45 protein-coding genes (1 of these 45 cut by a window edge) are annotated in these 56617 nt (G+C 73.4%); 19 read left to right on the top strand and 26 right to left on the bottom strand.

Annotated elements, in window-relative coordinates:
• On the top strand, positions 1-1448 hold the 3' portion of the coding sequence (locus E5N76_RS31050; RefSeq protein ID WP_207791999.1) for an ATP-binding protein. The gene continues 244 nt to the left of window position 1, outside the view; only the last 1448 of its 1692 coding nucleotides appear in the window; the start codon falls outside the window, past its left edge; the stop codon is at positions 1446-1448.
• Positions 1449-1601: 153 nt separating this feature from the next.
• On the opposite strand, the gene E5N76_RS16230 is transcribed toward E5N76_RS31050, so the two are convergent.
• Complete coding sequence (locus E5N76_RS16230) at positions 1602-2582, bottom strand: Bug family tripartite tricarboxylate transporter substrate binding protein (protein WP_149538364.1); 981 nt, start codon at positions 2580-2582, stop codon at positions 1602-1604.
• A 273-nt stretch (positions 2583-2855) separates the two neighbouring features.
• On the bottom strand, positions 2856-3848 hold the full coding sequence (locus tag E5N76_RS16225; RefSeq protein WP_149538363.1) for a TAXI family TRAP transporter solute-binding subunit: 993 nt from the start codon (positions 3846-3848) through the stop codon (positions 2856-2858).
• A gap of 143 nt (positions 3849-3991) precedes the next feature.
• Between E5N76_RS16225 and E5N76_RS16220 the strand changes: the two genes are divergently transcribed.
• Positions 3992-4690 (top strand): CBS domain-containing protein, encoded by a 699-nt coding sequence (locus tag E5N76_RS16220; protein ID WP_235907731.1) that lies wholly within the window; start codon positions 3992-3994, stop codon positions 4688-4690.
• A 261-nt stretch (positions 4691-4951) separates the two neighbouring features.
• Here E5N76_RS16220 and E5N76_RS16215 read toward each other — a convergent pair whose 3' ends face one another.
• Together E5N76_RS16215 and E5N76_RS16210 are read right to left on the bottom strand one after the other, a co-directional pair.
• A complete protein-coding gene (locus tag E5N76_RS16215) occupies positions 4952-6199 on the bottom strand; it encodes an MFS transporter (RefSeq protein WP_149538362.1) in 1248 nt (415 codons plus the stop codon).
• Between the two features lie 10 nt (positions 6200-6209).
• Positions 6210-6806, bottom strand: a complete 597-nt coding sequence (locus E5N76_RS16210) for a mismatch-specific DNA-glycosylase (protein ID WP_235907730.1) — start codon at positions 6804-6806, stop codon at positions 6210-6212.
• A gap of 196 nt (positions 6807-7002) precedes the next feature.
• Between E5N76_RS16210 and E5N76_RS16205 the strand changes: the two genes are divergently transcribed.
• Both E5N76_RS16205 and E5N76_RS16200 read left to right on the top strand, forming a co-directional pair.
• The gene (locus tag E5N76_RS16205) at positions 7003-8226 is read left to right on the top strand and encodes a cupin domain-containing protein (RefSeq protein ID WP_149538361.1); all 1224 of its coding nucleotides are present in this window, start codon (positions 7003-7005) and stop codon (positions 8224-8226) included.
• A complete protein-coding gene (locus tag E5N76_RS16200) occupies positions 8223-8633 on the top strand; it encodes an OmpA family protein (protein WP_149538360.1) in 411 nt (136 codons plus the stop codon). Before E5N76_RS16205 ends, E5N76_RS16200 begins: the two co-directional genes overlap by 4 nt.
• 358 nt (positions 8634-8991) lie before the next feature.
• On the opposite strand, the gene E5N76_RS16195 is transcribed toward E5N76_RS16200, so the two are convergent.
• The 3 genes from E5N76_RS16195 to E5N76_RS16185 all read right to left on the bottom strand — a co-directional run bounded on the left by E5N76_RS16195 (position 8992) and on the right by E5N76_RS16185 (position 13847).
• Positions 8992-10410: an alginate O-acetyltransferase AlgX-related protein gene (locus E5N76_RS16195; RefSeq protein ID WP_149538359.1), complete on the bottom strand. Its 1419-nt coding sequence runs from the start codon at positions 10408-10410 to the stop codon at positions 8992-8994.
• A gap of 528 nt (positions 10411-10938) precedes the next feature.
• Positions 10939-12399 (bottom strand): amidase, encoded by a 1461-nt coding sequence (locus E5N76_RS16190; RefSeq protein WP_149538358.1) that lies wholly within the window; start codon positions 12397-12399, stop codon positions 10939-10941.
• A gap of 485 nt (positions 12400-12884) precedes the next feature.
• On the bottom strand, positions 12885-13847 hold the full coding sequence (locus E5N76_RS16185; RefSeq protein WP_149538357.1) for an NAD(P)H-dependent flavin oxidoreductase: 963 nt from the start codon (positions 13845-13847) through the stop codon (positions 12885-12887).
• 273 nt (positions 13848-14120) lie between these two features.
• Between E5N76_RS16185 and E5N76_RS16180 the strand changes: the two genes are divergently transcribed.
• Together E5N76_RS16180 and E5N76_RS16175 are read left to right on the top strand one after the other, a co-directional pair.
• Positions 14121-15950, top strand: coding sequence for a di-heme-cytochrome C peroxidase (locus E5N76_RS16180; RefSeq protein WP_149538356.1), 1830 nt, complete (start codon positions 14121-14123; stop codon positions 15948-15950).
• Positions 15947-17200 carry a cytochrome P450 gene (locus E5N76_RS16175; protein ID WP_149538355.1) on the top strand — a complete coding sequence of 418 codons (1254 nt, stop codon included), beginning with the start codon at positions 15947-15949 and terminating at the stop codon, positions 17198-17200. The genes E5N76_RS16180 and E5N76_RS16175 overlap by 4 nt, the downstream gene beginning before the upstream one ends.
• 149 nt (positions 17201-17349) lie before the next feature.
• Here the strand turns inward: E5N76_RS16175 and E5N76_RS16170 are convergent, their stop codons facing one another.
• Positions 17350-18483: an FIST signal transduction protein gene (locus E5N76_RS16170; RefSeq protein ID WP_149538354.1), complete on the bottom strand. Its 1134-nt coding sequence runs from the start codon at positions 18481-18483 to the stop codon at positions 17350-17352.
• Between the two features lie 426 nt (positions 18484-18909).
• Between E5N76_RS16170 and E5N76_RS16165 the strand changes: the two genes are divergently transcribed.
• From E5N76_RS16165 to E5N76_RS16145, 5 genes are all read left to right on the top strand, one after another.
• Entirely contained in the window at positions 18910-19470 is a 561-nt protein-coding gene (locus tag E5N76_RS16165; protein WP_149538353.1) for a CvpA family protein, read from the top strand.
• 8 nt (positions 19471-19478) lie between these two features.
• Complete coding sequence (purF, locus tag E5N76_RS16160) at positions 19479-20960, top strand: amidophosphoribosyltransferase (protein ID WP_149538352.1); 1482 nt, start codon at positions 19479-19481, stop codon at positions 20958-20960.
• 180 nt (positions 20961-21140) lie between these two features.
• The gene (locus E5N76_RS16155) at positions 21141-21875 is read left to right on the top strand and encodes an SDR family NAD(P)-dependent oxidoreductase (RefSeq protein WP_149538351.1); all 735 of its coding nucleotides are present in this window, start codon (positions 21141-21143) and stop codon (positions 21873-21875) included.
• Between the two features lie 342 nt (positions 21876-22217).
• Positions 22218-23045, top strand: a complete 828-nt coding sequence (locus E5N76_RS16150) for a 23S rRNA (adenine(2030)-N(6))-methyltransferase RlmJ (RefSeq protein ID WP_149538350.1) — start codon at positions 22218-22220, stop codon at positions 23043-23045.
• Positions 23046-24017 (top strand): NAD(P)H-dependent glycerol-3-phosphate dehydrogenase, encoded by a 972-nt coding sequence (locus tag E5N76_RS16145; RefSeq protein ID WP_149538349.1) that lies wholly within the window; start codon positions 23046-23048, stop codon positions 24015-24017.
• Between the two features lie 143 nt (positions 24018-24160).
• Here the strand turns inward: E5N76_RS16145 and E5N76_RS16140 are convergent, their stop codons facing one another.
• The 7 genes from E5N76_RS16140 to E5N76_RS16110 form a co-directional block, all read right to left on the bottom strand.
• Positions 24161-25276, bottom strand: coding sequence for a PEP-CTERM sorting domain-containing protein (locus E5N76_RS16140; protein ID WP_187830207.1), 1116 nt, complete (start codon positions 25274-25276; stop codon positions 24161-24163).
• A gap of 197 nt (positions 25277-25473) precedes the next feature.
• Positions 25474-26409, bottom strand: coding sequence for a hemolysin family protein (locus E5N76_RS16135; RefSeq protein WP_187830206.1), 936 nt, complete (start codon positions 26407-26409; stop codon positions 25474-25476).
• Positions 26406-26888 (bottom strand): rRNA maturation RNase YbeY, encoded by a 483-nt coding sequence (gene ybeY, locus E5N76_RS16130; RefSeq protein WP_408021710.1) that lies wholly within the window; start codon positions 26886-26888, stop codon positions 26406-26408. The genes E5N76_RS16135 and ybeY overlap by 4 nt, the downstream gene beginning before the upstream one ends.
• A 43-nt stretch (positions 26889-26931) precedes the next feature.
• On the bottom strand, positions 26932-28026 hold the full coding sequence (locus tag E5N76_RS16125; protein WP_149538346.1) for a PhoH family protein: 1095 nt from the start codon (positions 28024-28026) through the stop codon (positions 26932-26934).
• Between the two features lie 41 nt (positions 28027-28067).
• Positions 28068-29474, bottom strand: coding sequence for a tRNA (N6-isopentenyl adenosine(37)-C2)-methylthiotransferase MiaB (gene miaB / locus E5N76_RS16120; protein ID WP_149538345.1), 1407 nt, complete (start codon positions 29472-29474; stop codon positions 28068-28070).
• A gap of 260 nt (positions 29475-29734) precedes the next feature.
• Positions 29735-30739 carry a lysophospholipid acyltransferase family protein gene (locus E5N76_RS16115; protein ID WP_149538344.1) on the bottom strand — a complete coding sequence of 335 codons (1005 nt, stop codon included), beginning with the start codon at positions 30737-30739 and terminating at the stop codon, positions 29735-29737.
• 242 nt (positions 30740-30981) lie between these two features.
• Positions 30982-33048 (bottom strand): protein-disulfide reductase DsbD family protein, encoded by a 2067-nt coding sequence (locus E5N76_RS16110; protein WP_149538343.1) that lies wholly within the window; start codon positions 33046-33048, stop codon positions 30982-30984.
• 644 nt (positions 33049-33692) lie between these two features.
• Between E5N76_RS16110 and hrpB the strand changes: the two genes are divergently transcribed.
• Complete coding sequence (hrpB, locus tag E5N76_RS16105; RefSeq protein WP_149538342.1) at positions 33693-36266, top strand: ATP-dependent helicase HrpB; 2574 nt, start codon at positions 33693-33695, stop codon at positions 36264-36266.
• Positions 36267-36430: 164 nt separating this feature from the next.
• Here hrpB and gmk read toward each other — a convergent pair whose 3' ends face one another.
• Together gmk and E5N76_RS16095 are read right to left on the bottom strand one after the other, a co-directional pair.
• Positions 36431-37066, bottom strand: coding sequence for a guanylate kinase (gmk, locus tag E5N76_RS16100; protein ID WP_149538341.1), 636 nt, complete (start codon positions 37064-37066; stop codon positions 36431-36433).
• Positions 37056-37955, bottom strand: coding sequence for a YicC/YloC family endoribonuclease (locus tag E5N76_RS16095; protein WP_235907729.1), 900 nt, complete (start codon positions 37953-37955; stop codon positions 37056-37058). Before E5N76_RS16095 ends, gmk begins: the two co-directional genes overlap by 11 nt.
• Before the next feature lie 39 nt (positions 37956-37994).
• Here E5N76_RS16095 and E5N76_RS16090 point away from each other — a divergent pair, with 39 nt between their 5' ends.
• A complete protein-coding gene (locus E5N76_RS16090; protein ID WP_328593062.1) occupies positions 37995-38780 on the top strand; it encodes an SDR family NAD(P)-dependent oxidoreductase in 786 nt (261 codons plus the stop codon).
• A 388-nt stretch (positions 38781-39168) separates the two neighbouring features.
• On the opposite strand, the gene E5N76_RS16085 is transcribed toward E5N76_RS16090, so the two are convergent.
• Positions 39169-39888 carry a TerC family protein gene (locus E5N76_RS16085; protein WP_149538339.1) on the bottom strand — a complete coding sequence of 240 codons (720 nt, stop codon included), beginning with the start codon at positions 39886-39888 and terminating at the stop codon, positions 39169-39171.
• A gap of 129 nt (positions 39889-40017) precedes the next feature.
• On the opposite strand from E5N76_RS16085, the gene E5N76_RS16080 reads away from it, so the two are divergent.
• The 3 genes from E5N76_RS16080 to E5N76_RS16070 all read left to right on the top strand — a co-directional run bounded on the left by E5N76_RS16080 (position 40018) and on the right by E5N76_RS16070 (position 44940).
• The gene (locus E5N76_RS16080) at positions 40018-42528 is read left to right on the top strand and encodes an ABC transporter permease (protein WP_235907728.1); all 2511 of its coding nucleotides are present in this window, start codon (positions 40018-40020) and stop codon (positions 42526-42528) included.
• A gap of 264 nt (positions 42529-42792) precedes the next feature.
• Positions 42793-43587, top strand: a complete 795-nt coding sequence (locus E5N76_RS16075) for a Bax inhibitor-1/YccA family protein (protein WP_149538338.1) — start codon at positions 42793-42795, stop codon at positions 43585-43587.
• A 132-nt stretch (positions 43588-43719) separates the two neighbouring features.
• Positions 43720-44940 carry a cation diffusion facilitator family transporter gene (locus E5N76_RS16070; RefSeq protein ID WP_149538337.1) on the top strand — a complete coding sequence of 407 codons (1221 nt, stop codon included), beginning with the start codon at positions 43720-43722 and terminating at the stop codon, positions 44938-44940.
• Between the two features lie 115 nt (positions 44941-45055).
• Here the strand turns inward: E5N76_RS16070 and E5N76_RS16065 are convergent, their stop codons facing one another.
• The 8 genes from E5N76_RS16065 to aroA form a co-directional block, all read right to left on the bottom strand.
• A complete protein-coding gene (locus tag E5N76_RS16065) occupies positions 45056-45232 on the bottom strand; it encodes an Hsp20/alpha crystallin family protein (protein ID WP_207791997.1) in 177 nt (58 codons plus the stop codon).
• Between the two features lie 51 nt (positions 45233-45283).
• Positions 45284-45886 (bottom strand): ABC-type transport auxiliary lipoprotein family protein, encoded by a 603-nt coding sequence (locus tag E5N76_RS16060; RefSeq protein ID WP_149538335.1) that lies wholly within the window; start codon positions 45884-45886, stop codon positions 45284-45286.
• Positions 45883-46887 carry an MlaD family protein gene (locus tag E5N76_RS16055; protein WP_149538334.1) on the bottom strand — a complete coding sequence of 335 codons (1005 nt, stop codon included), beginning with the start codon at positions 46885-46887 and terminating at the stop codon, positions 45883-45885. The genes E5N76_RS16060 and E5N76_RS16055 overlap by 4 nt, the downstream gene beginning before the upstream one ends.
• A complete protein-coding gene (locus E5N76_RS16050) occupies positions 46884-47642 on the bottom strand; it encodes an ABC transporter ATP-binding protein (RefSeq protein WP_149538333.1) in 759 nt (252 codons plus the stop codon). Before E5N76_RS16050 ends, E5N76_RS16055 begins: the two co-directional genes overlap by 4 nt.
• Before the next feature lie 2 nt (positions 47643-47644).
• The gene (locus E5N76_RS16045; protein ID WP_235907727.1) at positions 47645-48754 is read right to left on the bottom strand and encodes an ABC transporter permease; all 1110 of its coding nucleotides are present in this window, start codon (positions 48752-48754) and stop codon (positions 47645-47647) included.
• Positions 48755-48759: 5 nt separating this feature from the next.
• Complete coding sequence (locus tag E5N76_RS16040; protein ID WP_235907726.1) at positions 48760-49545, bottom strand: TrmH family RNA methyltransferase; 786 nt, start codon at positions 49543-49545, stop codon at positions 48760-48762.
• A 394-nt stretch (positions 49546-49939) separates the two neighbouring features.
• Complete coding sequence (gene cmk / locus E5N76_RS16035; RefSeq protein ID WP_149538332.1) at positions 49940-50569, bottom strand: (d)CMP kinase; 630 nt, start codon at positions 50567-50569, stop codon at positions 49940-49942.
• Entirely contained in the window at positions 50566-51915 is a 1350-nt protein-coding gene (aroA, locus tag E5N76_RS16030) for a 3-phosphoshikimate 1-carboxyvinyltransferase (protein WP_149538331.1), read from the bottom strand. Before aroA ends, cmk begins: the two co-directional genes overlap by 4 nt.
• Positions 51916-52037: 122 nt before the next feature.
• On the opposite strand from aroA, the gene E5N76_RS16025 reads away from it, so the two are divergent.
• From E5N76_RS16025 to gyrB, 3 genes are all read left to right on the top strand, one after another.
• On the top strand, positions 52038-52364 hold the full coding sequence (locus tag E5N76_RS16025) for a TIGR02300 family protein (RefSeq protein ID WP_149538330.1): 327 nt from the start codon (positions 52038-52040) through the stop codon (positions 52362-52364).
• Positions 52365-52649: 285 nt separating this feature from the next.
• Positions 52650-53816 carry a DNA replication/repair protein RecF gene (gene recF / locus E5N76_RS16020; RefSeq protein ID WP_149538329.1) on the top strand — a complete coding sequence of 389 codons (1167 nt, stop codon included), beginning with the start codon at positions 52650-52652 and terminating at the stop codon, positions 53814-53816.
• Positions 53817-53870: 54 nt separating this feature from the next.
• Positions 53871-56336 carry a DNA topoisomerase (ATP-hydrolyzing) subunit B gene (gene gyrB, locus E5N76_RS16015; RefSeq protein WP_149538328.1) on the top strand — a complete coding sequence of 822 codons (2466 nt, stop codon included), beginning with the start codon at positions 53871-53873 and terminating at the stop codon, positions 56334-56336.
• Positions 56337-56617 lie beyond the last annotated feature (281 nt).

The following is a 56617-nucleotide window of genomic DNA, read 5'->3' as shown; positions in this document are numbered from 1 at the left end:
ACGGGCGGTCCGCCGCGGCGGCGGCACGGGAACGCCTGGTGCGGTGGCTGGGCAATGTCTCGCTGCTCGAACGGCCGGTGCAGCCGATCACCCTGGCGAGCGCGATCTTCGCCGCCATCCGCGCCCGCCGGCGGCAATACGAGGTGCGCGGCTACCTGGCGGAGCGGGAGCGCGCCGCCGCCGACCTGGAGGGGCTGGTCGCCGCCCGGACGGCGGAGCTGGAGGCGGCGAACCGGGCGCTGCGCGGCGAGATGGCCGAGCGCGAGCGGGCCGAGGACGCGCTGCGCCAGGCGCAGCGGATCGAGGTGCTGGGCCAGCTCACCGGTGGGGTGGCGCACGACTTCAACAACCTGCTGATGGTGATCGCGGCCGGCCTCGAGATGCTCGAGCGCCGGAGCGACCCTGGCGAGCGGCGGCGCATCATGGACGGCATGCGGCAGGCGGCGGCGCGCGGGGCGGCGCTCACCCGGCAATTGCTGGCCTTCTCGCGCCGCCAGGCGCTCCGCGCCGAGCCTGTCGATCTCGTGCGCCAGGTCGGCGGCATGCGGGAGCTGCTGGACCGCAGCCTGCGGGGGGATGTGGACGTCTCGCTCGAGCTCGCGGCGGATCTGTGGCCGGTCGAGATCGATCCTGGCGAGCTGGAACTCGCCCTGCTGAACCTTGCCGTCAACGCCCGCGATGCGATGCCTTCGGGCGGGACGATCCTGCTGCGCGCGACGAACGCCTCCGGCCCGGCCGAGGACGGGCTGCAGGGGGATTTCGTCCGCCTCGAAGTGATCGACAACGGAACCGGCATGCCGCCGGAGGTGCAGGCGCGCGTCTTCGAGCCGTTCTTCACGACGAAGGAGGTCGGCAAGGGCTCGGGGCTCGGGCTGGCGCAGGTCTATGGCTTCGCCCGCCAGTCCGGCGGGACGGTGCGGATCGACAGCGAGGTCGGACGCGGCACGACGGTCGCGCTGCTGCTGCCGCGCGCGGCGCACATCCCCGCCGCGCCGGACCCGAAGCCCGCCTCGGACGAGGCCGGGCCGGAGCGCCCGAGGCGGCCGGCCGGGCATGTGCTGCTCGTCGAGGATGATGACGAGGTCGCCGCGCTCGTGGAGCAATTGCTCGGCGAACTCGGCTTCGGGGTGACGCGCGCTGCCAGCGCCGCCGCCGCGCTCGGCGCGCTGGCGAATGGGCGCGCCATCGATCTGGTGTTCTCGGACATCATGATGCCGGGCGGCATGAACGGGGTGGGGCTCGCCGACGAGGTGCGACGCCGGCGACCCGGCCTGCCGGTGCTGCTCACGAGCGGCCATGCCGACGCGGCGCGGCAGGATGCGGATGCCGCGGGCGTCGTGGTATTGCCCAAGCCCTACGGCCTCACGGATCTTGCCATCGCCATCCGCGGCGCGCTGCAGCCGCGCCGTGCCGAGGCGAGGGCGCTCGCGGGCAGAACACCTGTCTGACGCAACGCACCCCTTGACGCATGATGCGCCCCGCGGTCGAGGCAGGCGCTGACCGGAAGGTGCCCGGCGCCCTTTCCGGTCAGCGCCCGGCACGGCCGAGGCGGCAAAGCCGCTTCGGGACAACCGGGCCGCAACGGGCGGAGGGGTTCGCCTCTATTCCAGCTTGATGCCGGCCTCCGCCAGCAGGCGCTGCAGCGGGCCGGCGGCGGTCTGCATCTCGGTGGACAGCGCCTCCGGCGGGCCGGGGCGGGGGGTGACGCCCTCGCCGGTCAGCCAGTCGCGCATCGCGGGCTCGCTGATGATGGCGTTCAGCGCCGCGTTCAGCCGCGCCACCACCGGCGGCGGCAGCGTCGGCGGGCCCAGCACCGCCAGCCCGTCCGTCAACTGCGCGCCCGGCACCGCCTCCGCCACCGTCGGCAGCTCCGGCAGCGCCGGCGACCTTTCGGCATTGGCGATGGCAATGCCGCGGGCGCGGCCGTCGCTCAGGAAGGGCCGGGCGAAGAGCACCGTCGCCAGCGTCGCATCCACCCGCCCGCCGAGCAGATCCGTCATCCCCGCCATGCCGCCGCGATAGGGCACATGGGTGAAGCTGAGCCCGCCATAGGCCTGCAGCTGCTCGATCAGCAGATGGTAGGAGCTGCCGACGCCGACGCTGGCGAAATTCACCCGCCCGGGATTGGCTCGCGCATGCGCCAGGAAGCCGCGCAGATCCTCGGCCGGCAGGCCGGGCCGCACCAGCAGCACCACGCTCATCGGCCCGATCATCGTCACCGGCGTGAGGTCGCGGAAGGGGTGGAAATCCAGCTTCTGCTCCGCCGCCGCGGCGATGATGAGGTTGCCGTAGGAGGTGAAGAGCAGGATGTGGTCGTCCCCGCGCTGCCGCGCCACATGCGCGGCCGCGACATTGCCGCCCGCCCCGCCGCGATTCTCGACGACGACGTTCTGCCCCAGCGCCACGCCCAGCCGCTCCGCGACGCGCCGCCCCACCGTGTCCGTAATGGCGCCCGGCGGGTAGGAGACGACGAGCACCACCGGCCGCGTCGGCCAGGGCGGGTCCGCCGCCCCGGCCCGAAACGGGCCGAACAGGGGACAGAACAATGCCAGGGCGATCAACGCCCGATGCCAAGCGCGCATCCCGTTTCCTCCGTTTTGCCGCCAGCCTGTTGGCCATGGCGCGGGAGGTCAAGCGTCAGGCGCGGCCGAGCATGCTGCCGTCAGGCGCCGGGTCGCCCATGCAGCCGCGTCAGCGGCTGCATCGCGCGTGCCGCTGCCTGCTGTCCTTCCGCGGCCTTGCCGCGGAAGACCGTGCAAGGCGCCGCTCGTGCGCGAGTTGGGTCCGCATGACGCCGCGCGGCGGCTGCACGGAGAATAAGGGCACGAAGCGAAGGCGCGCAGCGACTTCGCCGGTTAAAGCGTCGCCCCCTGGGCCTTCCAGAAGGCCTCGGCCGCGGGGTGCCAGGGCACGCCGGCGGCGGCGCTCTTCTGCTTGTCCAGGGCGAAATTCCGCCCTTCGGCATGCACCTGCGCCAGCTCCTGCCGGCCGTTCCAGGTGACCTCCAGGATCTTCGTCACCAGCTCATTCGGCATGGTGTCCAGCACCGCCAGGATATTCGCGACGGACATCTGGTGGTTGTCCGCATTCTGCCCGGGATAGGTGCCGGCCGGAATCACCTCCGGAAAATAGACCGGGCCGTATTTCGCGGTGATCTTCGGCACGTACTCCGCATGGTCGACCATCTTCAGGGTGATGCCGGGGGAGGCGCCGAGATCGGTGATGGCGCTGGTCGGCACGCCGGAGACGAAGAAATACGCGTCCAGCTTGCCGTCCTTGATGGCGTTGGTGCTCTCCGCCGGGGAAAGCCGCTCCCGCGCCCGGAAATCCTTGTCGCGGTCGAGCCCCGCCGCCTCGATCAGGCGGAAGGCCATCACCTCCGTCGCCGAGCCCGGCGCGCCGGTGGAAACCCGCTTGCCCTTGAGGTCGGCCATGCTGTTGATGCCGGCGGCGGCCGTCGTCACCACCTGCATGCGGTTGGTGTAGAGCACGGCGATGGCGCGCACCTTCACCGGCCGGCCGCGGAAGCGGTCCTGGCCGTTCACCGCATCCACGCTGGCATCCACCTGGCTGAAGATCAGCCCCACCCGCCCGGCGCCGAGGAGCTGGTTGTTGGCGACGGAGCCGCCCGTCACCTCCACCGTCGCGCTCATGCCCGGGATGTTGCGGGAGAGCAGGTTCGCGAGGCCGCCGCCCAGCGGGTAGTAGACGCCACCCGTGGTGCCGGTGGCGATGGCAAGCTGCGTCCCCTGCGCCCGCGCCGCCCGGGGCGTGGCCAAGGGGGCGGCCAGGGGCGCGACAATGCCGGCGGCGAGCCCGAAGGTGGTGCGGCGCGTGAGGCGCGTCATGCTGGAACATCCTCCCGGTGGAATAATGCCGAGAGATAGGCGCCGGGCGCGTCCGGGGGAAGCCCCCGGCAGCTTGCGGTGGGTCAAGGCGGCGCCGAGATGGGGCGGATAGGCTTTCCCTCGAAGCAGCGGGAGAATTCCTGATGATCCCCCAACTGACCGCCCGGGACCTGATGACGCCGGATGTGGTGAGCGTGCCGCCCGAAACCTCCGTGGTGGCGGTGGCCCGGCTGCTGGCGGAACGCGGCATCTCCGCCGTGCCGGTGCTGGACAAGGCCGGCGGCGTGCTCGGCATCGTGACGGAAGCCGATCTGATCCGCCGCTTGGCGGGGCAGGAGGATGCGAAGCCGGGCTGGCTGCGCAGCCTGTTCCAGGACCCGGTGGCGCAGGCGGACCGCTACGCCCGCACCCATGGCGCGACGGCTGCCGATGTGATGACGCAGGAGGTGGTGACGGTGGACGAGGCGGCGACCGCCGCGCAGATCGCCCATCTGATGGAGGAGAAGGGCATCCGCCGCGTGCTGGTGGTGGAGGAGGGACGGCTGCGCGGCATCGTCTCCCGCGCCGATCTGCTGCGGGCGCTGGTGGCGGCGCCGAAGGAGGAGGCGACGCTGGACGATGACCGCATCCGCCGCGCCGTGCTGGCGGCGATGCGGAAGGAGCCCTGGGCGGACAGCTTCTACACGCTGGTGGAGGTGAAGGAGGGCGTGGTGGAGTTCCACGGCTTCATGCGCAATGAGGCGGCGAAGCGGGCGCTGAAGGTGCTGGCGGAGCAGGTGCCGGGGGTGAAGGGCGTCCGAGACCTGACGGAGCCGCTGCCGGTCTATCTGTATTCGGCTTGATTGGGTCCGCCGGCACGAAAGCCGCCACACCAACCCTTTCGCGCCGGCGGAAAGGGGGCAATCAGCCCCCCTCAGACTCCCCGTCGGAGGACCGCCTTCCCTCCCCCGCTGGCGGGGGAGGGTCAGGGTGGGGGTGGCTGCCACGCGCGGCAGCGGGGCCGGGCGGCAACCTCCAGCTCCCCGCCCCGGCACCACACCCCCCACCGGCATCACACCCCCGCCCCCGGCCCCGGCCCTCCCCCCGCAGGGCGGGGGAGGGAGTCAGCCTCGCTTCACCCGCACCGTCGCCAGGATCGCCGCGCCGAGGCAGAGGAACACCAGCACCGTCGCCATCCCGGCCCGCTGGCTGCCCGTCGCCGCCGTCACCGCTGCCAGCGCGGCGGGGCCGAGGAAGCCGGTGACGCGGCCGGAGAGCGCGAAGAGGCCGAAATGCGCCGTCACCTCCCCGGGCGGGGCCAGCCGCGCCATCAGCGCCCGGCTCGCCGCCTGGGCGGGGCCGAGGAAGCAGCCGAGCGCGAGCGCCAGCGCCCAGAACGCCGCCTTGCCCTCCGCCACCAGCAGCCCGGCGCCCAGCAGGATCATCGCGGTCAGCGCGATCAGCACGGTGCGGCGGGAGCCGATCCGGTCCTCCACCAGGCCGAAGCCAGCCGCCCCCAGCCCCGCCGTCACGTTCAGCGCGATGCCGAAGAGCAGGATCTCCTCGAACCCCATGCCGAAGACGCCCGCGGCATAGATGGCGCCGAAGGCGAAGAGCGTGTTCAGCCCGTCCGTGTAGAACAGCCGGGCGATCAGGAAGCGCAGCATGGTGGGGTTGGCAGGCAGCCGGCGCAGCACCGCCCAGATCTCGGCCAGCCCGGCCCGCGCCGCCACGCCCCAGGCCAGGCGCACCCCCTTCGGGTCCGGCAGGGCCAGCAGCACCGGCCAGGCGAAGAGCACGATCCAGGCCGCGACCAGCAGCGCCGTCGCCCGCACATGCTCCGCCGCGGCGCGATCGAGGCCCAGCGGCGAAGGGTTGGGCTGCACCAGCAGCACCAGCGCCACGGCGAGGCAGCACAGCCCGCCGGCATAGCCGAGGCCCCAGGCGAGGCCGGAGACCCGCCCCAGCCGCTCCGGCGGCGCCACCTGGGGCAGCATGGCGTTGTAGAACACCGTCCCCAGCTCGAAGGCCACCGTCGCCACGCCGACGCAGGCGAGCGCCCAGAGCGCATCCTCGGGCACCGGCCGGGCGAACCAGATGCCGGCCGTCGCCACCACCATCACCGCGGTGGTCAGCGCCAGCATCAGCCGGCGCCGCCCACCGGCATCAGCGACGGCTCCCAGCACAGGCGAAAGCAGCGCGATGGCCAGCCCCGCCACCGTCTGCATCCAGCCCCACCAGGCCTGGCCGGTGGCCTCGTCCGGGGCGATGCCCTTGGCGAAATAGGCGGCGATGACGAAGGTGGAGACCACGGTCGGGAAGGCGCTGTTCGCCCAGTCATACAGGGCCCAGGCCCAGGCGGGACGGCTCATGCGGCCCGGCTCATGCCGCGCGCAGCCGGGCGGCCAGGGCATGCCAGGGCGCGGGGTCCCACCAGCGCCGCGCGGCGCCGGAGGTGGAGGGCAGCGCCACCATGGTGCAGCCCGCATGGCCGGAGGCCATGACGAAGCCCCTGCCCGCCTCGGACTCCATGAAGTGCCGCCAGGGCGCGCGGCCGTTGAAGGCGACGACAAGCGGCGCCGCCGCGCGCAGCCGGGCCGCCAGCCCTGCCGCGTCATAGGCGGTGCGGGAGAGGGCCGAATCCGCCCCGCTTTCGTACTTCGCCAGGTCGGTCAGGCCGATGCCCCAGCGCGGCAGCTCCGCGAATTCGCCGGGCGCCAGCAGGCGAGGGGTCAGGCCGGTCTCCCACAACATCGGCCAGAAGCGGTTGCCCGGCCCGGCGTAATAGGCGCCGCGCGCGGCGGAGACCGCCCCCGCCGCGCTGCCCACGAAGACCACCCGCAGCCCGGGCGCCAGCACATCCGGCAGGACCGGGCGCGGCGCCGGCGGCAGCGAATCCAGGGCACCGGCGACAGCGCCCGCGCCATGGCCCGGCCTGCCTGCCGCGCGTTCCGCCTGGTTGCCCGCCTGGCTGCCCACCGGGCTTCCCGCTGACTTTCCCACTTGGCTCGCCGCTGGGCTTCCCAGTTGGCTCCCCGCTGGGCTTCCCGCCGCGGCGGCCGCAGCGCCGCCGGGCCAGGGGCCGGCGGCCGGGGCGTGTCCTGGCGGCATCACCGAAGGCGCCGCGTGCCCCGCCCCTCTCCGGCCGGGGCGCGATAAGCTATGCTGGCCTGCCATGACCCTCTCGCTGGACGATCTGCTGGCGCCGATGACGCCGGCCCGGTTCTTCGCCGAATACCACGACCGCCAGCCTTTGCACGTGCGGGGCGGCGCGGCGAAATTCGCCAGCGCGCTGTCCTGGCGGCAGATCAACCGGCTGCTGGACATGACGCATATCTGGTCCGGCCACTCGCTGCAGCTCGTCCTGGACGGCAACAAGGTTCCGCCGGAACAGTATTGCGGCCGTGCCACCAGCCGGGACAACGACCAGGTCTGGCAGCCCGAGCCGGCGAAGGTGAAGGAGTGGGTCGCCCGCGGCGCCAGCCTGGTGCTGAACGATGTGGACAGCCTGACCCCCGGCCTCGCCGCCATCTCCGCCGCGCTGGAAGGGGCGGGGCTCGGGAAGGCGCAGGCCAATGTCTACATCTCCTGGCAGAGCCACAAGGCCTTCCCGGCGCATTTCGACACGCATGACGTCTGGGCGGTGCAGGTGGAGGGCGAGAAGACCTGGAACATCTGGGAGGGCCGGGCCGATTGGCCGATCCCCCACCCCGCCTTCCGCGCCATGGGCCAGGCGCAGCATGAGCAGGCCAAGGGCAGGCTGCGGGAGAAGGTGCTGCTCAAGGCCGGCGACCTGCTCTATTTGCCGCGCGGCTGGTACCATGACGCGCTGGCGGAGGCGCCGGCCTCGGTCCACGTCGCCTATGGCGTGCATGCGGTGCATGGGGTGGACCTGATGAACATCCTGCTGGACCGCGCGGTACGCGATCTGGAGTTCAGGAAGCCGCTGCCGCGGCAGGACGGCTCGGCGGCGGCGCGCTTCGCGCTGACGGCGCGGGCCGGGCAGTTGGGCCAGCGCCTGGCGGAATTCTGCCGGGAGCCGCAGGTGATGGCGGTGCTGGAGCAATTCGTCGCCGGCTACCGCTACCAGCGCGGCGGCAACGACCTGCTGGCGGCGCGCGGGCTGGCGGCGCCGGCCGCGGCGGGCGCGGAGGAGGGCGAGGCGGCGGTGTTCCGCGTGCTGGCCGGCGGCGCGAAGCCGGTGCGGCGCGGCGCCGATTGGGTGCTGAAGACCGCCGCCGGCGCGGTGCCGCTGAGCCCGCCCGAGGCGGAGGCGGCCGGCTGGATCCTCGGCCGGCCGGATGTGGCGGAGGGTGAGCTGCGGGCGGCGCACCCGGCGGTGGATGCCGCCGCGCTGCTCGGCCGGCTGCGCGAGGCCGGCCTGCTGGTGGCGGCGTGATCCCGGCCCTGCTGCTCGCCCTGCTGCTGCCCGGCCTGGCCGGGGCGCAACCCCGGCAATTCTCCTGCGTCGGCGCGGAGCGGCTGGAGGAGGATGTCTTCGCCATCCCCTTTCCGCGCGGCGCGGCGGCGCCGGAGGATGCCGCGCGGGCCGGCCTGACCGCCGCGGCGGAGCGGGCGAAGCAGGTGCCGGAGCGGAATATCTGCGTGCTGGGCCATGCCGGCGGGCAGGAGGGCGGGGCGCAGACCGGGCTGCAACTGGCCGCGCGCCGGGCCGGCGCGGTGGCGGAGGCGCTGGCGAAGCTGGGCGTGGAGCGCGACCGGGTGCGAGCGGAAGCGCGCCGTGCCGCCTTCGCCCGCGGCGCGGTGCCGGAGGAGCGGAGCGTGACGGTGGTGGTGCTGCCCTGAGCGAGGGCTAGAGCGTGATCGGTTGAGGTCGAATCGACCGAAACCGTGAATCACGCGACCGAACAAGGAGCTAGAGCGGTTTCACGCTGACTGTGCAGCGCGAAACCGCTCTAGCTTATGGATGGTAGAGCAGCTTCACGCCTCCGGGCGATGCCGCCCTCCGGCGATCTGCTCTAATGTCCTGCCCGCGAAGCTCGCTGGATTTCCGGCGAACGCAGCGGACAAGCCGGCCACTGAAAACACAAGCTGGTGTCCTGCCCGGCTCCGGCTGATTCGACTCAGCCGATCACGCTCCGGGCGCCTGGCGCCTTCCCGCCGGCGTGGGCCGTGGGCGCTGCGCCAGCAGCGTCAGGAGGGATCAGGCGCCCGGCACCGCCGGCAGATACCGCTCCACCGTCTGGCACAGCACCCAGTCCGGCCGCACCCGCTCCACCTCGGCCCAATCCAGCGCGGGGGACCAGAGGAAGTGGACCTCCTCCACATACTGCGCCAGCCACCAGCACAGCCCCTCCTGCCCATCCGGCGCGGCGAAGGAATTGCCGCAGACCAGCAGCCGTCCCCCTCCCTTGGCCGCCGCGTTCCGCCAGGCCCGCCGCGTGCCGAGATGCGCCCCCTGCGGCGCCGGGGCGTCCAGCACCAGCTCCGGCCGCGCCAGCGCCGCCGCCTCGGCCTCCGCCACCGGCTCGGCCATCGGCACGCCGAAGAAGCGCAGGGTCAGGTCGCCGCCCCCAAGGCGCCCGCGCGGCAGGAATTCCGGCGCCGGGTCCAGCGGCGGCAGGCCGAGGCTCGCCGCCACCGAAGCCGCCAGCCGCCAGGCCCCCTCCGGGGAGAGGTGGCTGTCCAGCCGGCGGTACATCGCCTCCCGCCGCCCCTCCTTCCCCCCCTCTCGCAGCAGGTCCAGCCCGGAGAGATAGGCGCCGCCCAGCCCGGCCAATTCCGCCTCCAGCCCCGCCAGCAGGCAGGAGGGGGTCTCGACCGCCAGCGGCAGGTAGTCCGGCAGCAGGGAAAGCTTCTCCGGAATGATGAGCTGGCGGAAGCCGATCCGCCGCTGCGCGCACACCTCCTGCCGGGCGCGGCAGAGCGTGGCCCAGGCGGCGACATTCGCCGCCTCGGAGGCCGGGCTGGCCACCGGCGGGAAGAGATCCAGCACCCGGTTCGGCCCGCCGGTCAGGAACAGCCAGCCGCCTTTTCCCAGCATCGCCGCCCCGTCGCCGGAGACGAGGCCGACCGGCAGGGGCAGCCAGGCGATGCGCTCCTCCTCCGGCCGGCTTTCATCCAGCAGGCCACGCTGCGCCCAGGCGGAGGCGAAGGCGGTGGTCATCACCTGCAGCATGTGTTCCGCCATGCCGCCATGCGGCGCGGCCAGGCGCCATTCCGCCAGGGCGTGGGCGTCCATCGCTTCCAGCGCCGCCACCACGGCGGCGGCGGCCGGGCGGCTGGCCTCCGGCGGGCGGAGGGAGGGGCTGAGGGGCAGCACCACCGGGGCCAGGCCCGGGGCCTCCGCGCTGACCGTCACCTGGCCGGAGGCCAATTCCGCCGCCGTCAGGGGCTCGGGCAGGTCGAGGCGGAAGGCGCAATCCCCGAGCTGGTGCTGGGCCAGGTCCGGGCGCGGCAGCTCGGCCGGGGTGCGGCCAAGCTCCGCCCCGCCGCGGCGGAGGATGACGGTGACCACCGCCTCCCCGCCCTGCAGCCGGGCCCAGCCATGCACGGTGCCGGGCGGGGTCAGCACATCCACCATGCCGATCAGGCCGGGGGTGGGGGAAGGGTCGATGGGCATGAGGCTCGGATGCTAGAGTATTTCAAGCTGGGCGGGATCGCCGAGGCGACTGGGAAAATACGAGAGGACACCGGCTTCTATTTTCAGTGGCCTGCTTGTCCGCTGCGTTCGCCGGTAATCCAACGACCTTCGCGGAGCAGGACACTGGCCGGCGATCAGCCTGAGCATGCCCAGTTCCGATGGGCATGCTCAGGCCGCGTATCGCCGGCGCAAGAATCCCTGGACCCGTATCCGCCCGATATGGTCGGGCCGATATGGGTCCAAGGCGGCTTCACGCTGGCATGAGTCAGCGCCAAGCCGCTCTAGCCCCTTGTTTGATCGCATTTTCCGAGTCGTCCGGCGATTCCGCCGGATTTGAAAAATGCTCTAGCGCAAGCGGTATCGGGGGTGAAGTGGGACCGGCCGGGCCAGCGGCTTCGTCGTCGTCGGCGCGGTGCCGCCAGTAACGGGCGCCTGACCCCAGTCCCAGTGGTTCGGATCCGTGGGTTGCACCGGCCAACTCGCGCCGGGCGCCGGCGCTGCCGCCTCTCAGAGCGCTGGCCAGCGCCCAGCCCAGGGCTGCGCCGCCTCCCACTGCCCCGCCATGGCGCAGAGCAGCCCATCCGCCCCGGCCGGGCCGACAAGCTGCACCCCGATGGGCAGGCCAGAGGACGATGGGGCGATGGGCAGCGCGATCCCCGGCAGCCCGGCGATATTGGCGAAATTGGTGAAGATGGCATGGCCCCGCGGCCCCACCGCCTGCCCGGCGATGGTGGACGGGGCGATCTGCGCCGCCGGCCAGGACAGCGCCGCGGCGGCCGGGGTGAGGATCAGATCCCAGGCGCCGAACAGCGCGGCGAAGCGGCGGCGGAAGCCGGCGATGGCATCCACCGCGCCGAACAGCGCCGTCGCCGGCAGGGCGCGGCCGGCCTCTGCCATCTGCTGCAGCATGGGCGCGGCCGGCGCCCCGCCCCGCGCCGCCAGCAGCCAGGCGAGGCCGGCCTGGCTGACCGGGCCGAAGATCGCCAGCGTCTCCTCCACGGTGAAAGGCGCCTCGGCTTCCTCCACCAGATGGCCGAGGGCGCGGAAGCCTGCCGCCGCCGCCGCGGTGGCCGCGGCGATGACCGGCTCCACCGGATGCGCGCCGAGCCGCGGCAGGAAGAGGATGCGCTGCCGCCCCGGCACCGCCGGCACGGCGAAGGGCGGCAAGGCGCGGGAGGCCGGGTCGCGCGGATCGGCCGGGGCCAGCACGCGCAGCAGCGCCACCAGATCGGCAGTGGTGCGGGCGATGGGGCCGATCTGCTCCAGATCCAGCAGGATGGCGGGCAGCCCGTCGCAGCGCGGCACCCGGCCCGGCGTCGGCTTCAGGCCGATGAGCCCGGTATGGGAGGACGGCCGGCGGATGGAGCCACCGCCATCCGTCCCCAGCGCCAGCGGCCCCAGCCCCGCCGCCACCGCCGCCACCGCGCCGCCGGAGGAGCCGCCGGGCGTCAGCGCCAGGTCCCAGGGGTTGCGGGTGGGGCCGAACAGGGTGTTGTCGGTATAGCCCTGCAGGGTGAATTCCGGGACGTTGGTCTTGCCGAGAATGACCATCCCCGCCGCCCGGCAGCGCGCCACCGGCAGTTCGTCGCGGTCCGGGACGAAGTCGCGGAAGACGGGCGAGCCCCAGGCGCAGGGCAGGCCGGCGACGGCGATGTTGTCCTTCACCGTGATCGGTACGCCATCCAGCGGGGAGAGCGGGGTGCCGGCGCGCCAGCGGGCGGCGCTGGCCCGGGCGGCGCCGCGGGCGCCGGCCTCGTCCAGGGAGATGATGGCGTTGAGGCGCGGGTTCAGCCGGGCGGTGCGGGCCAGCACCGCCTCCAGCGCCGCTTCCGGCGAGAGGGCGCCGGTGGCGTAGAGGCCGGCCAGGGTGGTGGCGGGGAGAAGGGCCGGGTCGGCCTCCGCCCCCGCTGGCGCGAGGTTGCCGGCGCTGGCGCCAACGGGGTGGGAGTGGCTGGCGGGGTCCGTCATGCCCCACCCTCTCCCACCCCGGCCCTCCCCCGCAAGCGGGGGAGGGAGAGGGGCGCTGCCGCGTGCACTCCGATGGGTAGCGCCGCCAGTCCCCGCGAGCGGGAGCAGGAGACGAGGCATGGCTTCGCCCGCTCCGGTTGGCGGCAGCGCCATCAGGCCCGGCAAGCGGGAGCAGGAGACGGAGGCATGCCTCGCCCGCCCCGGTTGGCGGTAGCGCCATCAGGCCCGGCAAGCGGGAGCAGGAGGCGGAAGGCATGCCTCGCCCACCCCGGTTGGCGGCAGCGCCATCAGGCCCGGCAGTCGGGAGTAGGAGACGAGGCATGGCTTCGCCCACCCCGGTTGGCGGCAGCGCCATCAGGCCCGGCAAGCGGGAGCAGGAGATGGAGGCATGGCTTCGCCCGCCCCGGTTGGCGGCAGCGCCGCCGCTCCCCTCGGATCGGTGGCGGCGGGAGGGCGGACTTTCCTTCCGATGGTGGGCGAGAAGGTCAGAACATCGCCCGCAGCCGCGCCAGGCCCGCCTCGGCCTCCGCCACCATGCATTCGACGATGGCGCCGGCCGGCTCTACCCGGTCGATCAACCCGACGCATTGCCCGGCCCAGACATAGCTGCCGGCGAGGTCGCCCTCATCGGTGCCGCGGGCATTGGCGGTGCCGGCGATCATCGCCACGATCTCCTCCTTCGGCGCGCCGGCCGCCTCGGCCGCGACGATGCGCTCGGCATAGGGGCTGATGAGCACGCGGCCGGGCATGCCGAGGGTCTTCTTGATGATCATGGTCTCGCCCGGCTGCGCCGCGGCGAGGGCCTGCTTGTAGGCGGGGTGGGCCTTCGCCTCGGCCGCGGCGACGAAGCGGGTGCCCATTTCCACCCCCTCGGCGCCGAGCGCCAGCGCCGCCAGCAGCCCCGCCCCGGTGGCGATGCCGCCCGAGGCCAGCACCGGAATCCTCACCGCCGCCACGGTGCGGGGGACCATGACCATGGTCGTCTCATCCGAGCGGCCGAGATGCCCGCCACCCTCATAGCCGACGGTCGCCACCATGTCGGCGCCGGCGGCCTCGGCCTTCCGCGCCAGTTCCGGCCCGGCGGTCAGCACCAGGGTCTTCGCCCCCACCTCCTGGCAACGCTTGATGTAGGGCGCAGGGTTGCCGGCGGTCAGCGCGATGATGCGCACGCCTTCCTCCAGCGTCGCTTCCAGCCCGGGCCAGATGTCCTGCCGGCCGATCGGGAAGTTCACCGCGAAGGGCTTCTCCGTCAGCGCCCGGCAGCGGCGGATTTCGGCGCGCAGCGCCTCCGGGCCGGCGAGGCCGGCGCTGGCGATCTGGCCGAGCCCGCCGGCTTCCGAGACCGCGGCGGCGAGTTCGGCGGTGGCTACTCTCGCCAGCCCTCCCTGCACGATGGGGTAGCGGATGCCGAGCAGGCGGGTGACACGGGTTTCGAGCGAGGCGCGCATGCCCCCATGCTGGCCCGGCCCGCCGCCCTGCGCCAGAGCCGCACCCGGTCCAACCGGCAGACTCACGGCAGGGTCCGGGGGGAAGCCTTCCCCCCGGCGGGAGGTTGGCGGCACTGCCGCCAACGGGGGCAGCGCCCCCTGCCGGGGTCCAGAGGCAGAGCCCCGGCGAAGCCCCCTTTGTGACCTGCATCACGCCTCGGTGCGCTCCCGCCTTGTCACCCCCGCAACCAAAAGCCTAGCTTGCCCGCCGCCGGGGAACGGCAGGAGAGCGTCATGCGCAGGCAGCAGGCTGCGAAATGGGTGGGGCTGGCCGCGGCCTTGCTGCTCGGCGCCTGCAACGTGCTCCCCTGGAACCCGCCGCCCCCCGCCCCCAGCCAGGTCCCCTGGTCCCTGCCGGAGGAACAGGCGGAGACCCTGCCGCAGGGCTGGTCGCCGGAGCTAGCCGCCCGCTTCCATTTCTCCGCCCAGGGCTCCCGCCTCATCCCCCGCGCCTGGTTCACCGCGCTGGACCGCACCGATGGCGAAGGCCGCTTCGCCGCGCCGGCGAATCTCGCCCGCTACGGGCTGTTCTTCGCGCCGGATGCCGGCACCGGGCTGAACCCGGACAAGCTGCCCATCGGCTTCGCCATCGACCCCGAGCCGGCGCCGCTCACCGGCCCCTGGCTCGGCCTGACCTGCGCCGCCTGCCATACCGGGGAGGTGAGTTTCGGCCGCACCCGCCTGCGCATCGAGGGCGCGCCGGCCCGCTTCGACTTCGACCGCTTCGTCGCCGATCTGGACGCAGCGGTGCAGGCCACGCAGCGCGACCGCACCCGCTTCGCCGGTTTCGCGCTCCGCCTCGGCACCACCCCGGCGGTGCTCGCCGAGCCCTATGCCGCCTTCGCCGCCGCCAGCGCCCGGCATGCCGCGGTGCAGCGCCCGGCGCATGCCTCGGGCTTCTCCCGCGTCGATGCGCTGGGGCAGATCATCAACAGCATCGCCGTGCTGCACCTCGCCGCCCCGGCGGAGGTGACGGAGGCCAATCGCCGGCCGCCCCGTGCCCCGGTCTCCTACCCCTTCCTCTGGACCGCGCCGCGGCAGGACTGGGTGCAATGGGTGCCGATCGCCAGCTCCCCGGTCGGCCGGAATGCCGGGGAGGTGCTGGGGGTCTTCGGCGAGGCCAGCCTCGCCGCCCCGGGCACGCCAGGGCGCTTCGGCTCCTCCGTCTACTTCCAGGCGCTGGCGGCGCTGGAGGACTGGCTGCGCGACCTGGAGCCGCCCGCCTGGCCGGAAGCGCGCTTCGGCGCCATCGACCGCGCCCGCTGGACGGAAGGGGCGCGGCTGTTCCAGCGAAATTGCCAGGGCTGCCACAACATGCCGCCCTACCGGTTGACCGATCCGCGGCAATCCCTGGACGGCGAGCAATTCATCACCATCAGCGCGGTGCCGCAGCGCGTGGTCGGCACCGACCGCAGCTATCTGGACGCGCTGCAGGGCTGGCGCATCCGCACCGGGCCGCTGGCCGACCTGTTCGACAACCAGGCGGAGGTGCCGGCGGCCAGCTATTTCCTCGGCACGGTGAGGCAGGTGGTGGAGACCGGCACCGCGGCGGCCGGGCTGACGCGCCGGCAATTGCTGGATACCGGCGAGGCCCGCGCCTGCCCCGGCGGCGTGACCCGCCGCATGGCCGCGCAGATCCCCCGCCCTGCCGGCGCCTTCGAGGTGCGCAACGCCTGCGCCATCACCGATGGCCGGCTGGCCCGGCTGGGGCCGGAAGCCTGGACCCTGCCGGCCACGCAATTGGAAAGCCTGAAGGCCGGGCCGCTGCTCGGCATCTGGGCCACCGGGCCGTTCCTGCACAATGGCTCCGTGCCGACGATCTACGATCTGCTGTCCCCGCCCGCCGAGCGCCCCAAGGTGTTCTGGGTGGGCGGCACGGAGCTGGATGTGGAGAAGCTCGGCTTCGTCTCCACCGAGGCACCCGGCCTGTTCCGCTTCGACACGGCGCAGCCGGCGAATTCCAACCAGGGCCATGCCTTTCCGCGCCGCCCCCTGACGCCGGCGCAGCGCCTGGCGGTGGTGGAGTACCTGAAGAACCCCCTGCGCTGGGAGGCGCCGCGATGAGCTATCTGGACCGCCTGGATGCGACGCCGGAGGCGGAGCGCTTCCCCCTCCTCTGGGGCTGGGTCAACAGCGAGGACCCGCGCCCCTTCTTCGCCGAGCTGCGCGCCCGCCGGCCGGTGCTGGCGACGCCGGTCGGCACGCTGGTGGCGCGCTTCGACGACGTGATCGAGGTGCTGCGGCTGCCCACCGTCTTCACCGTGCAGCCCTATGTGCATGCGCTGAACGTCTACATGCTGGCGCAGGACGAGACGCCGGACCACGCGCTGGACAAGAGCGTGATGACGGCGATGCTCGACCGGCGCGACCTGCCGCGCGTCCGCGCCTTCGTCGCCGCCGAGACGGACAAGGTGCTGGACGGGGCGGGGGAGCGGATCGAGGCCGTCTCCGGCATCACCCGCCACATCCCGGTGCGGCTGGTCCAGGAGTATTTCGGCTTCGCGGGGTCCGACGCCGCCAGGCTGCAGGAATGGTCCTACTGGGCGCAGATGGACGGGTTCCACAATTACCCCTGGGACCTCGGCGCCGACCATGACCGCATCCATGCCGAGGCGCAGCGTAGCCTGACGGAGATGAAGGACTACCTGGCCGGCCTGCTGCGGGAGCGGGCGGCGGCGCTGCGGGCGGGGAAATCCCTGCCCGACGACATCGTGGCGCGGCTGCTGCAATCCCGCATCGCCGGGCCGGTGGGCTTCCCGCCGGAGAAGCTGCTGCTGAATGTCGGCGGGCTGCTGATCGGCGCGGTGGAGACCACCTCCCAGGCCGCGGCGCAGGTGATCGAATGGCTGCTGCGCCGGCCGCCGCGGCTGGCGGCGGCGGTGGCCGCGGCGCAGCTCGCCGACCCGAAGCTGTTCGACGGGCATGTGTGGGAAGCGCTGCGCTTCGCGCCGATGTCCAACTACCTGTTCCGCAAATCCGCCGCCGCGCATGTGTTCGGCCGCGGGCAGGCGTGGGAGACGGAAATCCCGGCCGGGACGCATGTGCTGCCGCTGATCGGCAGCGCCAGCTTCGACGAGGCGCGCTTCGCCAACCCCGACGCCTTCGACCCGATGCGGCCGATCCACAGCGCCTTCCATTTCGGCTGGGGGCATCATGCCTGCCTGGGCGGGCATATCGCGGAAGTGCTGATCCCGGAAATGGTGCGGCGGGTGCTGTTGCGGCCGGGGATCCGGCTGGAAACGCCGATCGACCGGCGGGGCGGGCCGTTTCCGGAAAGCCTGGGGATCGCCTGGGCTTCGGGTGGGGCGGTCTAAGGGGGGCTTCGCCCCCGGCCCCCGGTATGAGTCGGCAAGTTCAACCCACGGGTCTGAAACTCAGACCGGGGTCCGGGGAGGAGTATCCTCCCCGGCGGGAGTGCAGAGGGCGGCGCCCTCTGCCGGGGGTTTGGGGGCAGCGCCCCCAATCAGCACCGCACATCCTCGTCCAGCAGCGTGACGACCAGGCTCTGATTGTGCAGCGCCGCCCCGCCCGCCGCCGGATGGGGCGCGAATTGGCCATAGGCGTAGAAGCCGATCCGCCGCTGCAGCGGGCCCAGGGCGGCGCCGATGGCGGCGAACTCCGCCGAGGCCTGGGCGCCGGGCGCCAGCTTGCGGCCGATGCAGCTCGTCAGCAGGGCCAGGCTGCCCTGGCCGCCCCGCCCGGCGGCCCGGGCCGCGGTGGCGGCGGCGGCTTCCAGCCGGCTCTGCCGGAAGCGCAGCAATTGCGCCCGCCAGCCTTCCGGCACCGTCCCGGCAAAGCGCAAGCTGCCGCGGGTGCGATCCACCCCCAGCACGCTGCGCACCACCGCCTCTCCCGGCGCCGCCGGGTCCCACACCAGCAGCGGGAAGCGCAGCCCGGCCCCGGGCAGGGCGGCCGCGTCCGGCCCCAGGCTGCCGGCATAAACCGGCAGCGCCGCCTCCCCGTCCAGCTCCATCACTTCGTCGTGCTCGGCCCGGGTGATGCGGTGGAGCGGGCCGAACCCGTCCCAGCCCCCGGCCAGGGCGTGGCCGAAGCGGCAGCGCGGGCCGTAGAAGCCGAGCGCGGCGACGAGGCCCGGCCGCGCCGGGGCGTCGGCGGCGACCAGGGTGCGGCTGAAGGCCTCCCCATCCGCCGCGAGCCCGCCGGTGACCGGCACGCCCGGCCCCACCGCCCGGCTCAGCCCGGCGGCCAGCGCCGCCCCGGCCACCGCCAGCCCGTCGGCAAGAAGCAGGATGCCGGCGAGGTCCGGCGCCGCCAGCGCCTCGCCCAGCGCCGCGCCGGCCGCCACGGAGTCCGCCGGGCCGGAGACCGGCCGGCTGGCCAGGCGCAGCCCGGTGCCCTCGAAGCGCAGCGCGGCGGCGACGGCGCCGGTTTCCGCCGGCCCGCCCGGCCCCAGATGCCCGGCAGCGGAACAGCCGAGCAGCAGGGCGCCCGGGGCGGCCGCCCGCAGCGCGGCATGGCAGGCGCCATCGGCCAGGGTGGTGCGGTCGCCGAAATACAGCACCAGATCGGCATCGGCCGCGGCATCCGGCGCGTCCCAGCCATAGGGTGCCGTCCAGGCGAGGGTGGCCGTCCGCATCGGGCGCTCCGGCAGTGTTGCGGGGCGGAACGCGGCAGAGGGTGCGGGGACGCGGTAAATCCCCGGTTAGGCTGTGCCGGAATTTCTGGCGGGCGACGCCATGAGGCCGGCCACCGGGCATTGCCTGGCCCAGGCTGGGCGGCGAGCCGCCAAGCATTGCCTGGCCCTTCGGCGGGCTGGGCGGCGAGCCGCCAAGCATTGCCTGGCCCTTTGGCGGGCTGGGCGGCGAAGCGGCAGGCATTGCCTGCCCCCTTCGGCAGGCCTGGGCGGCGAATCGGCAGGCATTGTCTGGCCCCTTCGGCGGGCCGGGGCGGCCAATCGGCAGGCCCCGGCCCCAGCAGGCAGCGCGGCGGACTCCCGCCGGTCCGCAACGCCTGGCGCCCGCCGCGTGGACTCCGCCGCCCCGCCGCCGCTATACCCCCGCCGATGACCTGGGTGGACGGCGTGGTGGTGGCGGTGCTCGTCGTCTCGGCGGGGCTCGCCTTCATGCGGGGGCTGGTGCATGAGGTTCTGGGGGTCGGCGCCTGGATCGGCGCCGCCATCCTGGCCCTCATCCTGCGCCCGCGCGTGGTGCCCTTCCTGGCCGAATCGGTGGACCCGCCCTGGCTGGCGGACGCGCTGGCGGCCGGCGGCGTGTTCCTGGTGGTGCTGCTGGTCCTGAAGCTCCTCATCGCCCTGATCGCCCGGCGCGTGCAGGACAGTATCCTCGGCAGCACGGACCGCGCCCTCGGCCTGCTTTTCGGCCTCGCCCGGGGTGCCTTTCTGGTCATTCTCACCTATATCATCGGCGGCATGCTCCTCCCCGCCGCCGAGCGCTGGCCGGAGCCGGTACGCGACGCCCGTTCGCTGCCGCTCGTGGTCGACGGCGCGCGCTGGCTGGTGGCGCATCTGCCGCCCGAATACCGCCCCCGTGTCGCCGAGCCGCCCAACCCGCGGGTCCCGACGCTCGAGGACTTCATCCGCCCGCCGGCCCGGAACCGGACGTGAGGAGAGCGATGCCCGAGATGTCCACCCAGCCCTGGTCAGGCGAGGACGATAAATTCCACGAGGAATGCGGCGTCTTCGGCGTGTGGAACGCCACCGACGCCGCCGCCCTCACCGCGCTCGGCCTGCATGCGCTGCAGCACCGGGGGCAGGAAGCCGCGGGCATCGTCGCCCTGGATGATGGCGGCATCTTCCACGCCCATAAGGGCCAGGGGCTGGTCGGCGACACCTTCTCCGACCCCAAGGTGATGGCAACGCTGAAGGGCCGCGCCGCGGTTGGCCACAACCGTTACGCTACCACCGGCGAGACGGCGCTGCGCAACGTCCAGCCGCTCTATGCCGATTTCGCCTTCGGCGGCTTCGCCGTGGCGCATAACGGCAACCTTACCAATGCGCTCGGCCTCCGCCGTTCCCTGGTGCAGCGCGGCTGCCTGTTCCAGAGCACGACCGACTCGGAGGTGTTCATCCACCTCATCGCCATCAGCCTCTACTCCACCGTGGTGGACCGGCTGATCGACGCGCTGCGCCAGGTGCAGGGCGCCTATTCGCTGGTCGCGCTGCACAATGGCGCGCTGATCGGCGCGCGGGACCCGCTCGGCGTGCGGCCGCTGGTGCTGGGGCGGCTCGGCGGCACGGATGGCCAGCCGCCCTCCTGGGTGCTGTCGTCGGAGACCTGCGCCCTCGACATCGTCAGCGCGGAATTCGTGCGGGACATCGACCCGGGCGAGATCATCGTCATCGACGACCAGGGCGTGCACAGCATCAAGCCCTTCGGCAAGCACCAGGACCGCTTCTGCATCTTCGAATACATCTACTTCGCCCGCCCCGACTCCGTGGTGGAGGGCACGCCGGTCTACGAGACGCGCAAGCGCATCGGCGCCGAGCTGGCGCGGGAGAGCGCGGTGCCGGCCGATGTGGTGGTGCCGGTGCCGGACAGCGGGGTGCCGGCCGCCATGGGCTATGCGGCGGAAAGCGGCATCCCTTTCGAGCTCGGCATCATCCGCAACCACTATGTCGGCCGCACCTTCATCGAGCCGACCGACCAGATCCGCCATCTGGGCGTCAAGCTCAAGCACAGCGCCAATAGGCCGATGCTGGAAGGCAAAAGGGTGATCCTGGTGGACGATTCGATCGTCCGCGGCACCACCAGCAAGAAGATCGTCGAGATGGTCCGCGCCGCCGGCGCCAAGGAGGTGCATATGCGCATCTCCTCCCCGCCCACCACCCATAGCTGCTATTACGGCATCGACACGCCGGAGCGCGGCAAGCTGCTGGCGGCGAAGCACGATCTGGAAGAGATGGCGCAGATCATCGGCGTGGACAGCCTGGCCTATATCTCGATCGACGGGCTGTACCGCGCCCTCGGCCAGAAGGGGCGGGACCCGGCCAAGCCGCGCTACTGCGATGCCTGCTTCACCGGCGACTACGCCATTCCGCTGACCGACAGCCAGGACAACAATGACCGGCAGCTTTCGCTGCTGCAGGCGGGGTAGCGCGGCGGTTGCGATGACAGCGTTGGAAGGGTTCGCCGTACCGGCCGCCGGCGCGGCCCGCTCGGCCGGGCATGGGCACGGCCGGATGACAGCCACAGGATACGCCATGCCGCCGCCTGAAGGCGCCGCCGCAAGGGTCGCCGGCGCCTCGCCCGTCGCTCGCCCTGGGGCCGGCGGCCGATGACCGCCACGGAAGGCGCCCTGCGCCCGCTCGAAGGCTCGGTCGCGCTGATCACCGGCGCCTCCCGCGGCATCGGCGCCGCGACGGCGCTGGAACTCGCCCGGCTCGGCGCGCATTGCGTGCTGACCGCCCGCACCCAGGGCGCGCTGGAGGAGCTGGACGACCGGATCCGCGCAGCGGGCGGGCAGGCGACGCTCTTCCCGCTGGACCTGGTGAAGGATGGCGAGAAGCTCGACCTGCTCGGCCCCTCCATCCTCAACCGCTTCGGGCGGCTGGACATCCTGGTGCATGCAGCGGGCCTGCTGGCCAAGCTGACGCCCGTCGCCCACATCATGCCGCGGGACTGGCAGGAGGCGGTGGCGGTGAACCTCTCGGCCACCTGGCGGCTGATCCGCACCTGCGACCCGCCGCTGCGCGCCGCCGCCGCCGGCCGCGCCGTGGTGCTGACCGATGCGGTGGCGGCGGCGCCGCGCGCCTATTGGGGCCTCTACGGCTTCGGCAAGGCGGGGCAGCTTCATTTGGCGCTCGCCTGGGCGGCGGAGACGGCGAATACCAGGCTGCGGGTGAACCTCTTCGACCCCGGCTCGGTCGCCACCCAGCTCCGCGCCACGGCAATGCCGGGCGAGAACCCAGCCGGGCTGACCCAGCCGGCGGAGGTGGCGCCGGGAATCGCCGCACTCTGCCTGCCGGGGGAGGCGCGGCATGGGGCGGTGGTCTCCCACGGCCGGGGCTGAGGCTGGCCGGCGGAAAAACACGGAAGGATTGGGGGCGTTGCCCCCAAACCCCCAGCAGGAGGCGCTGCCTCCTGCACCTCCGCCGGGGGGAAGGCTTCCCCCGGACCCCGCCATAAGTTTGCTGGCTGAACCCACCGGTGCAAAACTCCCGCCGGGGTCCGGGGGTGAAGGCGCTGCCTTCACCGCGCCTCCCCGGCGGGGTCAGGGGCAGAGCCCCTGGTGGGGGTTTGGGAGCAAAGCCCCCGACCTTTCTTCCCGTTTTCGTTAGGACTTCCCCAAAACTCCCGCCGCGGGCATCGCCAGGCCATTGCCGGCGCCCCGTCACGGGGCTACCGGCGGGGCGTGAATTACCGCCACGCCTTCCACGCCGGGAACGCCGCGGACTGCCTGAAGCACGCTTTGCTCGTCCGGCTGCTGCAGGCCCTCTCGGCCAAGCCCGCCCCCTTCGCCGTGCTGGACACCCATGCCGGCACCGGCGGCTATGAGCTGGCCGCGCCGGAAGCCGAGCGCACCGGGGAATGGCGCGCCGGCATCGGCCGGTTGCTGGACGTCGCCGAGGGGCCGCTGGCCGATTACGTCGCCCTCTGCCGCGGCTTCGGCGCCCCGGCGCGCTACCCCGGCTCCCCTGCCCTCACCCGCGCCCTGCTGCGGCCGCAAGACCGGCTGATGGCCTGCGAGCTGCACCCGGAGGACCACGCCCAGCTCCGCGCCCGCTTCCGCAGCGACCCGCAGGTGGCGGTGCACAGGCGCGACGGGTGGGAGGCGCTGCGCGCCCTGACCCCCTTCCCGGAAAAGCGCGGCCTCATCCTCATCGACCCGCCCTTCGAGCAGGAGGGGGAATTCGACCGCATGACGGATGCCCTGGCGCTGCTGGCGAAGCGCTGCCGTGGCCTGCCGGTGGCCTGCTGGTACCCGGTGAAGCACCGCGCCCCCATCCGCGCCTTCCACCACGCGCTGCAGGCGGCCGGGCTGCGCGACCTGGTGGCGGCGGAGCTCTGGCTGCGGGAGCCGGTGGCGGCGGACCGGCTGAATGGCAGCGGGCTGCTGGTGGCCAACCCGCCCTTCCGCTTCGAGGCGGAGGGCAGCGCCATCCTCGCCGCGCTGCTGGAACGGCTGGGGCTGGGCGAGGCCGGGCAGGGCTGGGCCATGACCCGGCTGGCGGAGGAATAGATGCGCATCGCGGTGCTCGGCGCCGGCGCCTGGGGCACGGCGCTTTCCGTGCAGGCGGCGCGGGCGGGGGCGGAAATCGCCCTCTGGGGCCGCGACCCGGCGCGCGTCGCGGCCATGGCGGCCGCGCGGGAGAATGCGCGGCATCTGCCGGGGGTGGCGCTGCCGGCAGGGGTGCGGCCGGAGGCGGACGCGGCGGCGGCGCTGCAAGGGGCGGGGTTCGCGGTGCTCGCCGTGCCGGCGCAGCATCTGCGCGGCGTCATCGCCGGCCTGGCTCTGCCGCCGGCGCTGGTCGCCGCCAAGGGGGTGGAACGCGGGACGCTGCGCCTGCCGCTGGAAGTGCTGGCGGAGACCCATCTGGGCCTTCCCGCCGCCATGCTCTCCGGCCCGAATTTCGCCGCCGAGGTGGCGGCCGGCCTGCCCGCCGCCGCGGTGGTGGCTAGCACCGATGCGGCGTTGCGGGCAGAGGTGGCGGCGGCGCTCGGCACCCCCGCCTTCCGGCTCTATGGCAGCGAGGATCCGGTGGGCGTACAGGTGGGCGGGGCGGCGAAGAACGTCATCGCCATCGCTGCCGGGGCGGTGATCGGCGCCGGCCTCGGGGAGAATGCCCGGGCGGCGCTGGTGACGCGCGGGCTGGCGGAGCTGGCCAGGCTGGTGGTGGCGCTGGGTGGGAAGGCGGAAACCGCTTCCGGCCTGTCCGGCATGGGCGACCTGCTGCTGACCGCGACCGGCCCCACCAGCCGCAACACCGCGCTGGGGCTGGCGCTGGGGCGGGGGGAGAGCATCGCCCAGGCGCTGGCGGGAAAGGTGAGCGTGGCGGAAGGCGTCGCCACCGCCCCGGCGCTGGTGGCGCGCGCCGCGGCGGCCGGGGTGGAGCTGCCGATCTGCGAGGCGGTGGCGGCGCTGGTGGCGGGGGAGCTGACCGTGCCGGCGGCCATGGAGCGATTGCTGGCCCGGCCGCGGCGGGACGAATAGCCGGGGGCAAGCCCTCCCGCCCCGGGCGCGGCGCACCCAGGGCCGCTCGGACGCCGGGCGCCAATCTCCGGCCAGCCTGTCGCGCCACCGGGCGCGGGCGGCCTGCGCGGCTGCAGGCCGGCCGGAGAACCGGCCCCCCGGAATCAGGCGTGGCGACGCAGCCCGGCCAACCCGGCCAGGGCCAGGCCGAACAGCGCCAGCGTGGCGGGTTCCGGAACCTCGGTGGGCTCCTCGTCCAGCGGGGTCAGCAGGAAGGCGTGGACCTCGCCGCCGAAGAGGCCATAGCCGGCGATCTGGCCCAGATCATTGATGGCGTTGGCATTCGAGAGCAGCCATCCGCCGAGGCTGTCGATCAGGTCGTTCAGGTCGTACATGACCCCGTCGGCAAAGAGGAAGGCGCGGATGGCGCCGCCGGCCGTGCTGCTCTCGCCGACCACCTGGCCGGCGGCGTTGACGCTCCGGCCGTAGCTGTCGGCGCCGCCGAGGGTGCCGAGATCCGTCATCACCCCGGCCGCGTCGGTCAGGAAGGCATGCTCCGCGCCGTTGCCGGCCACCTGGCTGTAGCCCGTCACCTGGCCGGCGGCGTTGAGGCCGAGGCCGTAGCTATGGGTCCCGCCGAGGGTGCCGAGATCCGTCATCGCCCCTGCCGCATCCGTCCGGAAGGCATGCGTCGCGGCGTCGCCGGCGACATTGCTGTAGCCGGCGACCTGACCGGCGGCGTTGATGCCGGCGCCATAGCTGCGGCTGCCGCCGAGGGTGCCGAGATCCGTCATTGCCCCGGCCGCATCGGTCCGGAAGGCATGCACCGCGGCATTGCCGGCGACATCGCTGTAGCCGGTCACCAGGCCGGCGGCGTTGATGCCGAGGCCGGCGCTGTAGGTCCCGCCAAGGGTGCCGAGATCGGTCATCGCCCCCGCCGCATCGGTCCGGAAGGCGCGGAAGGCGGCATCGCCGGTGACCTGGCTGTAGCCCGCCACCTGCCCGGCGGCGTTGACGCCGAGGCCGTAGCTGTTGGTCCCGCCGAGGGTGCCGAGATCGGCCATCGCCCCCGCCGCATCGGTTCGGAAGGCATGCGCCGGGCCGACGCCGGTGACGAGGCGGGTGCCGGTCACCTGCTCGGACGCGTTGATGCCATGGCCCTGGCTGCTGGTGCCGCCCAGCGTGCCGAGATCGGTGATGGCGTAGCTCGGCGCGGCCCAGGCCGGCGCACCCAGCAGGCCCAGCGCGAGGATCGCGCCGGCAGTGGCAAACAGCTTCATGCAGCCTGGCTCCGTAGGGGTCCCGCGCTGTCGGATTCGCCAGGGCCGGACCGTTATGGCGACCGTCATGGCTACCGATACGGCCGCCGTGGTGGCGACCGCCCTGGCGGAAGCAAGTGCTGTGCCCGCTGCTTAACCGATTGATTGTTCTGGCGTTACCCGCGCGGCGTCGGGGCCGGTGTCAAATTCCCCGACTCCTATTCCGCCGCCTGCTTCTGCCCCGCCCCTGGCGCTCCCTGCGCCCCTGGCCGCCGCACCCGCAGCTTGCGGATGCGCCGCGGATCCGCCTCCAGCACCCGGAATTCCAGGCCGGAGGAATGCGAGACCAGCTCCCCCTTCGCCGGCACGCGGCCGGCCAGGGTGAAGACCAGGCCGCCCATGGTGTCGATATCGGCGGCCCGCTCCTCCTCGGTCAGCACCGGGCCCATCCGGCTCTCGAACAGCTCCACCGGCGTCCGCGCATCCAGCTCGATGGTGCCGTCCGGCTTCTCCACCATCTGCGGCGGCACGTCCTCGTCATGCTCGTCGGAGATGTCGCCGACGATGGTCTCGACCAGGTCCTCGATCGTGACGAGCCCGTCGATGCCGCCATACTCGTCCACCACCAGCGCCATGTGGATGCGCGCCGTGCGCATCTGCAGCAGCAGGTCCAGCACCGGGACGGAGGGCACGACGAAGAGCGGCTTGCGCAGGATCGCCTTCATGTCGAAGGCCCCGTCGCGGCCGACGCTGGCGAAGACGTCCTTGATGTGGACCATGCCGACGATCTCGTCGAGCTGGCCGCGGAAGACCGGGTAGCGGCTGTGGCCGTCCCGCTGGATCAGGCGGATCGCCTGTTCCAGGGTGAAATCCTCCGGCATCGCCATGACGTCGGCGCGCGGCACCATCACGTCCAGCGCCGTCTTGCCGCGCAGCTTGAGGACGTTGCCGAGCAGGGCGCGTTCCTGGGCGCTGAGATCGTCATCCTCGTCCTGGTCGGGGCCGCCGGGCTTGTACTCGCGCGGCTCCTCCTCGATCAGCTCCTCCATGCGGTCGCGGACGCTCTCGGCCTCCCGCTTCCTGAGCAGCCCCTGCAGGCGCCAGAGGATGCCGTCCCGCCGGTGGCTCTCGCCATTGCCGTTGGCGAGGCTCATGCGCCCGCCCCCCGCCAGGGGTTGGGCAGGCCGAGGCGGTGCAGGGCGCGCGCCTCGGCGCGTTCCATGCGCCGCGCATCGCCGGCGGTCAGGTGGTCGTGCCCGGCAAGGTGCAGCGCGCCATGCGCGACGAGATGGGCGAAATGCGCGGCGAGCCGCTTGCCGGCCGCCTTCGCCTCCCGCGCCACCACGCCGAGAGCCAGCGCGATGTCGCCCAGATGCTCCGGCCCGTAGCCGGGGAAGGAGAGGACGTTGGTCGGCTTCTCCTGGCCACGATGCTCGGCGTTCAGCCGCTTCAGCACCCGGTCATCGGCCAGCAGCACGGTGACATGGCCGGTGGAGCCGCTTTCGGCCAGGGCGGCCGTGGCGGCGCGCCGCGCCAGGGCTTCCACCCTGGGCAAGGCCCGCCGCCAGCCAGGCGCCTCCAGGACCACCGAGACCGTCAGCCCGGCATCCTCCGGCGCAGTACCCCCAAACAACCCGGCTGCCGCCTGGGACCCGTCCCAGGCGTCGCCGGGTGACCTACTTCCCGGTTCCATCGCGTTCCTTCTTCCCCCGACGCTCCGCCTGCGTTTCCGCAGCCTCCGCATCGGCCCGCGCATAAGCCGCACGCTCTTCCGCGCGGCTATAAGCCGCACGTTCCTCCGCGCGGCTATAAGCCGCGACAATGCGCGCCACCAACGGGTGGCGCACCACGTCGCGTTCGTCGAAGCGGGCCACCCCGATGCCCGGCACCCCATCCAGGATGCGCAGGGCCTCGGCGAGCCCGCTTTTCTGTCCTGCCGGCAGATCCACCTGGGTGGGGTCGCCGGTGATCACCATGCGTGTCCCCTCGCCCATCCGGGTCAGGAACATCTTGATCTGTGCCGGCGTGGTGTTCTGCGCCTCGTCGAGGATCGCGTAGCAATGCGCCAGCGTGCGTCCCCGCATGAAGGCCAGGGGAGCGACCTCGATCTCGCCGGAGGTGATCCTCCGCGCCACCTGGTCGGCCGGCATCATATCGTGGAGCGCGTCATACAGGGGGCGGAGATAGGGGTCCACCTTCTCCTTCATGTCGCCGGGCAGGAAGCCCAGGCGCTCCCCCGCCTCCACCGCCGGGCGGGAGAGGACGATGCGGTCCACCCGTCCGGCCAGCAGCAGGGCGACGCCCTGGGCGACCGCCAGATAGGTCTTGCCGGTGCCGGCCGGGCCAATGCCGAAGACCATCTCCTGCTGCGCCAGCATCTCGATGTAGGCGGCCTGGGCCGGGCTGCGGGGGGCGATGGCGCCCTTCCGCGTCCTGATCTCCGGCATGTCCTGCAGCGGCAGGCGGGGGTCGTTCTCCGCCTCGCCCTCCGCCATGCGCAGCGCCGCCTCCACATCCGCCGTGGTCACGCCCTGGCCCTTTTCCAACCTGCGCCACAGCGCCCGCAGCGCGGCTTCCGCGACCTCGGTCGGGGCCTGGGGGCCCGCGATGGTCAACCGGTTGCCGCGCGAGCCGAGCCTGATCCCCAATCGCTGCTCGATGCGCGCCAGATGGCGGTCATGTTCCCCATAGAGCAGGGGGAGCAACGCGTTGTCGTCGAATTGCAGCGTCACGCTGCGCTGTTCGGGGAGGGGTGGGGAAGGGCGCAGCATCGCGCGCCCCTCTCCGGGCCGGAGGGCGATGGCGGCGGGGTTCAAGCGGGGGCGGGCTCCTCTCTGGGCTGGGCGTTATGGTGGCCCGCCCCGGCCGCCAGCAGGCCGGAGAGGGAATTGGGATGGGCGGCAAGGATGGCGACCGGCACCTCCCGCCCCAGCAGCGCCCTGGCATCGCCGGGCAGATGCACCGGCTGCAGCCATGGGGAGCGGCCGGCCGCCTGGCCGGGGTGCCGCCCGGGGCCGGAGACCAGCACCGGGACGGTCATCCCGACACGGGACTGGTTGAACGCCGCCTGCTGGTCCCGCAGCAGGGCCTGCAACGCCTGCAGCCGCGCATCCTTCTCCGCCTCCGCCACCTGATGTGGCGCGCCGGCGGCCGGGGTTCCAGGCCGGGGGGAATATTTGAAGCTGTAGGCCAGGGGGAATTCCACCTCCCGCACCAGCGCCAGGGTCGCCGCGAAATCGGCCGTGGTCTCGCCGGGATGGCCGACGATGAAATCCGAGGAAAGGGCGAGATCCGGCCGCGCCGCCCGCAGCCTCTCCACGATGCGGCGGAAATCGGCGGCGGTATGGCCGCGATTCATGGCCTGGAGGACCCGGTCGCTGCCGCTCTGCACCGGCAGGTGCAGGAAGGGCAGCAGCATGGGCAGCTCGGCATGGGCGGCGATCAAATCGTCATCCATGTCGCGGGGGTGGGAGGTGGTGTAGCGCAGGCGGGCAAGGCCCGGGATGTCCGCCATCTCCCGCAGCAGCCGGCCGAGGCCCCAGGCGCGGCCATCCGGCCCCTCACCGTGGTAGGCATTCACGTTCTGCCCGAGCAGCGCGATCTCCCGCGCCCCGGCGGCGACCAGGCGGCGGGCCTCCGCCAGCACGGCGGCGACCGGGCGGGAATATTCCGCGCCGCGGGTATAGGGGACGACGCAGAAGGAACAGAATTTGTCGCACCCCTCCTGCACCGTCAGGAAGGCGGTGACGCCCTGGGGGGCGGCGACCTCGGGCAGGTGGTCGAATTTATCCTCGACCGGGAAGTCGGTCTCGATGACGGCGCCGGCAGCGCGGCTGGCGCGGGCGACCATCTCCGGCAGCTTGTGGTAGGTCTGCGGGCCGAGGACGATGTCCACCCAGGGGGCGCGGGCGGTGATCTCCGCGCCTTCCGCCTGGGCGACGCAGCCGGCGACGGCGAGCACCAGCTTCTCCCCCGTCCCTTCCCTGGCCTTCTTCAGCTCGCGCAGCCTGCCGAGCTCGGAGAACAGCTTCTCGCTGGCCTTCTCGCGGATATGGCAGGTGTTGAGGATGACCATGTCGGCCCCCTCCGGCGCCGCGGCCGGGGCATAGCCGAGCGGCGCCAGCACATCCGCCATGCGGGCGCTGTCATAGACATTCATCTGGCAGCCCCAGGTGCGGATGAAGAGGCGCTTCGGCGCCTGGGGGCTTGGGCTGGTCATTCAGATGTCAACTCCGCCGGGCCACGCGCCGGGCGGCGGCGGCCGAAAGGCGGGAGATGCGGAGGCCGGGCGGCGCGGTCAAGCCGGTCGCGGCCCGGGCGGCCCGCGCCGGACGGTGGGGCCCGTCCATGGCGCGCCGCCAGGGGCTGATGCGGTGGGCCAATTCCCCCGGCGCCTGGGGGCCAGGCCCTGGGATGGGACCACCGGGAGGTGGGCGAATCGTCTCACGCGGGCAGGGTCGGGCAGCGAGGCCGGCCAGGTCAAGCGACGGTTTCGTCGCGCCCCGCCCCGTTCCCGCCCAGGCTGCCGGGCTGCGGCCGGGGATGGGCCAGGGGGGCGGCCAGAGGGGCAGGCAAAGGGGCAGGCAAAGGGGCGGCCGGGCGGTTCTGCCTGAGCGCCGCGGCGCCTTCCGAGACGATGCGCCAGCTTGCCGCCGCCAGGGCCTTGCGGTTGGGCAGGGTCTCCGGCGCGAAGGGCTGGTGCAGCAGCACCGTGGCGCGGGTGCCGCTGCGCCGCGCCAGGCGCCAGAAATGGCTGCCGATATCCATGTCCCCGTACCAGGCAAACAGCGGCCGGTCCCGCCGGCAGGCGGGCAGCCCGCCCAGCCGGTCATAGACCACGGAGACCGGCTGCACCTGGCAGGCGGCGTCGGCGACGCCGAGGAAGGAGCTGCGGAAGGGCAGCACGCGGGTGCCGTCGCTGCTGGTGCCCTCGGCGAAGAGGATGAGGCTGTCGCCGGCCGCCATGCGGCGGCGCATCTCCTCCGCCTCTCGCCCCGTGGTGCCGCGGCTGCGGGTGACGAAGACGGTGCGGCCGAGCCGCGCCACCCAGCTGACGAGCGGCCAGGTCGCGACCTCCCCCTTGGCCACGAAGCAGGCTTCCAGCACCGCGCCGAGCACCAGGATGTCCAGCCAGGAGGAATGGTTGGGCAGGAACAGCACGGGACGCGCCGGGGAGGGGGTGCCGACGACCTGCAGGCGAAGGCCGATCAGGGCGCAAAGCACGCGATGATAAATCCGCGCGAAGGCGACCTTGGGCCGGCCCGGCAGCAGGATCAGCAGCGCCTGGACGGGGACGGCGACGAGGGTCCAGAGCAGAACCAGAAGGATGCGGCGGACGGCGCGGAGGCGGCCGCCGAGGGGCCGCTCCTCGAACACCTCGAACAGCCTGCCGCCGGGCAAGCGGTTGCGGAAGCGCATCGGCGATTTGCGCCGGAGGCGGCGGGGCGGGAGGGCGTCGATCGGGGCGCGGGCCACGGCTTCCATGTCCGTTGGCGGATACCGCGTGATCCGCGACGCCGCAATGAAGAGTCGACGACGGGATGATGACATGAACGGGGGTGGTGCCGAGAGGGGCTCTGCCCCTCTCGGGCTCTCCCCGCCAAAGGCCGAAAGGCCTTTGGAAACCCTGAGTCTTGGGCGCGACGGTCGGAGCGCCAAACTCAAGGGGTCCAGGGGGCCCTTCGGCCTTTGGCGGGTGGGGGGAAGGTCGCGCGGTAAGGCGCGCCTTACGGCGCGACGCCCTCCCCCAGGGCCCGCAGCACGATCCCCTCCGTCAGCACCTGCGGCAGCACCGCAGGCGCCCCGCCCCCCGCCGGATAGATCAGGTAGAGCGGCACCCCGTCCCGCCCCTGCTCCCGCAGCAGCGCGGTGATGGCGGGGTCGCCATTGGTCCAGTCGCCCTTCAGATAGGCCGCGTTGCGCCCCGCCAGCGCCGCCTGCACCGGCGCCGCGCGTAGCACCAGCCTTTCATTCACCTGGCAGGTGATGCACCAGGCGGCGGTGAGGTTGACGAGAACCGGCCGCCCCGCCGCCTGCAGCGCAGCGACGCGGGCGGCGGACCAGGGCTCGGCGCCGGCTTCCGTCGCGGCTTGCGGCGGCGGCGCAGCGGCGAGGCCCGGCAGCAGGGCCAGCGCCCCGAGCCCGGCCAGCACCGCCAGCACCCGCCCGGCGCGGCGGCCCTCGGCCCCGCTGCGCTGGGCGAGGCCGAGCGCCCAGGCGGCGAAGCCGATCAGCACCGCCCCCGCCAGCAGCAACGCCAGCCCCTCCGGCCCCGCCTGCTGCGCCAGCACCCAGGCCAGCCAGGCGGCGGCGCCGTACATCGGGAAGGCGAGGCCCTGGCGCAGCCTCTCCATCCAGGCGCCCGGCCGCGGCAGGCGCCGGGCGAGGCCGGGGAATACCCCCAGCAGCGCATAGGGCGCCGCCAGCCCCAGGCCGAGCGCGGCGAACACCGCCAGGGTCTGCGGCGCCGGCAGGGCAAGGGCGGCGCCGATGGCGGCGGCCATGAAGGGCGCGGTGCAGGGAGTCGCCACCAGCACCGCCAGCGCGCCGGTGGCGAAGCTGCCGAGATGCCCGCCCCGCGCCGCCAGCGCCCCGCCGGCCGAGACGGCGCCGCCCAGCGCATAGACGCCGGACAGGTTCAGCCCCACCGCCAGCATCAGCCAGGCCAGCACCGCGACGAAGGCCGGGGCGGTGAATTGGAACCCCCAGCCGGCCGCCACCCCGGCGGCGCGCAGCAGGATCAGCCCGGCGGCCAGGGCGAGGAAGGTCGCCAGCACGCCGGCGGTGTAGGAGGCGGCATGCGCCCGGACCTCCGCCCGCGCGGCGCCGGAAAGGCGGGCCAGCGCCATGGCCTTCATCGCCAGCACGGGGAAGACGCAGGGCATCAGGTTCAGCAGCAGCCCGCCGAGCAGGGCAAATAGCAGCGCCCGGGCCAAGGGCAGGGCCTGGCCGGGCGGCGCCTCCGGCACCCCGCCGATCGGGGCCGAGACCTGATAGGCGGCGCGCACCCCGGCGGCATCCTGCAGCACCACCACGCCCTCCAGCCGCGCCGGGGCGGGGCCAGGGGCGGGATTAGCGGCGGTGAGGCCGAGGGTCAGCCGGCCGGCGCCGAGGCCGAGGGGCTGCGGCGCGGCATTGTCCAGCACGCCGCTTTCATTGGGGAAGAAGAAGGCGTCGCGGATGGCCCCGGGGGCGAGGCCCTCGCCCTCCAGCACCAGGCTGCCGCGGGCGCCGGCGATGGCGGCCCGGGCGGGCCAGGGGGAGGGGCGGGGGGCGGCAGCCTCGGCGGCGGTGAAAAGAGGGGCGAGAGCCGGATCGGGGCGGCCGGTGGCGGCCACCGGGATCTCCAGATGGAAGCGGCCATCCTCCGGGACGCAAAGCTGCTCGCAGACCAGCCAATTGGCCTCGGCGGTGACGGTCAGGGTGTCGCCGGGGGCGAGGGTGGCAGGGGCGGTGGCGCGGACGGGCAGCACCACCTCGCCCGTATAGCCGAAATTGACCAGGGGGCCGAAGGGGATGCGCTCCGGCGCCGGCCATTGGACGGGGGAGGCGGGGAGGGAGAGGAGGATCTCCGGCGGCGCCCCGGCATCGCCGGCATTGCGCCAGTAGCTGTGCCAGCCCGGGGCCAGGCGGAGACGGAGGCCGAGCTGGAATTCCTCCCCCGGCGCCACGGCGGCGGGGGCGGCGACCAGGGTGGCGGTGGCGCGGGGGGAGCGGACCGCCTCGCTTTCCGCCGCCAGGACAGCCGGCGCCGCGAGGAGCAGAAGCAGCAGGGCGAGGAGAAGGCGGCGCATGGCGGAGGCATAGAACGGGTCGCCCCTCGGCGAAAGCAAGGGTGGGGTGGGCGATGGCAGGGTGCGTCGCGCAACGGCAGGGCCGCAATGTGGCGCCGGGAGGAGGTGCAGAGGGCGGCAAGGGCGAATGTGGAAGCGCCCGCCGACGAAGGCGCGCTGGGCGCCAAGGCGACGAAGGCCGGCGTGACGATGCCCAAGGCCGGCCTGGCAAGCGCCAACCCAACGGGCCGGTGCAAAACCGCCAGGGCAGGGGAGGCCGATGCGGCATCGGCGCAGCAGGCTTCACCGCGTGAACGCCGCGTGACCGGCACCGCGGCGACCAGCGCGATGGTGGGAGCACAGATGCGGCAGGCACCGATGCCGCGAGCCCCACCACGTGAACGTCGGCGTGACCGGCACCGCCGGCGACCAGCGCTGACGTGGGAGCACAGATGCGGCAGGCGGCCGATGCCGCGAGCCCTACCGCGCAGACGCCGGCGTGACCGGCACCGTCGGCGACCAGCGCTGATGTGGGAGCACAGATGCGGCAGGCACCCATGCCGCGAGCCCCGCCGCGTGGACGCCGGCGTGACCGGCACCGATGCGGCACCACCGCAACAAGCGCCAGTGTGACAAGCGCCGCCGACCCGCCTATGGCAAGGCCCATGCTCCCCGCCCTCCCCGTCGCCGAGGCGCTGCCGGCGCTGACCGAGGCCCTGCGCGCCGGGCCCAACGCCGTCCTCATGGCCCCGCCCGGCGCCGGCAAGACCACGCTGGTGCCACTGGTGCTGCGCGACGAGCCCTGGGCGGCGGGCGGCAAGATTCTCGTGCTGGAGCCCCGCCGCGTCGCCGCCCGGGCCGCGGCGCGGCGCATGGCGGAGCTGATCGGCGAGAGCGCGCCGGGTCAGACCATCGGCCTCGCCACGCGGCTGGATCGCGCCATCTCGCCAGCTACGCGCGTCGAGGTGGTGACGGAAGGGCTGCTGGTGCGGCGGCTGCAATCGGATCCGGGGCTCGAAGGCGTCGCCGCCGTGCTGTTCGACGAGGCGCATGAGCGGAACCTCGATACCGACCTGGCGCTGGCCCTCTGCCTCGATTTGCAGGCGGCGCTCAGGCCGGAGCTGCGGCTGCTGGCGATGTCGGCGACCATCGACGGCGCCGCCTTCGCCGGGCTGCTGGGGCGGGGCGGGGCGGCGCCCGGCACGGCGCCCGCCGGCGCGCTGCCGCCGGGGGCGGCGCCCACCATCGAAAGCCTCGGCCGCGCCTTCCCCGTCGCGGTCAGCCACCGGCCGCGGGACATCGCCGACCCGCGCGACCTGCCGGAAGCCATGGCCGGCGCCATCCGCGCCGCGCTGCGCGAGCACCCGGGCGACGTGCTGGCCTTCCTGCCCGGCTGGGGCGAGATCCGCCGTACCGCCGAACGGCTCTCCGGCGTCGAGGCGGAGGTGCTGCCGCTGCATGGCGAGTTGCCGCCGGCGGAGCAGGACCGCGCCCTCTCCCCCAGCGACCGGCGCAAGGTGGTGCTGGCCACCTCCATCGCCGAGACCTCGCTGACCGTCCCCGGCGTGCGGATCGTGGTGGATGGCGGCTTCCGCCGGGCGCCGCGGCTGGACCCGGCCACCGGCCTCTCCCGGCTGGTGACGGTGCGGATCAGCAAGGCCGCGGCCGAGCAGCGCGCCGGCCGCGCCGGCCGCACCGCGCCTGGCGTCGCCATCCGCCTGTGGTCGGAGGCGCTGCATCGCGGCCTGGCGCCGGCCGACCGGCCGGAAATCCTGGAAAGCGAGCTGTCCGGCCTGGCGCTCGACCTGGCCAATTGGGGGGCGGCGCCGGAGGGGCTCGCCTGGCTGGACCCGCCCCCCGCCGGCGCCATGGCCGCCGCCCGGGCATTGCTGCGGGAGCTGGATGCGCTGGATGCGGAGGGCCGCGTCACCCCGATGGGGCGGCGCATGGCCAGGCTCGGCACCCATCCGCGGCTGGCCCGCATGCTGGCGGCGGCGGAAACGGAGGGGGAGAAGGCGATGGCCGCCGACCTCGCCGCGCTGCTGGAGGAGCGGGACCCGATCAGGGGGCGAGAGGCGCCGAGCGACATCTCCCTGCGGCTGGACCTGCTGCATGGTGCCGATGATCATGTGTCGATACCGGCCGATTCACGGCTCCGCGCCCAGGGGCGCTCCGCCGATCGGACGGTGGCTGCCGCCGACCGCGCCACGGTGCACCGCATCCGCCGCGCCGCGACGCTGCACCGGCGGCGGCTGGGGGTGCATGGCAATACCTGGCCCGAGGGCGATCCGGGCGCCCTGCTGGCCGCCGGCTTCCCGGACCGGATCGCCGCCATCCGCGGCGTCATGGCCGGGGCCTTCCGGCTGGCGAGCGGCCAGGGGGCGCGGCTGCCGGCCAACGACAAGCTGGCGAAATCCCCGCTGCTGGCGGTGGCGGATCTGGAGTTGCAGGGGACCGAGGCGCGCATCCGCATGGCCGCGCCGCTCGACCGCGCGGTGCTGGAGGCGCGCTTCCCGGCGCGCTTCATCCGCGAGGAAGCGGCCGCCTTCGATGCCCGTTCCGGCGCCGTGCAGGCGAGGCGGCGCCTGCGCTTCGGCCCGCTGGTGCTGGAGGAGCAGCCTTTGCCCCAGGCCGATCCGGCGGCGATCGCCGCGGCGCTGGCTTCGGCAGTGGCGGAGCGCGGGCTGCGCGACCTGCCCTGGGGCGATACGGCGCGGCAGGTGCAGGCGCGGATCGGCTGGATGCGGCAGGTGGAGGGGCCGGATTGGCCGGACGTCTCCGATGCCGCGCTGATCGCCGGGGTGCAGTCCTGGCTGGCGCCGCATCTGCACGGCCTGTCGCGGCTGACGGAGCTTGCGGCGCTGAACCTGCCGGATTTGCTGCTGGGGGCGCTGGAATGGCCGCAGCGCCAACGGCTGGACGCCGCCCTGCCCGCCCGCCTGCCCCTGCCCGCCGGCCGCAGCGCCGCCATCGACTATGCGCGGGAAGTGCCGACGCTGGAGGCGCGGGCGCAGCACCTCTACGGCATGGCCGCGCTGCCGAAGCTGGCGGAAGGGCGGGTGCCCTTGCAGGTGGCGCTGCTGTCGCCGGCCGGGCGGCCCATCGCGGTCACGGGCGACCTCGCAGGGTTCTGGAAGGGCGGCTGGCTGGATGCGCGGAAGGACATGCGCGGGCGCTACCCGAAGCACAATTGGCCGGAGGATCCGGCGACGGCGCAGGCGGATCCGCCGAGGCGGTGATCGGGGAAGGGCTCCGCCCTCCCCCGAACCCCCACCCGCCAAGGGCCGAAAGGCCCTCGGAACCCTTGAGTCGGCAGGTTGAACCCTCGGGTCTGAAACTCATGGTTTCCAAAGGCCCTACGGCCTTTGGCGAAGGGGAGTTTGAGGGGGAGCGGAGCTCCCCCTCAAACTCCCACCAACCCCGCCACGAATTCCGCCAGCCCCGGCTGCCGCGTCCGCCGCGTCCGCGCGGCGTGCAGAATGGCCCTCACCGCCGCCACCGTCGCGGCGAAATCGTCATTCACCAGCACATGCTCGAACTCGTCCCAGTGGCGCATCTCCTCCTTCGCCACCGCCAGGCGCCGGCCGATCTCCGCCTCGTCATCCTGGCCGCGGTTGCGCAGCCTTCGTTCCAGCTCGGCGAGGCTCGGCGGCAGCAGGAAGACGCCCACCACATCCTCCGGCATCGCCGCCTTCAGCAGCTGGTGGCCCTGCCATTCGATGTCGAACAGCACGTCCCGCCCCGCCGCCAGCGCCGCCTCCACCGGCGCCCGCGGCGTGCCGTAGGACCGGCCGAGGAAGGTGGCGTGCTCCAGGAACTCCCCCGCCGCCACGCCGGCGGCGAATTGCTCGGCGGTGCGGAAGAAGTAGTGCACCCCCTCGCGCTCCCCCGGGCGCGGCGCGCGGGTGGTGGCGCTGATGGAAAGCGCCAGCCCGGGCTCCTCCGCCAGCAGGCAGCGGGAGATGCTGGTCTTCCCCCCGCCCGGCGCCGCCGCCAGCACCAGGCACAGCCCGCGCCGCCGGTGGATGCTACTCGACATTCGCCGCCTGCTCCTTCAGCCGCTCGATCGCGGCCTTGAGGTCGAGCCCGATCCGCGTCAGCGGCACGGAGGCGGATTTGGAACAGAGGGTATTGGCCTCCCGCACGAATTCCTGGGTCAGGAAATCCAGCTTCCGCCCCGCCCCCTCGCCCGCCCGCAGCAGCGCCCGCGCCGCCTCGAGATGCGCGGCCAGCCGGTCCAGCTCCTCCCGCACATCGGATTTCTGCGCGAGCAGCGCCACTTCCTGGGCCAGCCTCTCCTCCGGGATGCGGCCGACGCCGCCTTCCCCCAGCAGCGTGGCGAGCTGCTCCAGCAGCCGGACGCGCTGCGCCTCGGATTGCAGCGCCGCCTCGGCCGCCGCCTTCTCCTGATAGGCGGTGATCTCGTCCAGCAAAGCGGCGAGGATGGAAAGCAGCTTCGCCCCCTCATCCTGCCGCGCCCGCACCAGCCCGCCGAGCGCCGCCTCATAGGCCCGGGCCAGGGCGGCGCGCCCGGCCTCCACCTGCGCCTCGTCCGGCTCGCTGGCCTCGGCGCGCATCACGCCGGGCAGGGCGAGCAGCGCCTCCGCCCGCGGCGGCGGGGCGCCGGGAATGCGGCGGGCGAGTTCCAGCGCCAGGGCAAGCGCCTGCTCCAGCGCCTGCGGATCGGGCGCCAGGCGCGGCCGTTCCTCCCGCTTCAGGCTCAGCGTGGCGGAGACGTTGCCTCGCTTCAGCCGCTTCGCCGTCGCCTCGCGCAGCGCCGGCTCCAGCGCCTCCTGCCCGTTCGGCAGGCGCAGCCGCAGGTCGAGCCCCCTTCCGTTCACGCTGCGGATCTCCCAGACATAGGCGGTGCCGTCGGGGAGGTGCCCGCTCTCGCGCGCGAAGCCGGTCATGCTCATAAGGGTGCCCATGCCGGGGCTTCTCCCGCGCAGCGGGGCAGGATGCAAGCGATGCGCTGGCGACATGTGCTGATCACCGGCGCCTCCTCCGGCCTCGGCCGGGCGCTGGCGCTGGAATGCGCGGCGCCGGGGGTCACGCTGCACCTTTCCGGCCGGGACCGGGCGCGGCTGCAGGCGGTGACGGCGGCGGCCGAGGCGCGCGGCGCCACGGTGCGCCCGGCGGTGCTGGATGTGCGGGACCAGGCGGCGATGGCCGGCTGGATCGCCAGCGCCGGGCCGCTGGACCTGGTCATCGCCAATGCCGGCATTTCCGCCGGTACCGGCGGCGCGGTAGAGCCCATGGCGGTGACCCGCGCGGTGTTCGAGACGAATGTGACCGGCGTGCTGAACACCGCCCTGCCGGCCATCGCCGCCATGGCGGGGCAGGCGCCGGGGGCGGATGGGGTGCGGGGGCGGGTGGCGGTGGTCGCCTCGCTGGCCGCCTTCGTCGCCGCGCCGGGGGCGCCGGCCTATTGCGCTGCCAAGGCCGCGGTGCAGCGCTGGGCGGAGGCGCTGGACGCCACCGAGCGCCGGCGCGGCATCCGGCTGCACGCCATCTGCCCCGGCTATGTCCGCACGCCGATGACCGCGCGGAATGCCTTTCCCATGCCGCTGCTGATGTCGGCGGAGGCGGCGGCGCGGCGGACGCTGCGGGGGATCGCGGCGGGGCGGCTGCGCATTGCCTATCCCTGGCCGCTCTATTGGGCGTCGCTGCTGGCCGGGGCGATGCCGGCGGGGCTGCGCAACGCGGTCTTCCTGCGCCTGCCGGCGAAGGAGGCCGGGCCGGGCGAAGATTAGAGCATGTCAAGTTCGGCGGAATCGCCGGACGGCTCGGAAAATGCCGCAGAATAAAATGCGACAGGATAAAAAGCTGGAGCGGGTTGACCGAGCACAGGCGAGAGGAAACCGCTCCAGCCGGCGATTCACGGCCTGCGGGTACCCAGCGCCGGCGGGCACGCTCAGGCGGCGAATCGCCGGCTCAGGAATGTCCGGATCCGGGTCTTCTCGCCGGCCCTGCTGGTCGTGGCGGCGCCCGCGGCGGAGAACGGGGCGGGGCTGCCCGGCGCCGTCGGCAGGCCCGGCCGTCAGGCCCAAACGCAGACCGGGGTCCGGGCCCAGGTCCTGGCCCCGGCGGAGGGTGCAGAAGGCGGAGCCTCCTGCCGGGGCCGGGGGCTGGCGCCCCCGCTCACTCCTTCGCCCCACGATCCCTGGCCCGCCGCGCCAGCAGGTTCAGCCCCTCCACCCCGGCGGCGAAGGCCATGGCCACGTAGACGAACCCCTTCGGCACTTCCACGCCGCAGCCTTCCGCCACCAGCACCATCCCGATCATCACCAGGAAGGCCAGCGCCAGCATCACCACCGTCGGGTTGCGCTCCATGAAGCGGGAGAGCGCGTCCATGGAGAGCAGCATCGCCAGCACGGCGACGACGATCGCCGTGGCGATGACCCAGAATTCCCGCGTCAGCGCCACCGCCGCCAGGATGCTGTCCACCGAGAAGACCAGGTCCAGCAGCAGGATCTGGAACACGGTCGGCCAGAACAGGGCGAGGGCGGCGTCGGCCGCCTTGCTCTCCGCCTGGCTCGTCGGGTCCACGCGATGGTGGATCTCGACGGTCGCCTTGCCGATGAGGAACAGCCCGCCGACGATCAGGATCACGTCCTTGCCGGAGATCTCCATCCCCAGCACCTCGAACCAGGGCCGCGTCAGGGTCAGCAGCCAGCTGGCGCCGGCCAGCATGGCGAAGCGCAGCAGCACGGCGAGGCCAAGGCCGACCCGCCGCGCCGGCACCCGCTGCGCTTCCGGCAGCCGGTTGGACAGGATGGCGATGAAGACCAGGTTGTCGATACCCAGCACCACCTCCATGGCGATGAGGGCGGCGAGGGCGACGAGGATTTCGCTGTCCATCAGGCGGGTCCCTTGCGGCGAGGCACCGTAACGCTTCGCGACGCGCTGTGGTGCCATCGGGGCTTTTACCCCGGCGGGGCCGGGCCATCTGATGACCATCCCGAAATTGGGGCGCGAATTGGGGCGGAGGTGAGGTTGGGGCCTTTGGCGCAGCTTTCGCTCGGCCTTCGCCTGGCGCGGCGCGATCTGCGCGGCGGGGTCCGGGCGCTTGGCATCGTGCTTGCTTGCCTGGCGCTGGGCGTGGCGGCCATTGCCGCGGTCGGCACCTTGCGGGCCGGCATCGCCGCCGGCCTCGCCGCGGACGGCGCCAGGCTGCTGGGCGGCGACCTGGAATTACGCAGCGGCGCCCAGCCGCCTGGCCCCGAGCTCGCCTGGGCGGAGGCGCGCGGCGCCACCGCCTCCACCATCCTCACCCTGCGCAGCATGCTGGTCGCGCCCTCCGGGGAGCGGCTGCTGGTGGAGGTGAAGGCGGTGGATGCCGCCTACCCGCTCTACGGCGCCCTCCGGCTGGAGCCGCCCGCGCCCCTCGGCCCCGGCGAGGTCGCGCTCGATCCGCTGGTGGCGGAACGCCTCGGCCTCGCCCTCGGCGATACGGTCCGCCTGGGCGAGGCCGAATTGCGCTATGCCGCCGTGGTGGCGGAGGAGCCGGACAAGGTCGCCACCCCCGCCATCTTCGGCCCCCGCGCCCTGCTGACCCGGGAGGCGCTGGACCGCGCCGCCCTGCTGCAGCCCGGCAGCCTGGTGCAGCACGACCTCCGCTTCCGCCTGCCCCCCGGCACCGCCGTCCCCGCCTTCGCCACGGCGCTGCGCGCCGCCTTTCCGGAGGCCTCCTGGCGGCTCCGCACCGCCGCGGCGGCGGAGCCCGGGGTGAACCGCTTCCTCGACCGCGCCGCCGCCTTCCTGACGCTCGCCGGGCTGACGGCGCTGCTGGTCGGCGGCATCGGCGTCGCCACGGGGGTGCGCGCCTGGCTGGAGGCGCGGGCGAAGAGCATCGCCACGCTGCGCTGCCTCGGCGCTGCCTCCGGCACCATCTTCCTCACCTATCTGCTGCAGGTGCTGGCGCTGGCGCTGCTGGGCACGCTCATCGGGCTGGTGGCGGGCTTCGGCCTCACCTGGGTAGCGGCGCAGGCGCTTTCCGGCACCCTGCCGGTGCCGCCGCGCCTCGCCCCCTACCCGGCGCCGCTGGCGCTGGCCGGGCTCTATGGCCTGCTGACGGCGCTGGCCTTCGCCCTCTGGCCGCTCGGCCGCGCCGCGCGCATTTCCGGCGCCGCGCTGTTCCGGGATGCGGTGCAGCCCGCCGCCGGCCGGCCGGGGCCGGGCGCGCTGGCGCTGACCCTCGCCGCCGGCCTCGCCCTCATCGCCCTCATCGTCGCGACGGCCGGGGAGAGGCTGTTCGCCGCCTGGTTCTGCGCCGCCGCCCTGGCCGCGCTGCTGCTGTTCCGCGGCGGCGCGGCGGGGCTGATGCGGCTGGCCCGGCGCCTCGCCCATCTGCGCGCCCCGGCGCTGCGGCTCGGCCTCGCCAATCTGCACCGCCCGGCGGCGCCGACGCCGGTGCTGGTGGTGGCGCTCGGCATCGGCCTGACGACCCTCACGGCCATCGCCCAGATCGAGGGCAATCTCCGCCGCCAGCTCGCCGGGGAGATGCCGGCCCGGGCGCCGAATTTCTTCTTCATCGACATCCAGCCGGACCAGGCCGCCCGCTTCGACGCCCTGGCGCAGAGCCTGCCCGGCGTGACGGAGGTGCGCCGGGTGCCGAGCCTGCGCGCCCGCATCGCCGCGGTGAAGGGCGTGCCGGTGGAGCTGGCGCGCAGCACGCCGGAGACCGCCTGGGCGCTGCGCGGCGATCGCGGCCTGACCTATGCCGCCGCCCGGCCGGAGGGCACCAGGCTGACCGCCGGCGCCTGGTGGCCCGCCGATTACCGCGGCCCGCCCTTGCTCTCCCTCGATGCCGGCCTCGCCGCCGGCTGGGGGGTGGGGGTAGGGGATACCCTCACCCTCAATATCCTCGGCCGCGATATCGAGATGCGGGTGGCCAATCTCCGCGCGGTGGAATGGCGCGGGCTGGGGATGAATTTCACCCTCATCGCCTCCCCCGGCCTACTGGAGGCGGCGCCGCACACCCATATCGCCACCCTGCGCGGCGATCCGGCCCAGGATGCGCTGGTGCTGCACCGGCTGACCGACGCCTTCCCCAACATCTCCGGCATCCGGGTGCGGGACGCGCTGGAGGCGGTGGCCGGGCTGCTCTCCCGCATCGGCGTCGCGCTTTCCGCGACGGGCGGGATCACCTTGCTGGCCGGCGCGTTGGTGCTGCTGGGCGCCATCGCCGCCGGGCAGCGCCAGCGGGTGCGGGATGCGGTGGTGCTGAAGACCATCGGCGCCACGCGCGGCCAGATCCGCGCCGCCTGGGCGGTGGAATACGGGCTGATCGGCCTGCTGGCCGGCGCGCTGGCGGGGGTGGCCGGCAGCCTCGCTGCCTGGGGCGTGGTCCGCTACGTCATGCGGGCGGAGTGGGTGCTGCTGCCGGGCACCCTGGCGGCCAGCATCGCCGGCTGCCTGGCGCTGACCCTGCTTGCCGGGCAGGCCGGGGGCTGGCTGGCGCTGGCGGCGCGGCCGGGGCCGCTGCTGCGGAACGAATAGAGCGCGATCGCCGGAGGGCGGAACGCCCGGAAGCGTGAATCGCGCGAGAAGACCAGTTACGCGCGGAGATGTTTCTCAACGGGACATCCGGCGTGTTAAACCCCAGCTCAACGCAGCTTGGGTGAGATCGCTGCCGATGAGGAAACCGCCGCCCAGGGGCCGGATTGCCATTGAAGCGGATTACGGTTTCTCCATATAAGGCTCACTGGGATCTGGCCCCAATCGCGGGGCCGCACCCCCAATTCGCGGAGGCTTGAGACACCTATGGCCCTTCAACCCGACTATCGATTCCAGACGGGTGCGCCAGGCTGGGGTCGGGTCGCGACCGCCGACGCGGCCGCCGTCGATGCCGGGCTCCGGGCATACATGCTCCGGGTCTACAATTGGATGGCATCGGGGCTGCTGCTCACCGGCATCGTGGCGCTGCTCGTCGTCACCGTCCCGGCGATCCAGGAGCTGTTCTACCAGGCGGTGCGCCTGCCGAACGGTCGCGTCGCGATGCAGCCGACGATCCTGTTCTGGGTCGCCGCGCTCTCGCCGCTGGCCTTCATCCTGGTGCTGAGCTTCGGCTACAACCGGCTGAGCAAGGGTACGGCGCAGACGCTGTTCTGGCTGTTCGCCGCCTGCATGGGCGCGAGCCTCAGCAACCTCGCCTGGCGCTACACCGGCGCTTCCATCGCCAGCACCTTCTTCGCCACGGCCGGCATGTACGCGGCGGTGAGCCTCTACGGCTACACCACCAAGGCCGACCTGACGCGGATGGGCAGCTTCCTGATCATGGGGCTGATCGGCATCCTGATCGCCGGGCTGGTGAACATCTTCATGCAGTCCTCGGCGCTGGCCTTCGCCATCAGCGTCATCGGCGTCTTCGTCTTCCTGGGCCTGACGGCGTATGACACGCAGCGGATCAAGGCGGACTACATCGAATACGCCTATGCCGAGGGCACGCAGGAGGCGGGCAAGCGCAGCGTGATGGATGCGCTGGCGCTGTACTTGAACTTCATCAACCTGTTCCAGTTCATGCTGCAGCTCGTCGGCGTTCGCCAGGGCAGCGAGTGAGCCGGACCGGAAGGTAGGTCAGCAGAGGCCCCGGGGGTTCGCCCCCGGGGCTTTTGCTTTGCGCGTCCTGGAGCGCCCGCCGGCAGGGCTTTTCGCTTGCACGGCCGGCAGCCGCGGCGCAGGGAAGGGGCCATGCCGCAGGATCCCCGCCACCACCAGGCCCATGCGGCGCCCGCGGCGGCGCGCGCGCCGGCGCAGGGCGATGCCAATGAGCCGCACGGCCATGGCGGCAATGCGCATGCCGATGGCGCGCATGGGGCGCCCGGCCATGGCGATCATGCGCATGCCGATCCCGCGCATGGGGCGCCCGGCCATGGCGGCCACGCCCATGCCGATCCCGCGCATGGAGCGCGAGGCCATGGCGGGCATGACCATGCCGGCCACGCACCCGGTGCGCATGACCATGGCGGCCGCGCCCATGCCGGCCACGAACACGATGCCCACGACCATGGCGGCCACACCCACCACCACCACGCCCGGCCCGGGGAACAGGGCTTTGCCCTCGGCACCGCCCTCAACCTCGGCTTCGTGCTGGTGGAAGCGACGGCGGGGCTGCTCGCCGCCTCCATGGCGCTGCTGGCGGATGCGGCGCACAACCTCTCGGACGTGCTCGGCCTGCTGCTGGCCTGGGGCGCGGCGCGGCTGGCGCAGCGGGCGCCGGCCGGCCGCCGCACCTACGGCTTCCGCCGCGGCACCATCCTCGCCGCCCTCGGCAATGCCGTGCTGCTGCTGGTCGCCGTCGGCGCCATCGGCGCGGAATCGCTGCACCGCCTGGCGGAACCGATGCCGGTCGCCACGGGCTGGATGCTCTGGGTGGCGGCGGCCGGCATCCTGGTGAATGGCGGCACCGCCCTGCTCTTCGCCCGCGGAAGGGCGGAAGACCTCAACCGCCGCGGCGCCTATCTGCACATGCTGGCGGATGCCGGCGTCTCCGCCGGCGTGGTGGCGGGGGCGCTGCTGATCGGCTGGACCGGCTGGGCCTGGGTGGACCCCGTGCTCGGCCTGGTCATCGCCGGCGTCATCCTGCTGGGAAGCTGGGGGCTGCTGCGGGAATCGGTGGACCTGGCGATGGATGCGGTGCCGCCGGGCATCGACCCGGCGGCGGTGGCGGCGCTGCTGCGCGCCGCACCGGGGGTGGCGGAGGTGCACGACCTGCACATCTGGGCGCTCTCCACCACGGAGACGGCGCTGACGGCGCATCTGGTGCGGCCCGGCTGCGGGCCGGACGATGCCTTCCTGGCGGGGCTGGAGGCGGCGCTGCGGCAGCGCTTCGGCATCGTCCATGCGACGCTGCAGGTGGAAGCCGGGGATCCGGCGCATCCCTGCCGGCTGGCGGCGGCGGGGACGCTGTAAGCGGGGCTCCGCCCCGGGGCCTCGGCAGGGGGGCTCTGCCCCCATCGGACGCATGCGATCCCCGCCGGGACCGGACCGGTCCCCGGACCCTGGCGAGAGGTTGGGACCCGTGGGTTCAGGCGGCTTTTACCTCGATGCGGCGGCCGAGCCTGTTGGCGGCGGAGCGGGGGATGGTGAGGTGCAGCACCCCCTTGTCGAAGCGCGCCTCCACCTTGTCCGCCTCGGCCTCGAAGGGCAGGGCGAAGCGGCGCAGATAGGTGACCAGGTCCTGGCCCCGGGGGCCTGGCGGCACTGCCGCCGACGAGCTTTGCCCCCCGGGGCCAGGGGGCAAAGCCCCCATCGCCTACCGCCGCCCCATCGCCCCTACCACCGCCACCTCCATCTTCCCCAGCGCATCGCCCAGCGCCGCCGTCATCGCCGCCGCCTCCGCCGCCGCGCCCGCGCCGCCCAGCGGCGCCTGCCCTGCCACGGTGAACTGTCCCAGCACCCGCCTCGGATCGCCGCTTTCCGCCAGCAGCAGCCCGGCCAGCCGCGCCCGCGCCACCCCTTCCGCCGGCACCGCTTCCAGCCCCACCAGCTCCGCCTCCAGCACCAGCTCCGCCCGCAGGCGGGAGCCGGGGGCGGTGACGGCGGTGAAGCGGCCGCTCGCCTCCAATCGCCGGCGCAGCGCCTCCTCCGCCAAATCGGCCGGCGGCGCCACCCATTCCGCCCAGGGCTCCACCACCACCTGGCCGTCCGGCTGCATCACCCGCAGCCCGCGGCCGTCCAGCCCCGGCGCCGCCCGCATGGTGCGCAGCAGCAGCACCGGCCCGCGCCGCGCCGGCGCCGCGGCGGCCGGCGCCATCGCCGGCGCCAGGGTGAAGCGCTGCACCTCCTGGTAGGGCCGTTCCGGCAGCAGGCTGCAGCCCGGCAGGGCCAGCAGCGCCAGCAGCAGGCGCCGCCTCATCGCCGCGCCTCCGGCGCCGGCGGCGGCGCCCCGAGCAGAAGCTGGGAGGGCGAGCGGCGGAGCTGCTCCGTCGTATCCCGCAGATTGCTGACCGCCGCCCGCAGATCCCGCAGGATCGGCGCCAGCTCCGCCTGCACATCCGTGGTGGTGCTGCGCGCCCCGCGCAGCGTCGCATCCACCGAGTTCAGCGTGCCGGGCAACCGGCCGACGACGCGCCGCGCCTCGGCCGAGACGGCTTCCAGATTGGCCAGGCTCCGCCGCAGCTCCGGCGCCCCCAGCAGCGCCCTGGCATCGCCCGCCACGCCGCGCAGCTCCGCCGTGGTGCCCGGCAGGTCGGCGCGCTCCGTCGTCTCCCGCAGGCTCTTCAGCAGCGCCGAGGCCTCGCGCAGGGTCTGGGCCAGGTCGCCGTCCTTCAACTGGCCTTCCAGCGCCTCCACCAGCCCCGAGAGCTTGCCCGGCAGGTCGGCGTCGCGCAGCCGCGCCAGCAGATCCTCCGCCGCAGTCTGCACCTGGGCGACGGTGGAAGGAATGGCGGGGATGTAGGGGTTGCGCGGCGCCCAGGGCACCTGGCGCGGCGGGTATCGCTCGGGCTCCACGAAATCCACCTCCAGGTAATTCACGCCGGTGATGCCCTGGGACGCCATGCGCACGCGCAGCCCCTGCTTCACCGCCTCCTCGATGTTCGGCGTCTCGCCAATCCGGCTGCTGTCCACCAGGAAGCGGACGAAGACGAGCTGGAAGGCGGCCCCGAAACTGTCCCCCTGCGGCCGGCGGTATTCGGAGGAGACGAGGCCGATCTCCGAGATCCGGCCGATGCGCACGCCGCGGTAGCGGACCGGCGCCCCCACCTCCAGCCCCTGCACCGATTCGCGGATATAGGTCTCGTACACCGTGGTGCTGGTGCCGAAGCGGTTGGCGGTGAAGAACAGCACGAAGCCGATCAGCAGGCCGGCCCCGGCCAGCACCAGCGCCCCGACGCGGAAATACAGGCTGCGGTTCACTCTTCCATCGCCTCCCGCCGGAAGAAGGCGCGCACGGTGGGGTGGGTGCTCTCCTCGCGCAGCCTGCGCGGGTCGCCGGTGGCGATCACCCCCTTCGCCGCCTTGTCCAGCATGATGCAGCGGTCGCCGATAGCGAGGATCGACTGCAGCTCATGCGTCACCACGACGAAGGTCGTGCCCATTTCCTTCGCCAATTGCTTGATCAGCCGGTCGAGCCCCGCCGAGGTGATGGGGTCGAGGCCGGCCGAGGGCTCGTCCAGGAACAGGATGGGCGGGTCGAGCGCCATGGCCCGGGCGATGCCGGCGCGCTTGGCCATGCCGCCGGAGATCTCCGCCGGCAGCCGCCGCGCGGCATCGCCGAGGCCGACGAGGCCGAGCTTCACCTGCGCCACCTCCCGCCGGGCGTCCTCCGGCAGGTCGCTATGCTCCTCGAGCGGCACCATGACGTTCCCCAACAGGTCGAGCGAGCCGAACAGCGCGCCGGATTGCCACATGACGCCGATGCGCCGCAGCAGGGCCCGCCGCGCCGCGCCCTCCACCGCCCCGACCTCCTGGCCGAGGATGACCACCTTCCCGGCGGAAGCCCGGTACAGGCCGATCATGTGCTTCAGCAGCGTGGACTTGCCGCTGCCGGAGCCGCCGAGGATGACGAAGATCTCGCCGCGCTTCACCTCGAAGGAGACGTTCTCGAAGATCGTCCGCCCGCCGAAGGCAGCCTTCAGATCCTCCACCTGGATGACGCTTTCCGCCGCCATGGCTACCAGCCCAGCCGGAAGAAGAGGATGGCGAAGATGCCGTCCAGCACCACGATGGCGACGATGCCGGCGACGACCGCCGAGGTGGCGGCATCGCCCACCGCCCGCGGCCCGCGGCCGGCGGCGAGGCCGGCGCGGCAGCCGACGAAGCCGATGGCGCCGCCGAACGCCGCCGCCTTGAACAGCCCGCCGGCGAGGTCGCCGAGCTGCACCGCCGTCTGCAATTGGTGGATGACGGCGATCGGGGTGAAGCCGAGGCTCGCCATCACCACCGCCATGCCGATCAGGCCGGTGAGGTCCATCAGCAAAGCGAGCACGGGCATGACCATGATGGCGGCGACCAGCCGCGGCAGCACCAGCCAGCCGAGCGGCGAGATGCCGATGATGCCGAGCGCGTCCACCTCCTCATTCACCACCATCGTGCCGAGCTCCGCGGCATAGGCGGAGCCGGTGCGGCCGGCGAGGATGATGCCGGCCATCAGCGGCCCGAGTTCGCGCAGCAGGGAGATGCCGACGAGGTTCGGGATGAAGATCTCGGCACCGAATTGGCGCATCGGGATGCTGGACTGGAAGGCGAGGATGATGCCGATCAGCGTGCCGAGCAGGATGGTGAGGCCGAAGGCGCGCAGCCCCGCCTCGTCCAGGTGGCGCAGCAGCTCCCCGAAGCGGAAGCGGCCCGGGCGGCGGAGCTGGCCGAGGAAGGTGACCACCACCTCGCCGAGGAAGCCGATGCGGGTGAAGAGGCCGCGCACCGCCTCCACCACCGAGCGGCCGAGGGCGGCGATGGGCGGCAGGGGGTTGTCGGGGGCGGGGGGTTTCACGCCCTCCAGCGCCGCGCGGCAGCGTTCCAGCATGGCCTTGGCGGGGCCTTCCGCCAGCCCCTGCCATTCCGTCGGCGCCGCCCGTTCCAGCCGCAGCAGCAGCACGGCGCCGGCGGTGTCCAGGCTGGTGAGGGACTTGGCCTCGATCACCAGCGCCTTCGCCCGGTCGAGCTGGGGGAGGAGGTGGCGCCAGGCCTCGCCCACTGCGGGCAGCTCCAGCCGCGCCGGCAGGCGGAGCCGCGCCGAGCTTCCCTCCCAGGCCAGGTCCAGCCCCGTCTCGGCCGCTACCACCCCGCTCAGCCCCGCGGCCGCAGGGCGTAGAGCAGCACCGCGGCGGCGGCGCTGACATTCAGGCTCTCCACCAGGCCGGAGCCGGGGAGGGTGATGCGCGCCTCGCAGGTGGCCAGCGTCTCGGGGCGCAGCCCCTGCTCCTCGTTGCCCAGCACCAGGGCGATGGGGCGGTCCCGCGGCAGGGCTTCCGGCGGCAGGCCGCCGGCGGCGACGGCCGCGACGGTCAGCACCGGGCGGCCAAGGGCCGCGGGCAGGGAGGCGAGGCCGGGCAGGCGGTACACGGCCAGGTGCTCCAGCCCGCCCTCCGCGGTGCGGAAGGCGGCGTCGGACAGCTCCGCCTGGCGCGGATCGGCCGAGAGGAAGAGGGAGCGGCAGCCGAGGAAGGCGGCGCTGCGGGCGATGGCGCCGAGATTATGCGGGTTGCCGATGCCGTCCAGCACCGGATGCAGCATGGCGGCGCGGACGGACTCCGGCAGGCCGCCGGTGAGGGGCTCCGCCTGGCGGCGGGCGGCGATGGCGCAGATGCCGCCATGATGCTGGGTGCCGGCGATGCGCTCCAGCTCCTCGGGCGGGACCTCCCGGTAGGGGCGGCGGCGGCGGGCGAGATAGGCGCAGAGCGGGCCGGCCACGCCGCGGCGCTCCGGGCTGTAGAACAGCCGCGCCACCTGCTCGGCGCGACGGAGGAACAGGGCCTGGACCGGCGCCGTGCCGCAGATCCGGCTCTGCCGGTCCGGCGCCAGGGCGGCAGGGTCCGGCAAGGGGTGGGCAAGGCGTGAACGGGCTTCGAGCAAGATGTGATCCGCGGCGGTTCCGGGGCCCCAATTGGCGATCCGGGATGGAGAACGGAAGCCCTGTTTCGCCACCAGAGGTGCCAGGGGGGGAAATTGGGGCAAGAATTGGGGGCGCTGCCCCCCAAGCCCCGCCGGGGAGCGGACCACCCCCCGACCCCGGTGGGAGTCCCGCACCCGGGGGTGCAATCGGCAGCGCGGCAGCGGCGCCAGCCGCGAGGCCCGTGGCCTGACGCCGAATTCCTGCGGAGTCCGGAGTCAGGACGCTGGCTGTTGTTTTCAGTGTCCTGCCCGCGAAGTTCGCCGGATTTCCAGCGAACGGAGCGGAGAAGCAGGCCACTGAAAACAAAAGCTAGTGGCCCGAGACCGAAGTCCTGCGGACTTCGGTCTCGGGCCACTAGCGCAGCTTCCGCCGGACCAGGGCCAGGGCGGCGGCGAAGGCCGCCTCGGCATCCAGCGCCGTGGTGTCCAGCACCAGCGCGTCCTCCGCCGGGCGCAGCGGGGCCACGGCGCGGGCGGAATCCTGGGCGTCGCGGGCGGCCATTTCGGCGGCGACGACGGGCAGCTCGGCCGCGACGCCGCGGCCCAGCAGCTCCCGCCAGCGGCGCTCCGCCCGCGCCGCCGTGCTGGCGGTGACGAAGAGCTTCACCGGCGCCTCCGGAAAGACCACGGTGCCGATATCCCGCCCATCCAGCACCGCGCCATGCCGGCGGCCGAATTCCCGCTGCCACTCCAGCAGCGCGGCGCGGACGGCGGGAATGGCGGCAACGGCGCTGGAAGCGCGGTCGGCCTCCGGCCCGCGCAGATCGGCACGTTGCAGGTCGGCCGGGGTCAGGGCGCGGGCGGCGGCGGTGGCAGCCTCGGGGTCCTGCGGGTCCGCGCCGGCGTCCAGCACGCGGCGGCCGGTGGCGCGGTAGAGCAGGCCGGTATCCAGATAGGGCAGGCCCAGTTCCGCGGCCAGGCGCCGGGCCAGGGTGCCCTTGCCCGCCGCGGCCGGACCGTCCACGGCGATGACCAGCCCCGTCACCGCGCGGCGATGGCGGGTTCCCCCGCCATGGCATTCATCAGCGCGGCGAAGCCAGGGAAGCTCGTTTCGATGAAGCCGGCATCGTCCACCGTCACGGGGCGGTGGGTGGCCAGGCCCATGACCAGGGCGCTCATTGCCAGCCGGTGGTCCATATGCGTCGCCACGGTGCCGCCGCCCGGCAGTTCCCCGCCGGTGCCGGGGACGATCAGGTCGTCGCCCTCGATCCGGGCGGCGAGGCCATTGGCCGCCAACATGGCGGCGGTCGCGGCCAGGCGGTCGCTTTCCTTCACCCGCAGCTCGGCGAGGCCCCGCATCCGCGTCTCGCCGCGGGCGGCGGCGGCCAGCACGGCGAGGATCGGGTATTCGTCGATCATCGCGGGGGCGCGGCCGGGCGGCACCTCGACGCCCTGGAGCGGGCCGTATTCGGCGGTGAGGTCGCCGACCGGCTCGCCGCCCTCGGTACGGGCATTGGTCACCGTCAGCTTCGCGCCCATCTCCCTGAGCGTGGCGAGGAGGCCGGTGCGCAGCGGGTTCAGCCCGACATTGGCGATGGTGACGCAGGAGCCCGGCACCAGCAGCGCCGCCGCCAGCAGGAAGGCGGCGGAGGAGGGGTCGCCGGGGACCAGGATGGGGGCGGCGGTCAGCTCCGGCTGGCCCTCCAGCTCGATGACGCGGCCCTGGGCGCTGTCCGCCACCCGGACCGTCGCGCCGAAATGCCGCAGCATGTTTTCCGTATGGTCGCGGGTCGGCTCCGGCTCGAGGATGCGCGTCGTCCCGCGGGCGCAGAGGCCGGCGAGCAGGCAGGCCGATTTCACCTGGGCGGAGGCGACGGGCAGGCGGTAGTCCAGCGGCAGCGGGTCCAGCGCGCCCCGTACCGCCAGCGGCAGGCGGCCACCCTCCCGCGTCCAGAAGCTGGCGCCAGTGGCCGCCAGAGGCTCGGTGACCCGCAGCATCGGGCGGCGGCGGAGCGAGGCGTCGCCCGTCATCACCGCGAAGATCGGGTGGCCGGCCAGCAGCCCGCAGAGCAGGCGGGCGGCGGTGCCGCTATTGCCCATGTCCAGCACATCCGCCGGCTCCGTCAGCCCGCCGACGCCGCGCCCGGCCACGAGCCAGGCGCCGGGGCCGCGCTGTTCCACCCTGGCGCCGAGCTGGCGCATGGCGGCGGCGGTGCGCAGCACATCCTCGCCTTCCAGCAGGCCGGTGATCTCGGTGGTGCCGATCGCCAGCGCCCCGAACATCAGCGCGCGGTGGCTGATGGATTTGTCGCCCGGCACGCGGTGGGTGCCGGCAAGGCCGCCCGAAGGGCGGCGGGCGCGCATCGGGCGCGGTTCCGCGGAATGGGCCATGCGCCGCGTTTGACATGGGGGGCCGCCCCGTGGCAATGCGCCGGACCTTATATTTCCCGCCCGCGCAAAGCCGCCACACCAACCCTTTGCGCGGGCGGGTCTCTGGACGAGGCTTCTCATCCATGGCCAAGCCCGAACTGGGCCTCAAGCGCGTCTGCGTCGCCTGCGGCACGAAATTCTACGATCTGACCCGTGCCCCGGCGATCTGCCCGAAATGCGGCACGGAGCAGCCGGCCGAGCAGCCGCGGCTGCGCCGCGCCGCCGGTCCCCTGCCCGCCGAGGACAAGCTGAAGAAGCGCGCCCTGGTGCCGGAGGCCGAGGCGGATGATGTCGAGCTCGAGGATGTCGAGGCCGATGAGGCTGTCGAGGATGCCGAGGAGCTGGAAGACGAGGCGGATTCCATCGGCGAGGAGATCGAGGTCGAGGGGGACCGCGACGAGGAGACGTGAGCTTCTGGGGGCGCCGCCCCCGGCCCCCGGCCTGAAAGCCTGTCTCGAAAGGGTCCGCGGCGCGTCTCGGCGGGCCTTCTCCGCCGCAGCGGCGCCCACCTCCTGGCCAGGACGCCGAATCCCTCGCCGATCCGCTGCCGGGACCCTTTTGCGCCGGGCCTTGGGCCGGCGGGCTGAATCCCAGGGCCGGAAAACCCGGACCGGGGTCCGGGGCCAGGTCCTGGCCCCGGCGGGGTGCAGGGGCAGAGCCCCTGCCGGGGTCCGGGGCGGAGCCCCGACCGTCTGATGCTCCGCCTCACCCGCCTGATGCTGCGCGATTTCCGCAACTGGCCCGCCCTGACGGTGCCGTTCCGGGCGCAGCTCGCCGTCATCACCGGCGAGAACGGCGCCGGCAAGACCAACCTCCTCGAGGCCATCAGCCTGCTCGGCCCCGGCCGCGGGCTGCGCGGCGCCCGCGCGGCGGAGCTGGGCCGCCGCGCCGGAGAGGCGCCTCTGCCCTGGGCCGCCGCCGGCCGCTTCGAGGGCCCCTGGGGCGGCTTCGACCTCGGCAGCGGCACGCCGGAGGGTGGCCCGCCGGAGAGGCGCAGCTTCCGCCTGGACGGCGCCCCGTTGCGCACCCAGGCTGAGCTGGCGGAGCGCGTCGCCGCGGTGTGGCTGACCCCGCAGATGGACCGGCTGTTCCAGGACGGCGCCGGCGACCGCCGGCGCTTCCTGGACCGGCTGGTCTGGGCGCTGGAGCCGCATCATGCGCGCGAGGTCGCCGCCTACGAGAACGCCATGGCCCAGCGCAACCGGCTGCTGCTCCAGGCGCGGCGGGAAGGCCGGGCGGCCGATCCCGCCTGGCTGGCGGGGCTGGAGGACGCCATGGCCCGGCATGGCGTGGCGCTTTCCGCCGCCCGTCGGGGTCTGATCGCGCGGCTGAACGCCGCCCTGGCCGGCGGCGTCACCGGCGGCTTCCCTGCCGCGCGGCTGGCGCTCTCCTGCCCCGTCGCCGCCGCGCTGGATGGCAGCCCGGCGCTGGCGGTGGAGGACGGGCTGCGCGCCGACTGGGCCGCCAGCCGCGCGCGGGACGCCGCCGCCGGCGCCACGCTGAGCGGCCCCCATCGCGCCGACCTGCTGATGACCCATGCGCCGAAGGAGATCCCCGCCGCCCTCTGCTCCACCGGGGAGCAGAAGGCGCTGCTGGTTGCCGTGGTGCTGGCGCATGCGGCGCTGATCGCCGCCGCCCGCGGCTTCGCGCCGCTGCTGCTGCTGGACGAGGTGGCGGCGCATCTAGATGCCGAGCGGCGGGAGGCGCTGTTCGCCGCGCTCGCCGCCCTGCCGGCCCAGGCCTTCCTCACCGGCACCGACGCGGCGGTGTTCCGCCCGCTGCGGGGCTTGGCGGAAGGCTTCCTTGCCAGGGGCGGGGAACTTGTTCCGGATGGCGATTTACCCGTGCCGGAAGGCCGCTGAATCCCTATATTCAATCGACCTTCCCGCCGCATTCCCAAGGAGTAGGCCGCCGGCATGAGCAACGCCGCCGCGCGCGATGAATCCAGCCCCGAGAAAAACGGGGGGGATGACTACAACAGCGCCTCGATCACCGTCCTCAAGGGGCTGGAAGCCGTCCGCAAGCGCCCCGGCATGTATATCGGGGACACGGATGACGGCTCCGGCCTGCACCACATGGCCTTCGAGATCATCGACAATGCCGTGGACGAGGCCCAGGCCGGCTTCGCCGACCGGGTCGAAGTCACGCTGAACGGCGATGGCAGCGTCACGGTGCGGGACAATGGCCGCGGCATCCCGACCGACATCCATGTCGAGGAAGGCGTCTCGGCGGCCGAGGTGGTGCTGACGCGGCTGCATGCCGGCGGCAAGTTCAACCAGAATTCCTACAAGGTCTCCGGCGGCCTGCATGGCGTCGGCGCCGCGGTGGTGAACGCGCTCTCCGAATGGATGGAGGTGAAGATCTGGCGCCATGGCCAGGAACACTTCATCCGCTTCGAGCATGGCGAGACGGTGCAGCCGCTGAAGGTGGTGGGGCCCTCCGACGCGTCGGGCGGCACGGAGGTGACCTTCAGGCCCTCCGCCGGCACCTTCACCAAGACCGAATACGAATTCGCCATCCTGGAGCGGCGGCTGCGGGAGCTGGCCTTCCTCAATTCCGGCCTGGCGATCTCGCTGAAGGATGACCGGCACGTCCCGGCGCAGGAGGTGTTCTTCCAGTTCCGCGGCGGCCTCACCGCCTTCGTCGAATGGCTGGACCAGGGGAAGGAGCCGCTGTTCCGCCCGCCGATCTCCCTGGTGAGCAAGGACACCGATATCGGCATCCGCGTCGAGCTGGCGATGTGGTGGAACACCTCGCCGCGCGAGGTCGCGCTCTGCTTCACCAACAACATCCCGCAGCGCGACGGCGGCACCCACCAGGCCGGCTTCCGCCAGGCACTGACCCGCGTGGTGATGAAGTATGCCGAGGAGCTGGCGAAGAAGGAGAAGGTGGAGCTCTCCGGCGAGGACATGCGGGAGGGGCTGACCTGCGTGCTCTCGGTGAAGGTGCCGGACCCGAAATTCTCCTCCCAGACCAAGGACAAGCTGGTGAGCAGCGAGGTCCAGCCGGTGGTGCAGGTGGCCGTCGCCGACGCCCTGACCCATTGGTTCGAGACGCATCCGAAGGAAGCGAAGACCGTCCTCGACCAGGTGGTGCTGGCCGCCGCGGCGCGGAAGGCGGCGCAGCTCGCGCGGGAGAAGGTGGGGCGGAAGAACGCCCTGGAATTCAGCACGCTCCCCGGCAAGCTGGCGGATTGCCAGGAAAAGGACCCGGGCAAGTCGGAGCTGTTCATCGTCGAGGGCGACAGCGCCGGCGGCTCCGCGAAGCAGGGCCGCAACCGCGCCTTCCAGGCCATCCTGCCGCTGCGCGGCAAGGTGCTGAACGTGGAGCGCGCGCGGATCGACAAGATGCTCGGCTCGGAGCAGATCGGTACGCTGATCACCGCCCTCGGCACCGGCATCGGCCCGGGCGACCCGGCGAAGGGCGGCTTCGATCTCGGCCGGCTGCGCTACCACCGCATCGTCATCATGACCGACGCGGATGTGGATGGCAGCCATATCCGCACCCTGCTGCTGACCTTCTTCTTCCGCCAGATGCCGGCGCTGATCGAGAGCGGCTATCTCTACATCGCCCAGCCGCCGCTCTACCGCGCCAAGCGCGGGAATGAGGAGCGCTACCTGAAGGACGACCGGGCGCTGGAGGATTACCTGCTGGAGAAGGCGCTAGCGGGGGCCAGGCTGCGCCTGGCGGATGGCCGCGAGGCGGCGGGCGAGGCGCTGCGCGGCGAGATGGAGGGGCTGCGCCAGGTCGCCTCCCGCGTGCGCCGCCTGGCGCAGCAATTGCCGGTGGAGATCCTGGAACAGGCGGCCGTCGCCGGCGCGCTGACGCTGGAGGAGGACCGGGCGCTGGCCGCCGGCCAGGTGCTGGCGCAGCGGCTGGACGCGCTGGCTCCGCCGCAGGAGCGCGGCTGGATCGCGACGGCCGGCGCCGATGGGCTGACCCTGGCCCGCACCGTCCGCGGCGTGACGGAGCGCCATGCCCTGAACGCCACCGCGCTGCGCAGCAGCGAGGCGCGCTGGCTGGATGAGCGGCGGGAAGCGCTGGCGCGCGACTATGGCGTAGCGGAGGCGGAAGGCGGCGCGGCGCTGCTGCTGGACGGCACGGAGCTCAAGGTGCCCGGGCCGGTGGCGGCGCTGGAGCGCATCCTGGCGCAGGGCCGCAAGGGGCTGGCGATCCAGCGCTTCAAGGGGCTGGGCGAGATGAACCCGGAGCAGCTCTGGAAGACCACGCTGGACCCGGCGGCGCGGACGCTGCTGAAGGTGAAGGTGGATGATGTGGAGGATGCCGAGAAGGTCTTCTCCACCCTGATGGGCGATGTGGTGGAGCCGCGGCGGGAGTTCATCGTGGACAATGCGCTGAAGGTGGCGAATCTCGACGTCTAGAGCGGGTTCACCTCGCCTGTGCTCGGTGAACCCGCTTCAGTGTCCCGATTCCGCAGTCCTGCGGACTTCGTTCCCGGGCCACTAGCTTTTGTTTTCAGTGGCCTGGTTGTCCGCTGCGTTCGCCGGAAATCCAGCGAACTTCGCGGGCAGGACACTAGAGCATGCTGTGTTTAGGCGGAAGCATATCCTGAGTTGGCGAGATAGTTGGCGCATTCGGTTGGGCTGACGAGGTCGAGGATGGCGCCGACCTTGCGCCAGGTGGTGCCGATAGTTCGCTGCTC

This window comes from Siccirubricoccus phaeus, from assembly GCF_008360935.1.
In the GTDB taxonomy this organism is placed as follows: Bacteria; Pseudomonadota; Alphaproteobacteria; order Acetobacterales; family Acetobacteraceae; genus Siccirubricoccus; species Siccirubricoccus phaeus.
Note: the sequence above shows the minus strand (reverse complement) of the source record. Positions and strands in the feature narration are given on the sequence as shown.

Excerpts from the sequence above, each read along its gene's own strand:
- E5N76_RS16230 (WP_149538364.1), bottom strand. The coding sequence starts at position 2,582 with ATGCGCGCTTGGCATCGGGCGTTGATCGCCCTGGCATTGTTCTGTCCC.
- E5N76_RS16225 (WP_149538363.1), bottom strand. The coding sequence starts at position 3,848 with ATGACGCGCCTCACGCGCCGCACCACCTTCGGGCTCGCCGCCGGCATT.
- E5N76_RS16220 (WP_235907731.1), top strand. The coding sequence starts at position 3,992 with ATGATCCCCCAACTGACCGCCCGGGACCTGATGACGCCGGATGTGGTG.
- E5N76_RS16215 (WP_149538362.1), bottom strand. The coding sequence starts at position 6,199 with ATGAGCCGTCCCGCCTGGGCCTGGGCCCTGTATGACTGGGCGAACAGC.
- E5N76_RS16205 (WP_149538361.1), top strand. The coding sequence starts at position 7,003 with ATGACCCTCTCGCTGGACGATCTGCTGGCGCCGATGACGCCGGCCCGG.
- E5N76_RS16195 (WP_149538359.1), bottom strand. The coding sequence starts at position 10,410 with ATGCCCATCGACCCTTCCCCCACCCCCGGCCTGATCGGCATGGTGGAT.
- E5N76_RS16190 (WP_149538358.1), bottom strand. The coding sequence starts at position 12,399 with ATGACGGACCCCGCCAGCCACTCCCACCCCGTTGGCGCCAGCGCCGGC.
- E5N76_RS16185 (WP_149538357.1), bottom strand. The coding sequence starts at position 13,847 with ATGCGCGCCTCGCTCGAAACCCGTGTCACCCGCCTGCTCGGCATCCGC.
- E5N76_RS16180 (WP_149538356.1), top strand. The coding sequence starts at position 14,121 with ATGCGCAGGCAGCAGGCTGCGAAATGGGTGGGGCTGGCCGCGGCCTTG.
- E5N76_RS16175 (WP_149538355.1), top strand. The coding sequence starts at position 15,947 with ATGAGCTATCTGGACCGCCTGGATGCGACGCCGGAGGCGGAGCGCTTC.
- E5N76_RS16170 (WP_149538354.1), bottom strand. The coding sequence starts at position 18,483 with ATGCGGACGGCCACCCTCGCCTGGACGGCACCCTATGGCTGGGACGCG.
- E5N76_RS16165 (WP_149538353.1), top strand. The coding sequence starts at position 18,910 with ATGACCTGGGTGGACGGCGTGGTGGTGGCGGTGCTCGTCGTCTCGGCG.
- purF (WP_149538352.1), top strand. The coding sequence starts at position 19,479 with ATGCCCGAGATGTCCACCCAGCCCTGGTCAGGCGAGGACGATAAATTC.
- E5N76_RS16155 (WP_149538351.1), top strand. The coding sequence starts at position 21,141 with ATGACCGCCACGGAAGGCGCCCTGCGCCCGCTCGAAGGCTCGGTCGCG.
- E5N76_RS16145 (WP_149538349.1), top strand. The coding sequence starts at position 23,046 with ATGCGCATCGCGGTGCTCGGCGCCGGCGCCTGGGGCACGGCGCTTTCC.
- E5N76_RS16140 (WP_187830207.1), bottom strand. The coding sequence starts at position 25,276 with ATGAAGCTGTTTGCCACTGCCGGCGCGATCCTCGCGCTGGGCCTGCTG.
- E5N76_RS16135 (WP_187830206.1), bottom strand. The coding sequence starts at position 26,409 with ATGAGCCTCGCCAACGGCAATGGCGAGAGCCACCGGCGGGACGGCATC.
- E5N76_RS16125 (WP_149538346.1), bottom strand. The coding sequence starts at position 28,026 with ATGCTGCGCCCTTCCCCACCCCTCCCCGAACAGCGCAGCGTGACGCTG.
- miaB (WP_149538345.1), bottom strand. The coding sequence starts at position 29,474 with ATGACCAGCCCAAGCCCCCAGGCGCCGAAGCGCCTCTTCATCCGCACC.
- E5N76_RS16115 (WP_149538344.1), bottom strand. The coding sequence starts at position 30,739 with ATGGAAGCCGTGGCCCGCGCCCCGATCGACGCCCTCCCGCCCCGCCGC.
- E5N76_RS16110 (WP_149538343.1), bottom strand. The coding sequence starts at position 33,048 with ATGCGCCGCCTTCTCCTCGCCCTGCTGCTTCTGCTCCTCGCGGCGCCG.
- hrpB (WP_149538342.1), top strand. The coding sequence starts at position 33,693 with ATGCTCCCCGCCCTCCCCGTCGCCGAGGCGCTGCCGGCGCTGACCGAG.
- gmk (WP_149538341.1), bottom strand. The coding sequence starts at position 37,066 with ATGTCGAGTAGCATCCACCGGCGGCGCGGGCTGTGCCTGGTGCTGGCG.
- E5N76_RS16095 (WP_235907729.1), bottom strand. The coding sequence starts at position 37,955 with ATGGGCACCCTTATGAGCATGACCGGCTTCGCGCGCGAGAGCGGGCAC.
- E5N76_RS16090 (WP_328593062.1), top strand. The coding sequence starts at position 37,995 with ATGCGCTGGCGACATGTGCTGATCACCGGCGCCTCCTCCGGCCTCGGC.
- E5N76_RS16085 (WP_149538339.1), bottom strand. The coding sequence starts at position 39,888 with ATGGACAGCGAAATCCTCGTCGCCCTCGCCGCCCTCATCGCCATGGAG.
- E5N76_RS16075 (WP_149538338.1), top strand. The coding sequence starts at position 42,793 with ATGGCCCTTCAACCCGACTATCGATTCCAGACGGGTGCGCCAGGCTGG.
- E5N76_RS16070 (WP_149538337.1), top strand. The coding sequence starts at position 43,720 with ATGCCGCAGGATCCCCGCCACCACCAGGCCCATGCGGCGCCCGCGGCG.
- E5N76_RS16060 (WP_149538335.1), bottom strand. The coding sequence starts at position 45,886 with ATGAGGCGGCGCCTGCTGCTGGCGCTGCTGGCCCTGCCGGGCTGCAGC.
- E5N76_RS16050 (WP_149538333.1), bottom strand. The coding sequence starts at position 47,642 with ATGGCGGCGGAAAGCGTCATCCAGGTGGAGGATCTGAAGGCTGCCTTC.
- aroA (WP_149538331.1), bottom strand. The coding sequence starts at position 51,915 with ATGGCCCATTCCGCGGAACCGCGCCCGATGCGCGCCCGCCGCCCTTCG.
- E5N76_RS16025 (WP_149538330.1), top strand. The coding sequence starts at position 52,038 with ATGGCCAAGCCCGAACTGGGCCTCAAGCGCGTCTGCGTCGCCTGCGGC.
- recF (WP_149538329.1), top strand. The coding sequence starts at position 52,650 with ATGCTCCGCCTCACCCGCCTGATGCTGCGCGATTTCCGCAACTGGCCC.
- gyrB (WP_149538328.1), top strand. The coding sequence starts at position 53,871 with ATGAGCAACGCCGCCGCGCGCGATGAATCCAGCCCCGAGAAAAACGGG.